This is a genomic window from Tsukamurella sp. II2bb, assembly GCF_057815145.1.
Genome location: NZ_JBYPZI010000003.1, coordinates 57,055 through 111,595 on the forward strand (window position 1 = coordinate 57,055; position 54,541 = coordinate 111,595).

General features: G+C 70.7%; 58 protein-coding genes (1 of these 58 cut by a window edge). 37 read left to right on the top strand and 21 right to left on the bottom strand.

All coding sequences use genetic code 11. The features are described from left to right. The first annotated feature begins 118 nt into the window (after positions 1-118). From AC21LY_RS08745 to AC21LY_RS08760, 4 genes are read left to right on the top strand one after another with little or no spacing between them, the layout of a single operon-like run. A complete protein-coding gene (locus tag AC21LY_RS08745; protein WP_489046441.1) occupies positions 119-1,654 on the top strand; it encodes a circularly permuted type 2 ATP-grasp protein in 1,536 nt (511 codons plus the stop codon). Continuing rightward, the gene (locus AC21LY_RS08750; protein WP_489046040.1) at positions 1,641-2,624 is read left to right on the top strand and encodes an alpha-E domain-containing protein; all 984 of its coding nucleotides are present in this window, start codon (positions 1,641-1,643) and stop codon (positions 2,622-2,624) included. Before AC21LY_RS08745 ends, AC21LY_RS08750 begins: the two co-directional genes overlap by 14 nt. Next, a complete protein-coding gene (locus AC21LY_RS08755) occupies positions 2,621-3,463 on the top strand; it encodes a transglutaminase family protein (RefSeq protein ID WP_489046041.1) in 843 nt (280 codons plus the stop codon). The genes AC21LY_RS08750 and AC21LY_RS08755 overlap by 4 nt, the downstream gene beginning before the upstream one ends. Positions 3,464-3,476: 13 nt before the next feature. Then, entirely contained in the window at positions 3,477-5,984 is a 2,508-nt protein-coding gene (locus AC21LY_RS08760; RefSeq protein ID WP_489046042.1) for an excinuclease ABC subunit UvrA, read from the top strand. A gap of 153 nt (positions 5,985-6,137) precedes the next feature. Here AC21LY_RS08760 and AC21LY_RS08765 read toward each other — a convergent pair whose 3' ends face one another. The 3 genes from AC21LY_RS08765 to AC21LY_RS08775 are packed head-to-tail and all read right to left on the bottom strand — an operon-like array spanning position 6,138 to position 9,312. Beyond that, positions 6,138-6,548 carry a PPOX class F420-dependent oxidoreductase gene (locus tag AC21LY_RS08765; protein ID WP_489046043.1) on the bottom strand — a complete coding sequence of 137 codons (411 nt, stop codon included), beginning with the start codon at positions 6,546-6,548 and terminating at the stop codon, positions 6,138-6,140. Then, on the bottom strand, positions 6,545-7,684 hold the full coding sequence (locus AC21LY_RS08770; RefSeq protein WP_489046045.1) for a saccharopine dehydrogenase family protein: 1,140 nt from the start codon (positions 7,682-7,684) through the stop codon (positions 6,545-6,547). The genes AC21LY_RS08765 and AC21LY_RS08770 overlap by 4 nt, the downstream gene beginning before the upstream one ends. 29 nt (positions 7,685-7,713) lie before the next feature. Next, positions 7,714-9,312, bottom strand: a complete 1,599-nt coding sequence (locus tag AC21LY_RS08775; RefSeq protein WP_489046046.1) for a succinic semialdehyde dehydrogenase — start codon at positions 9,310-9,312, stop codon at positions 7,714-7,716. Positions 9,313-9,516: 204 nt separating this feature from the next. Here AC21LY_RS08775 and AC21LY_RS08780 point away from each other — a divergent pair, with 204 nt between their 5' ends. Next, entirely contained in the window at positions 9,517-10,200 is a 684-nt protein-coding gene (locus AC21LY_RS08780) for a type 1 glutamine amidotransferase domain-containing protein (RefSeq protein ID WP_489046047.1), read from the top strand. Positions 10,201-10,207: 7 nt separating this feature from the next. On the opposite strand, the gene AC21LY_RS08785 is transcribed toward AC21LY_RS08780, so the two are convergent. Then, a complete protein-coding gene (locus tag AC21LY_RS08785) occupies positions 10,208-10,822 on the bottom strand; it encodes a type II toxin-antitoxin system PemK/MazF family toxin (RefSeq protein ID WP_489046048.1) in 615 nt (204 codons plus the stop codon). Positions 10,823-10,926: 104 nt separating this feature from the next. Here AC21LY_RS08785 and AC21LY_RS08790 point away from each other — a divergent pair, with 104 nt between their 5' ends. From AC21LY_RS08790 to AC21LY_RS08810, 5 genes are all read left to right on the top strand, one after another. Further along, positions 10,927-11,538, top strand: coding sequence for a maleylpyruvate isomerase family mycothiol-dependent enzyme (locus AC21LY_RS08790; protein WP_489046049.1), 612 nt, complete (start codon positions 10,927-10,929; stop codon positions 11,536-11,538). A gap of 7 nt (positions 11,539-11,545) precedes the next feature. Next, positions 11,546-12,535: an RNA polymerase subunit sigma-70 gene (locus AC21LY_RS08795; protein WP_489046050.1), complete on the top strand. Its 990-nt coding sequence runs from the start codon at positions 11,546-11,548 to the stop codon at positions 12,533-12,535. A gap of 40 nt (positions 12,536-12,575) precedes the next feature. After that, complete coding sequence (gene lepA / locus AC21LY_RS08800) at positions 12,576-14,429, top strand: translation elongation factor 4 (protein ID WP_489046051.1); 1,854 nt, start codon at positions 12,576-12,578, stop codon at positions 14,427-14,429. A 10-nt stretch (positions 14,430-14,439) separates the two neighbouring features. Then, positions 14,440-15,378 (top strand): cation diffusion facilitator family transporter, encoded by a 939-nt coding sequence (locus AC21LY_RS08805; RefSeq protein ID WP_489046052.1) that lies wholly within the window; start codon positions 14,440-14,442, stop codon positions 15,376-15,378. A 142-nt stretch (positions 15,379-15,520) separates the two neighbouring features. Continuing rightward, positions 15,521-15,916: a hypothetical protein gene (locus tag AC21LY_RS08810; RefSeq protein WP_489046053.1), complete on the top strand. Its 396-nt coding sequence runs from the start codon at positions 15,521-15,523 to the stop codon at positions 15,914-15,916. Between the two features lie 9 nt (positions 15,917-15,925). Here the strand turns inward: AC21LY_RS08810 and AC21LY_RS08815 are convergent, their stop codons facing one another. Then, positions 15,926-17,044, bottom strand: coding sequence for a winged helix DNA-binding domain-containing protein (locus AC21LY_RS08815; RefSeq protein ID WP_489046054.1), 1,119 nt, complete (start codon positions 17,042-17,044; stop codon positions 15,926-15,928). On the opposite strand from AC21LY_RS08815, the gene AC21LY_RS08820 reads away from it, so the two are divergent. After that, positions 17,043-18,047, top strand: coding sequence for an NAD(P)H-dependent flavin oxidoreductase (locus AC21LY_RS08820; protein ID WP_489046442.1), 1,005 nt, complete (start codon positions 17,043-17,045; stop codon positions 18,045-18,047). The genes AC21LY_RS08815 and AC21LY_RS08820 overlap by 2 nt on opposite strands. Beyond that, positions 18,047-18,700 (top strand): pentapeptide repeat-containing protein, encoded by a 654-nt coding sequence (locus AC21LY_RS08825; RefSeq protein WP_489046055.1) that lies wholly within the window; start codon positions 18,047-18,049, stop codon positions 18,698-18,700. The genes AC21LY_RS08820 and AC21LY_RS08825 overlap by 1 nt, the downstream gene beginning before the upstream one ends. A 3-nt stretch (positions 18,701-18,703) precedes the next feature. On the opposite strand, the gene AC21LY_RS08830 is transcribed toward AC21LY_RS08825, so the two are convergent. Next, positions 18,704-19,096, bottom strand: a complete 393-nt coding sequence (locus AC21LY_RS08830) for a hypothetical protein (RefSeq protein WP_489046056.1) — start codon at positions 19,094-19,096, stop codon at positions 18,704-18,706. An 86-nt stretch (positions 19,097-19,182) separates the two neighbouring features. Between AC21LY_RS08830 and AC21LY_RS08835 the strand changes: the two genes are divergently transcribed. Further along, entirely contained in the window at positions 19,183-21,216 is a 2,034-nt protein-coding gene (locus tag AC21LY_RS08835) for a M3 family metallopeptidase (protein ID WP_489046058.1), read from the top strand. A 25-nt stretch (positions 21,217-21,241) separates the two neighbouring features. On the opposite strand, the gene AC21LY_RS08840 is transcribed toward AC21LY_RS08835, so the two are convergent. Further along, the gene (locus AC21LY_RS08840; RefSeq protein WP_489046059.1) at positions 21,242-21,394 is read right to left on the bottom strand and encodes a hypothetical protein; all 153 of its coding nucleotides are present in this window, start codon (positions 21,392-21,394) and stop codon (positions 21,242-21,244) included. A 121-nt stretch (positions 21,395-21,515) separates the two neighbouring features. Here AC21LY_RS08840 and AC21LY_RS08845 point away from each other — a divergent pair, with 121 nt between their 5' ends. From AC21LY_RS08845 to AC21LY_RS08870, 6 genes are all read left to right on the top strand, one after another. Then, positions 21,516-21,752 carry a hypothetical protein gene (locus AC21LY_RS08845; RefSeq protein WP_489046060.1) on the top strand — a complete coding sequence of 79 codons (237 nt, stop codon included), beginning with the start codon at positions 21,516-21,518 and terminating at the stop codon, positions 21,750-21,752. A 156-nt stretch (positions 21,753-21,908) separates the two neighbouring features. Beyond that, a complete protein-coding gene (locus tag AC21LY_RS08850) occupies positions 21,909-23,003 on the top strand; it encodes a sulfate ABC transporter substrate-binding protein (protein WP_489046061.1) in 1,095 nt (364 codons plus the stop codon). Further along, complete coding sequence (gene cysT, locus AC21LY_RS08855; RefSeq protein ID WP_489046062.1) at positions 23,003-23,794, top strand: sulfate ABC transporter permease subunit CysT; 792 nt, start codon at positions 23,003-23,005, stop codon at positions 23,792-23,794. The genes AC21LY_RS08850 and cysT overlap by 1 nt, the downstream gene beginning before the upstream one ends. Before the next feature lie 61 nt (positions 23,795-23,855). Further along, complete coding sequence (gene cysW / locus AC21LY_RS08860; RefSeq protein ID WP_489046063.1) at positions 23,856-24,674, top strand: sulfate ABC transporter permease subunit CysW; 819 nt, start codon at positions 23,856-23,858, stop codon at positions 24,672-24,674. Continuing rightward, complete coding sequence (locus AC21LY_RS08865; protein WP_489046064.1) at positions 24,664-25,662, top strand: sulfate/molybdate ABC transporter ATP-binding protein; 999 nt, start codon at positions 24,664-24,666, stop codon at positions 25,660-25,662. Before cysW ends, AC21LY_RS08865 begins: the two co-directional genes overlap by 11 nt. A gap of 28 nt (positions 25,663-25,690) precedes the next feature. Further along, positions 25,691-26,935: a GNAT family N-acetyltransferase gene (locus tag AC21LY_RS08870; RefSeq protein WP_489046065.1), complete on the top strand. Its 1,245-nt coding sequence runs from the start codon at positions 25,691-25,693 to the stop codon at positions 26,933-26,935. Between the two features lie 54 nt (positions 26,936-26,989). On the opposite strand, the gene AC21LY_RS08875 is transcribed toward AC21LY_RS08870, so the two are convergent. From AC21LY_RS08875 to AC21LY_RS08895, 5 genes are all read right to left on the bottom strand, one after another. After that, positions 26,990-27,553, bottom strand: coding sequence for a hypothetical protein (locus AC21LY_RS08875; RefSeq protein ID WP_489046066.1), 564 nt, complete (start codon positions 27,551-27,553; stop codon positions 26,990-26,992). A gap of 605 nt (positions 27,554-28,158) precedes the next feature. Beyond that, on the bottom strand, positions 28,159-29,436 hold the full coding sequence (locus AC21LY_RS08880) for a sulfate adenylyltransferase subunit 1 (RefSeq protein ID WP_489046067.1): 1,278 nt from the start codon (positions 29,434-29,436) through the stop codon (positions 28,159-28,161). After that, on the bottom strand, positions 29,436-30,395 hold the full coding sequence (gene cysD, locus AC21LY_RS08885; RefSeq protein WP_489046068.1) for a sulfate adenylyltransferase subunit CysD: 960 nt from the start codon (positions 30,393-30,395) through the stop codon (positions 29,436-29,438). Before cysD ends, AC21LY_RS08880 begins: the two co-directional genes overlap by 1 nt. Continuing rightward, positions 30,374-31,096 (bottom strand): phosphoadenylyl-sulfate reductase, encoded by a 723-nt coding sequence (locus AC21LY_RS08890; protein ID WP_489046069.1) that lies wholly within the window; start codon positions 31,094-31,096, stop codon positions 30,374-30,376. Before AC21LY_RS08890 ends, cysD begins: the two co-directional genes overlap by 22 nt. Continuing rightward, the gene (locus tag AC21LY_RS08895; RefSeq protein WP_489046070.1) at positions 31,093-32,817 is read right to left on the bottom strand and encodes a nitrite/sulfite reductase; all 1,725 of its coding nucleotides are present in this window, start codon (positions 32,815-32,817) and stop codon (positions 31,093-31,095) included. The genes AC21LY_RS08890 and AC21LY_RS08895 overlap by 4 nt, the downstream gene beginning before the upstream one ends. A gap of 263 nt (positions 32,818-33,080) precedes the next feature. On the opposite strand from AC21LY_RS08895, the gene hemW reads away from it, so the two are divergent. Next, the gene (gene hemW / locus AC21LY_RS08900) at positions 33,081-34,268 is read left to right on the top strand and encodes a radical SAM family heme chaperone HemW (protein WP_489046071.1); all 1,188 of its coding nucleotides are present in this window, start codon (positions 33,081-33,083) and stop codon (positions 34,266-34,268) included. A 1-nt stretch (position 34,269) separates the two neighbouring features. Here hemW and AC21LY_RS08905 read toward each other — a convergent pair whose 3' ends face one another. The 3 genes from AC21LY_RS08905 to AC21LY_RS08915 form a co-directional block, all read right to left on the bottom strand. Continuing rightward, positions 34,270-35,004, bottom strand: a complete 735-nt coding sequence (locus AC21LY_RS08905) for an SIMPL domain-containing protein (protein ID WP_489046072.1) — start codon at positions 35,002-35,004, stop codon at positions 34,270-34,272. 67 nt (positions 35,005-35,071) lie between these two features. Next, on the bottom strand, positions 35,072-35,695 hold the full coding sequence (locus AC21LY_RS08910; RefSeq protein ID WP_489046073.1) for an SIMPL domain-containing protein: 624 nt from the start codon (positions 35,693-35,695) through the stop codon (positions 35,072-35,074). A gap of 9 nt (positions 35,696-35,704) precedes the next feature. Continuing rightward, positions 35,705-36,055 carry a type II toxin-antitoxin system VapB family antitoxin gene (locus tag AC21LY_RS08915; RefSeq protein ID WP_489046074.1) on the bottom strand — a complete coding sequence of 117 codons (351 nt, stop codon included), beginning with the start codon at positions 36,053-36,055 and terminating at the stop codon, positions 35,705-35,707. 58 nt (positions 36,056-36,113) lie between these two features. Here AC21LY_RS08915 and hrcA point away from each other — a divergent pair, with 58 nt between their 5' ends. From hrcA to era, 9 genes are all read left to right on the top strand, one after another. After that, the gene (hrcA, locus tag AC21LY_RS08920; RefSeq protein ID WP_489046075.1) at positions 36,114-37,148 is read left to right on the top strand and encodes a heat-inducible transcriptional repressor HrcA; all 1,035 of its coding nucleotides are present in this window, start codon (positions 36,114-36,116) and stop codon (positions 37,146-37,148) included. Positions 37,149-37,272: 124 nt separating this feature from the next. After that, positions 37,273-38,436 (top strand): molecular chaperone DnaJ, encoded by a 1,164-nt coding sequence (gene dnaJ / locus AC21LY_RS08925; RefSeq protein WP_489046076.1) that lies wholly within the window; start codon positions 37,273-37,275, stop codon positions 38,434-38,436. A 6-nt stretch (positions 38,437-38,442) separates the two neighbouring features. Further along, complete coding sequence (locus AC21LY_RS08930) at positions 38,443-39,201, top strand: 16S rRNA (uracil(1498)-N(3))-methyltransferase (RefSeq protein WP_489046077.1); 759 nt, start codon at positions 38,443-38,445, stop codon at positions 39,199-39,201. 57 nt (positions 39,202-39,258) lie between these two features. Then, the gene (locus AC21LY_RS08935; RefSeq protein WP_489046078.1) at positions 39,259-39,981 is read left to right on the top strand and encodes an alpha/beta hydrolase family protein; all 723 of its coding nucleotides are present in this window, start codon (positions 39,259-39,261) and stop codon (positions 39,979-39,981) included. Between the two features lie 208 nt (positions 39,982-40,189). After that, positions 40,190-41,200, top strand: a complete 1,011-nt coding sequence (locus AC21LY_RS08940; protein WP_489046443.1) for a PhoH family protein — start codon at positions 40,190-40,192, stop codon at positions 41,198-41,200. Next, on the top strand, positions 41,197-41,736 hold the full coding sequence (ybeY, locus tag AC21LY_RS08945) for an rRNA maturation RNase YbeY (protein ID WP_489046079.1): 540 nt from the start codon (positions 41,197-41,199) through the stop codon (positions 41,734-41,736). Before AC21LY_RS08940 ends, ybeY begins: the two co-directional genes overlap by 4 nt. A gap of 3 nt (positions 41,737-41,739) precedes the next feature. Continuing rightward, positions 41,740-43,059 (top strand): hemolysin family protein, encoded by a 1,320-nt coding sequence (locus tag AC21LY_RS08950; protein ID WP_489046080.1) that lies wholly within the window; start codon positions 41,740-41,742, stop codon positions 43,057-43,059. Continuing rightward, the gene (locus AC21LY_RS08955) at positions 43,056-43,391 is read left to right on the top strand and encodes a cytidine deaminase (RefSeq protein WP_489046081.1); all 336 of its coding nucleotides are present in this window, start codon (positions 43,056-43,058) and stop codon (positions 43,389-43,391) included. Before AC21LY_RS08950 ends, AC21LY_RS08955 begins: the two co-directional genes overlap by 4 nt. Continuing rightward, entirely contained in the window at positions 43,388-44,332 is a 945-nt protein-coding gene (gene era / locus AC21LY_RS08960; RefSeq protein WP_489046082.1) for a GTPase Era, read from the top strand. Before AC21LY_RS08955 ends, era begins: the two co-directional genes overlap by 4 nt. Here the strand turns inward: era and AC21LY_RS08965 are convergent. Then, positions 44,329-44,541: a hypothetical protein gene (locus AC21LY_RS08965; RefSeq protein WP_489046084.1), complete on the bottom strand. Its 213-nt coding sequence runs from the start codon at positions 44,539-44,541 to the stop codon at positions 44,329-44,331. The genes era and AC21LY_RS08965 overlap by 4 nt on opposite strands. A 358-nt stretch (positions 44,542-44,899) precedes the next feature. Then, a complete protein-coding gene (locus AC21LY_RS08970) occupies positions 44,900-46,456 on the bottom strand; it encodes a hypothetical protein (RefSeq protein WP_489046085.1) in 1,557 nt (518 codons plus the stop codon). A 168-nt stretch (positions 46,457-46,624) separates the two neighbouring features. Here AC21LY_RS08970 and recO point away from each other — a divergent pair, with 168 nt between their 5' ends. Genes recO through AC21LY_RS08985 form a run of 3 tightly spaced genes read left to right on the top strand, consistent with a single transcriptional unit; the run spans position 46,625 to position 48,706 of the window. Next, a complete protein-coding gene (gene recO / locus AC21LY_RS08975) occupies positions 46,625-47,422 on the top strand; it encodes a DNA repair protein RecO (protein ID WP_489046087.1) in 798 nt (265 codons plus the stop codon). A gap of 7 nt (positions 47,423-47,429) precedes the next feature. Then, positions 47,430-48,206, top strand: coding sequence for an isoprenyl transferase (locus tag AC21LY_RS08980; RefSeq protein WP_489046089.1), 777 nt, complete (start codon positions 47,430-47,432; stop codon positions 48,204-48,206). After that, the gene (locus tag AC21LY_RS08985; RefSeq protein ID WP_489046091.1) at positions 48,206-48,706 is read left to right on the top strand and encodes a hypothetical protein; all 501 of its coding nucleotides are present in this window, start codon (positions 48,206-48,208) and stop codon (positions 48,704-48,706) included. Before AC21LY_RS08980 ends, AC21LY_RS08985 begins: the two co-directional genes overlap by 1 nt. Before the next feature lie 28 nt (positions 48,707-48,734). On the opposite strand, the gene AC21LY_RS08990 is transcribed toward AC21LY_RS08985, so the two are convergent. Genes AC21LY_RS08990 through AC21LY_RS09000 form a run of 3 tightly spaced genes read right to left on the bottom strand, consistent with a single transcriptional unit; the run spans position 48,735 to position 50,646 of the window. After that, the gene (locus AC21LY_RS08990; RefSeq protein WP_489046093.1) at positions 48,735-49,730 is read right to left on the bottom strand and encodes a zinc-binding dehydrogenase; all 996 of its coding nucleotides are present in this window, start codon (positions 49,728-49,730) and stop codon (positions 48,735-48,737) included. 36 nt (positions 49,731-49,766) lie between these two features. Then, positions 49,767-50,195, bottom strand: coding sequence for an organic hydroperoxide resistance protein (locus AC21LY_RS08995; RefSeq protein WP_489046095.1), 429 nt, complete (start codon positions 50,193-50,195; stop codon positions 49,767-49,769). Positions 50,196-50,220: 25 nt separating this feature from the next. Then, on the bottom strand, positions 50,221-50,646 hold the full coding sequence (locus AC21LY_RS09000; protein ID WP_489046097.1) for a MarR family winged helix-turn-helix transcriptional regulator: 426 nt from the start codon (positions 50,644-50,646) through the stop codon (positions 50,221-50,223). Between the two features lie 212 nt (positions 50,647-50,858). On the opposite strand from AC21LY_RS09000, the gene AC21LY_RS09005 reads away from it, so the two are divergent. Genes AC21LY_RS09005 through AC21LY_RS09025 form a run of 5 tightly spaced genes read left to right on the top strand, consistent with a single transcriptional unit; the run spans position 50,859 to position 54,284 of the window. Next, positions 50,859-52,121 (top strand): alkane 1-monooxygenase, encoded by a 1,263-nt coding sequence (locus tag AC21LY_RS09005; protein WP_489046099.1) that lies wholly within the window; start codon positions 50,859-50,861, stop codon positions 52,119-52,121. Further along, the gene (locus AC21LY_RS09010) at positions 52,118-52,279 is read left to right on the top strand and encodes a rubredoxin (protein WP_489046101.1); all 162 of its coding nucleotides are present in this window, start codon (positions 52,118-52,120) and stop codon (positions 52,277-52,279) included. Before AC21LY_RS09005 ends, AC21LY_RS09010 begins: the two co-directional genes overlap by 4 nt. Before the next feature lie 33 nt (positions 52,280-52,312). Then, positions 52,313-52,501: a rubredoxin gene (locus AC21LY_RS09015; RefSeq protein ID WP_068521261.1), complete on the top strand. Its 189-nt coding sequence runs from the start codon at positions 52,313-52,315 to the stop codon at positions 52,499-52,501. After that, on the top strand, positions 52,498-53,682 hold the full coding sequence (locus AC21LY_RS09020) for an NAD(P)/FAD-dependent oxidoreductase (RefSeq protein WP_489046104.1): 1,185 nt from the start codon (positions 52,498-52,500) through the stop codon (positions 53,680-53,682). The genes AC21LY_RS09015 and AC21LY_RS09020 overlap by 4 nt, the downstream gene beginning before the upstream one ends. Beyond that, the gene (locus AC21LY_RS09025) at positions 53,679-54,284 is read left to right on the top strand and encodes a TetR/AcrR family transcriptional regulator (protein WP_489046106.1); all 606 of its coding nucleotides are present in this window, start codon (positions 53,679-53,681) and stop codon (positions 54,282-54,284) included. The genes AC21LY_RS09020 and AC21LY_RS09025 overlap by 4 nt, the downstream gene beginning before the upstream one ends. A 6-nt stretch (positions 54,285-54,290) precedes the next feature. Here AC21LY_RS09025 and AC21LY_RS09030 read toward each other — a convergent pair whose 3' ends face one another. After that, a protein-coding gene (locus AC21LY_RS09030) for a Fur family transcriptional regulator (protein WP_489046108.1) crosses the window boundary here: on the bottom strand, positions 54,291-54,541 show its 3' portion. Its footprint extends 160 nt past the window's final position; only the last 251 of its 411 coding nucleotides appear in the window; its start codon lies beyond the right edge, outside the window; it ends in the stop codon at positions 54,291-54,293.

The window sequence follows — 54,541 nt, forward strand, 5'->3', positions numbered from 1 at the left end:
GTCGGGACGCGCCGCGTCCGTGACCCGGAAGCCGGCCCCCGTCCCGCGACTGTCCGACGAGGCACCGCTCTTCGCGGGCTACGACGCGGCACCGTCGTTCGGGCGGGCGTTCGACGAGATGTTCGCCGACGACGGCACCGTCCGCACCCCGTACCGGCGCATCTTCGGCGCCCTCTCGTCGGCCGACGAATCGGACCTCGCGGCGCGCGTGGACGCGCTCGGCGCGGCCTTCATCGACCAGGGCATCACCTTCTCGCTGGAGGGCCGCGAGCGCCCCTTCCCGCTCGACCTCGTGCCGCGCGTGATCGCCGCCGCCGAGTGGAACCGGCTGGAGAAGGGCATCAAGCAGCGCGTGCAGGCGCTGGAGATGTTCCTCGACGACATCTACTCGGAGCAGGAGATCCTGCGCGACGGCGTGGTTCCGAAGCGGCTGGTCACCTCCTGCGCCCACTTCCACCGCCAGGCCGCGGGGATCCGACCGCCCAACGGTGTGCGCATCCACGTCGCCGGTATCGACCTGATCCGGGACGCCGAGGGCACCTTCCGCGTGCTCGAGGACAACCTGCGGTCACCGTCGGGCGTGAGCTACGTGATGGAGAACCGCCGGACCATGGCGCAGGTCTTCCCGGACCTGTTCCAGCGGCACCGGGTGCGCGCCGTCGCCGACTACAGCTCGCACCTGCTCCGGGCGCTGCGGCGGAGCGCGGCCTCCAACGAGGCCGACCCGACGGTGGTGGTGCTGACCCCGGGCATGGCGAACTCCGCCTACTTCGAGCACTCCCTGCTGGCGCGGCAGATGGGCGTGGAGCTGGTCGAGGGCCGCGACCTCTTCTGCCGCGACAACGTGGTCTACATGCGCACCACCAACGGAGAGCAGCAAGTGGACGTGATCTACCGCCGCATCGACGACGAGTTCCTCGATCCGATGCAGTTCCTGCCGAACTCGGTGCTCGGCGTCGCGGGACTGCTCAACGCGGCCCGCGCCGGCAACGTGGTGATCAGCTCCGCCGTGGGCAACGGCGTGGCCGACGACAAGCTGACCTACACCTACGTGCCGGACATCATCGACTACTACCTCGGTGAGAAGCCGCTGCTGCAGAACGTCGACACCCTGCGCTGCTGGCTGGACGACGAGCGCGAGGAGGTGCTCGACCGGATCGAGGAGCTGGTGATCAAGCCCGTCGAGGGGTCGGGCGGCTACGGCATCGTCTTCGGCCCCGACGCGAGCGAGAAGGAGCTCGCGACGATGCGCCGCAAGGTGGCCGCCGATCCGCGCGGCTGGATCGCGCAGCCGGTCATGCAGCTGTCGACGGTGCCGACGAAGGTCGGTGAGCAGGCGCGCCCGCGCCACGTCGACCTGCGGCCCTTCGCCGTCAACGACGGCGACGACGTCTGGGTGCTGCCCGGCGGCTTGACCCGCGTCGCGCTGCCGGAGGGCTCCCTGGTCGTGAACTCGAGTCAGGGCGGCGGCTCCAAGGACACCTGGGTGCTCGCCGCCCGCTCCTCGGCCGCCGAGGCGGAGCTGGAGGGCGCCGAGGTGGTACCCCGGCGCGACCTGGCCGAACAGCAGCAGGTGGAGCTCGGCCCCGAGCTCAGCTCACAGGACCAACAGCAGCAGCAGGCACGTCAGGAGGGTCCCGATGCTCGCCCGTAACGCCGAGGCGCTGTACTGGATCGGCAGGTACGCCGAACGTGCCGACGACACCGCCCGGATGCTCGACGTGACCGTGCACCAGTTCCTCGAGGACGCCACCGTCGACGAGGACCGGGTATCCCGGCAGCTCGTGCGGGTTCTCGGCATTCCCGAGCCGCCCGCGGACCAGCCGCTGGACCTGCGCGCCGTGACCGAGGTCGTCGCGTACAACCGCGACCCCGGCAGCGGTTCGATCGCCGCCAGTGTCGCCTCCGCCCGCGAGAACGCTCGCGGTGCGCGCGAGGTGACCAGTTCGGAGATGTGGGAGTGCCTCAACGCCACCTACAACGGGCTCGCCGAGCGCGAGCGCGCCGCGCGCCGGCTCGGACCGCACGAGTTCCTGAATTACATCAAGAACCGCGCCGCGATGTTCGCGGGCCTGACCGACTCGACGCTCTCGCGCGACGAGGGCTACCGGTTCCTGCTTCTGGGCCGCTCGATCGAGCGGATGGACATGACGGTCCGGCTGCTGCTCTCCCGCGCGGGGGAACGCGCCGGCTCGCCCACCTGGGTGACGGTGCTGCGCGCGACCGGCGCCCACGACACCTATCTGCGCACCTATCGCGGTGTGCTGGACGCGACCCGGGTGGTCGAGTTCATCCTGGTCGATCGGCTGTTCCCGAGGTCGGTCATCCACGCGCTCACCACGGCGGAGGACTGCCTCGGCGCCATCGAGGGCGGCCGCGAGGGCCGCCTCGGCACGCGCACCGAGGCGCAGCGGCTCCTCGGGCGCGCCCGCGGCGAGCTGGAGTACCTCGCGCCCGGCGAGCTCCTCGACGACCTGCAACGCCGGCTCCTCGCCCTGCAGGAACTCGGGCAGGCCGCGGGTGAGGCCATCACCGCCCGCTACTTCCACGTGACGCCGTACGTCGCCTGGACCGACGCCCGCGCCCGCGGCGACATCGACACCATCCTGGAGGGGGAGCTGTGAGCTGGCGTCTTCGAGTCGTGCACTCCACCGGATTCGGCTACAACGCGCCGGTGACCTCGTCGTACAACGAGGCGCGGCTGACGCCTCGGAGTGACCAGCGGCAGAACGTGATCCTCAATCGCGTGGAGACGGTGCCCGCCACCCGCGCCTACCGGTACACCGACTACTGGGGCACCGCGGTGACCGCCTTCGACCTGCACGCCCCGCACACCGCGCTCGAGGTCATGGGCGCTTCGGTCGTGGAGACCGAGGCCGCCGACGACGGGGGCGACGTGGTCACCTGGGACGCGCTCGGCACCGAGCGGGTGCGCGACCGGTTCGACGAGCTGCTCAGCTTCACCGACTACGTGCCCAAGCACCGCAGGCTGGCGGCGCAGGCGAAGAAGCTGGTCAAGGATCTGGAACCCGACGAGGCCGTGCTCGCGGTGTGCCGCTGGGTGCACGAGGAACTGGACTACGTGCCGGGCACCACCGGCGTGCACTCGTCGGCGATCGACGCCTGGGACGAGCGCAAGGGCGTCTGCCAGGACTACGCGCACCTGACGCTGCTCCTGCTCCGCAGCGTGGGGATCCCGGCCCGGTACGTCTCGGGGTACCTGCACCCCCAGCGCGACGCGGAGATCGGGGCGACGGTGGCGGGCGAGTCGCACGCCTGGATCGAAGCGTGGACGGGGCAGTGGCGCGGCTACGACCCCACCAACGACGTCCCGATCGGCGAGCGGCACGTCTCCGTGGGCGTGGGCCGCGACTACGCCGACGTGCCGCCCCTGCGCGGCGTCATCGCCGGTGGAGGAGCCTCGGATCTCGACGTGGTCGTCGAGATCACCCGGCTCGCATGATCACCCGGCACGGATGACCGACGACACCCCGCTGCGGATCGCCGTCCGCGGCGCACGGGTGCACAACCTGCGCGCGCTCGACGTGGACGTGCCGCTGCGGCGCCTCGTCGCGATCGCCGGCGTGTCGGGCAGCGGCAAGTCGTCCCTGGCGATGGGCGTGCTGTACGCGGAGGGCTCGCGCCGCTACCTGGAGGCCCTGTCCACGTACACCCGCCGCCGCATGGCGCAGGCCCCGCGGGCGGCGGTCGACTCGGTCGAGCACGTCCCCGCCGCGCTCGCGCTGCGGCAGCGGCCTGGCGTTCCGGGGGTGCGCAGCACCTTCGGCACGAGCACCGAGTTGCTGAACGTGGTGCGGCTCATGTTCTCCCGTCTCGCGTCCCACCGCTGCCCGAACGGCCACTACCTCGATCCGACGATCGATGTCGCCATCGGCCTGGACCTCACGTGCCCGGTCTGCGGGGTCGTTTTCACCCCGCCCGGTGCGGAGTCCCTGGCCTTCAACTCCGACGGTGCCTGCCCCACCTGCTCGGGGACGGGCACCGTCCGCGAGGTCGACGGTGCCGCACTCGTGCCCGACACCACGAAGACCATCGCCGACGGAGCCGTCGCACCCTGGTCGATGTTCGGCTTCTCCTTCATGCCCCAGGTGGTCGCGGACCTCGGCGTGCGCATCGACGTGCCCTACGACGAGCTCAGCGACGCGGAGCGGGAGATCGTGCTGCACGGCCCCGCCGAGAAACGGAAGGTGGCGGTCTCGAGCAAGAACGGCAAGCTGTTCGAGGTCAACTTCACCTATCGGAGCGCGAACGCCGCCGTGCAGGAGGCGCTCGACAAGGCCACCACCGAGGCGGGGCTCGGCCGGATCAACCGATTCGTGCACGCCGGCGTCTGTCCCGATTGCGGCGGCACCCGGCTCAGCCCGGAGGCACGGGCGCCGCGCATCGGTGACCTCGGCCTCGCGGAGGTCAGCGCGATGACGCTCGACGAGGTCGTGGCGTGGGCACCGGGCACCGTCGGGCCGCTCCCGGCCGACATGCGCGAGATGGCCGGAATCCTCGTCGACACCCTGGAATCCATCGCACGGCGCCTGCTGCAGCTGGGCCTCGGCTACCTCGGCCTGGACCGCGCCGCGGCCACCCTCTCCACCGGTGAGCGGCAGCGGGTGCAACTCGCGCGGGCGGTCCGCAACCGCACCACCGGTGTGCTGTACGTGCTCGACGAGCCGTCGGTGGGGCTGCATCCGGCCAACGTCGAGGGTCTCCTCGGCGTGGTGCGGGACCTGTTGCGGGACGGCAATTCCGCGGTCGTCGTGGATCACGACCTGGATGTCCTCCGCGAGGCGGAGCACATCATCGAGATCGGCCCCGGCTCCGGCGCGGAGGGCGGCCGCCTGATCGCGCAGGGGGCCGTCGCCGAGATCGAGCGGGACCAGAACTCCGTGCTGGGCGACTACCTGGCCGGCCGCGAACCCGTTCGGACCAGGCCGCGCACCCCCGACGGGGAGGTCTTCTCGCGGGGCGTCATCCACCTCGAGACGGCTCCGATCCACACCGTGCACGCCCTCTCCGTCGATCTGCCGGTGGGCCGGATCACCGCGGTGACGGGCGTTTCCGGCTCCGGCAAGTCCACGCTGGTGCTCGAGGGGCTGGTCCCAGCGCTCACCGCCGCGGCGGCCGGCGAGCCGCTGCCGGGACATGTCACGGTGCTCGATGCGCCGGGCCTCGGCAGGGTGAACCTGGTGGACGCCACGCCGATCGGCGTCAACGTGCGCTCGACCGTGGCGACCTACAGCGGCGTCCTCGACGATCTGCGCCGCGAGTACGCGAGGACCGCCGCCGCGAAGGACCTGGGCCTGAAAGCCGGTGCCTTCTCGTACAACACGGGCTCGCTCCGCTGCCCGCGGTGCGAGGGGACGGGGCAGGTCTCGCTCGACGTGCAGTTCCTCCCCGACGTCGACATCGAATGCCCGTCCTGCCTGGGCCGACGGTACGCCCCCGAGGCCTCGTCGGTGCGCTGGCCGGAGCCCGACGGGCGGTCCCTCCCGGACCTGTTGGCGCTCAGCGTCCGCGAGGCCGCCGAAGCCGTGCCCGTGTCGCGCATCGCGAAGAAGCTGCGCACCCTGGACGATCTCGGCCTCGGCTACCTGACCCTGGGCGAGGCGACGCCGGCGTTGTCGGGCGGCGAGGCCCAGCGGCTCAAGCTCGCGGGAGAGCTGGGGCGCGATCAGTCCGACGCCGTCTTCGTGCTCGACGAACCTTCGGTGGGCCTGCACCCGAAGGATGTCCGCGTCCTGCTCGACGTGCTGCAGCGGCTCGTCGACCGCGGTGCGACGATCGTCGTCGTCGAGCACGACCTCGACATGATCGCCAACGCCGACCACGTGATCGACCTCGGCCCGGGTGGCGGGGCCGCGGGCGGCACCGTCGTCGCCCACGGGACGCCGGAGGAGGTGGCCGGTACCACGGACAGCATGACCGGCCGGTTCCTACGGGCGCACCTGGAGGGCACCCGGCTCAGCTGAGCGCGTTCCCCTTGGTCTCGGGCACCAGGTACACGGCCGCAGCGGTGGCGCCGCACAGCGCCACGATGTAGACGCCGGCCATCCAGCCGACGCCGAGCTACCGGGTGATGGCCCGGATGGCGGTCGGTGCACCGCCCGGATCGTCGTAGACCGTCACCGGGCGGCACCGTCGAGCGTGATGACAAGGACGGCCTCGTCGGCCCGCCGCCGCGAGAGCGCCGTCTTGAGAGTGCTCCCGAGGCCGATGACGACGGCCTGCAGGCCGTACTTCGCGCGCAGCGCCCGGCGTACCGTCGCGATTTCCGGCCCGTCGGCCACGATCGTCGCCCGACCCGTCACCGTCGGGGCGCCGGGCTCGATGCGGCCGCGCACGTCGCACGGGGTGAGCTCCACGCGCGGGTCGTTCCCGAGCCGCTTGACTTTGCCCGCGTCGGGCGCGGTGGACACGCCGATCCGGCCGACGCCGAGCGGGACTGTCCAGACCGGCGTGGACACGCGCTCCCCGGACCTGCGGAAGGTCGCGAGCGAGACGTAGCGGGCGCTACCCGCATCGAACCCGGTCATGATGCGGCTCCCGCTGGGTGGGTGGCCGGGGCCAGCCCGACCTCCGCGCATGCCGCGGGGAAGGCGTCGGCGCCGAGGCCGTCGATCGGCCCGACGACGCCGGCCGTCCGTCCCAGTCCCCGGGCCAGACGGTCCGCCGCCATCGCCATCAGTTCGGCGGTGACGGTGTAGGGCGACGGGCCGTCGACCTCGACCTCGGCGAGCACCTCGCCGGACGCGGATCGCGCGACAGCGATCGCGAGGCCGCGGGTCCGGGCGCGCTCGGCCTCGTCGGGACCTCCCGCGGGACCGACGAACCGGGGGAGGACCGCGTCGAGCGCGCGCCGGCCGAGCGGGTGCCGGGAGAGCGCCGTCGCGACGAGCGACATCGCCTGCATGGGCCGCGCGAGCTCCGGGAACCAGCCGTTGAAGACGCGGACGTCCTGCAGCTGCGGATAGGTACGGGGGAGCTGGAGGACCTCGGTGCCGGTGGCGAGGATGCCCGCCCGCTCGCGCCCGCGCACGGGGAAGCGGACGACCTCCTGGGCGGCCCGCAGATCGACCAGTGCGCCGCGGCGGAACACGGCGACGGGCAGGCTCATGCCGTCGAGGACGGTCCCGCGCGTGCCCTGGCTCAGACCGTTGCGCAGCGAGCCGGTGGCGAAGTAGCCGATGTCCACCGATCTCGCCTCCTCACCCGCCTCATTGAGCGCGAGCGATCCCGCGAGGACGCCGGGGACGTAGTCGTAGCCGAAGGCGGGGAGCATGACCGAGCCGTTCGCACGGGCCTGCCCGTCGTGCCGGCGGTGCAGTTCGCGGACGAAGCCGACCTCGCCGGTCGAGTCCACGTAGTGCGCGCCGGCGCGGGCGGCAGCCTCGGCGGCGACCCACCCGACGCGCTCGAACGGGCCGACACCGGTCACGAGCACGTCGCCCGCGGTGACGAGGGCGCGCACACTGTCGGGGTCGGAGACGTCGGCGACCTGGTACTCCAGGCCGCCGTGGCGCTCGGCGAGCTCCGCGAGCCTGCCCTGTGATCGGGCGGACAGGACGGGGCGTACGCCGCGCGCGACGAGCGCGTCGACGGCGAGACCGCCCGCGTAGCCGGTCGCGCCGAAGACGACGATCCGGCCCGGGGTGTTCTCCTGTGCGGTCATGGTGGGGCTCCTTGGGACGGTGTCGGATTTCAGCGTGCGCCGGTGGCCTTCCAGATGCGTAGCGCGGTGGTGACCGTCGGTGCCCACAGTCGCCACGGGACGCCGGCGGGCGGGTAGAAGTTCAGGCGGGACTGGCGTGCGATCGTCTGTGCCTCGGTGTACTTGAGCAGACCCTCGGCGCCGTGCCGGCGGCCGAGACCGGAATCGCCCATGCCGCCCATGGGGGAGTCGATGCTTCCCCAGGCGGCGGCGAAGGCGTCGTTGATGTTGACGGTGCCGGTGCGCAGCCGGGCCGCGACTGTCGCGGCGCGTCGGGCATCGCGACCCCACACGCTGCTGTTGAGGCCGTAGACGGTGTCGTTGGCGCGCGCGATCGCCTCGTCGTCGTCCGCGACGCGGTAGATCGAGACGACGGGGCCGAAGGTCTCGTGCTCGTAGACCGTCATCTCCGGCGTCACGTCCGTGAGGATCGTCGGCTCGTAGAACAGGGGGCCGAGGTCCGGGCGCGCCCGGCCACCGGCGAGGACGGTAGCGCCCTTCGCGACGGCGTCGGCGACGTGCTCGGTGACGGTCCGGAGCTGCTTGTCCGTGGTGAGACTGCCGACGTCGGAGCTGAAGTCGTAGGTGGCGCCGATCTCGAGGGACTTCGTGCGTTCGACGAACTTCGCCACGAAGGCGTCGTACACGCGGTCGGCGACGTACATCCGCTCGACCGACACGCACAGCTGGCCCGCCGACGGGAAGGCCGCGGCGACCGCGCCGGCCGCGGCCCGGTCCACGTCGGCGTCGTCGAGGACGAGCATCGCGTTCTTGCCGCCCAGCTCGAGGGAGGCGCCGATCAGGCGCTCGCCCGCGTCGCGGGCGATGCGACGTCCGGTGGCGGTGGACCCCGTGAACATCATGTAGTCCGCGCCGGCCATGAGGGCGTCACCGATCGTGCTGCCACTCCCGATGACCATCTGCCACAGGTCGGCGGGGAGCCCGGCCTCGTTCATCAGGTCCAGGGCCCACAGCGCGGTGAGTGCGGTCTGGGTGTCCGGCTTCTGGACGACGGCGTTCCCGGCCATGAGTGCCGCGATCGCATCGGTGGCGGCCATGGAGAGCGGATAGTTCCACGGCGAGATGATCGCGACGACGCCCTTGGGGTGGTGCAGCTCGGTGGTCCGGGTGAGCAGCGGGAGCGCGCCGCCTCGACGGTGCGGGGCGAGCGCCTTGGGGCCGGTCCGCGCGTAGTACCGCGCCGCGATCGCCGTGTCCGCGATCTCGAGGTAGGCGTCGCGACGGGTCTTGCCGTTCTCCGCCTGCATCAGGTCGAGTCCCGTCGCCTGCCGTTCGAGCACCAGGTCGTGGAAGCGGAGGAGCACCTTGGCGCGGTCGGCGGCGGGGGTCGCCGCCCATCCGGCCTGCGCGCGCCGGGCGCGGGCGTACGCCTCCTCGACGTCGGAGGGCGTCGACATCGGAAGGTCGGCCAGAGGGGCGCCGCTGTACGGAGCGTGCGTGACGGTGCGGGTGGCGTCGGGTGCGGCGCTGACGCGGCGGGCCAGACGGTGCAGTGCTGCAGTCGTCAGCGACGCCGGCGGTGCCGGGATCGACGACGTGGTGGTGATGTCCGATGCGGTCGATGTCATGTCTGCGGGCTCCTCGCCGTCGTGATGTATGCGTTGCTTACATCGACGCTAGACCGGCGATGTAAGCACTGTCAACAGGGTGTGGGGAATCGCCTCGGCCGTTGACGCAGCCGGACCGCTCGGTTAATGTAAGCGGTGCACACATCGCAGGTCGTACCCGGTCGGGGCGGCCGGAACGCCCGCCCCTGAAGGAGGCACCCGCCCATGTCGAAGCGCATCCTCAACGTCGTCACCAATGTCGGCCAGTACGACGATCCGTCGCACAAGACCGGCCTGTGGTTGTCCGAGCTCACCCACGCCTGGCACGTCTTCGAGGACGCGGGCTTCGAGCAGGTTCTGGTCAGTCCCCAGGGCGGTGCGGTGCCGCTCGAGCCGCGCTCGCTGAAGTTCCCCAACTACGACAAGACCGCGAAGGCCTGGCGCGCCGACCCCGCCAAGATGGCGCTGCTGGAGAACACTGCCGGCCCCGAGCAGATCGACTCCGCCGACTTCGATGCGATCTTCTTCACCGGCGGGCACGCCGTGATGTACGACTTCCCGGGCAGCGAGGGGCTGCAGCGGATCACGCGCGAGATCTTCGAGCGCGGCGACATCGTCTCGTCCGTCTGCCACGGCTACTGCGGCCTGCTCGACACGAAGCTCACGAACGGCGACTACCTGATCAAGGGGCGCAAGATGACCGGGTTCGCGTGGCAGGAGGAGGTGCTCGCCCGCGTCGACAAGCTGGTCCCGTACAACGCGGAGGAGCGGTGCAAGGAGCGCGGCGCGCTCTACGAGAAGGGCAAGCTGCCGTTCGTGTCCTACACGGTGGTCGACGGGAACCTCGTCACCGGCCAGAACCCGGGCTCGGCCAAGGACACGGCCCGGAAGGTCGCGGCGCTGCTGTGAGGGCGGCTCAGGTCCAGCCGTAGTCCTCGCGCAGGCGTTGCGCGACGGACTCGAAGCGCCGGCGGTCCAGCACGGCGCCCTCGCGGCGGATGCCGTCCTCCGGCACGTCGAGAACGCGATCGAGCCGCACCCACGAGGGACGCTGGTCGGCGTCCCACGGGCCGGAGCCGATGCCCACCCAGTCCGGCTCGCCCATGTGCCGCTCCTGGCTGGAGAGCATCAGGCCCAGCAGGCTGCTCGCCGACCGCCCCACCACCAGCACCGGGCGATCCTTGCCCTGGCCCGCGTTCGGTCCCGTCGTCTCCTCGAACTCGACCCAGGTCCACACGATCTCGCCCGGGTCGGCCCGACCGTCGAGCTGCGGCGCGTAGACGACGCCGCGCGCCATCAGCGCGGTGGGGGTGGAGGTGCGGGTCACCGGCCTGCCGGGCGTGAACTCCTTGGGCTCCGACGGTGCCTCCAGGCCCAGCGCCTGCGTCACCGTCTGCGTGACGGCCTGCGTGATCGCCTCGCGGCCCGCGCGGACCGTCGGGCTGTTGACGACCTGCGCCGCGAGCCGCGGCCCGTGCTCGCGTGCGAGCTTGGCGGCCACGGCCGCGAAGCGGGTGAAGTCGTTCGCCATACCCTCCAGGATAGGCACGGACGGCGGGACGCCGCTTGCGACGAATTCCGGCGACCCCGCTCGTATGTACCTGTGCAGACCGATCCCGAGCACAGGAGCACACCATGACCATCCGCACCGACACCGACCTGTACGACGCCACCGTCGCCGAACGCACCCGGATGGCCGGGCTGCTGGAGCGTCTCGCGCCCGAGCAGTGGGTCGCCGACTCGCTGTGCCCGGGCTGGCGCGTCCGGGAGGTGGTCGCCCACCTGAACATGACCGACACGCAGACGTACGAGCAGTTCCAGGCCGCGGTCGCCGAGGCGCAGGGCGACGTCAACGCCGCCGTCGACCACCTCGCCCGCGCCGACGCCGCGCGGTACACCGATGCCGAACTGCTGGCGATCCAGAAGGCACGCGTGGCGAGCCGCTGGACTCCCGGCCCGGGCGCGACGCAGGGCGCCCTCGCCCACGAGGTGATCCACGGCCTCGACATCACCGTCCCGCTGGGCCTGCCGGCGCCCGAGCCCGAGGTGCTCGCGGCGACGGTGGCCGGATCGACCGCGGAGAACCTCGCCTTCTTCGGCGTCGACCTGACCGGCCTGCGGCTGGCGGCCGACGACTCGGACCTCGTCCTCGGCGACGGCCCGCGGGAGGTCGCGCTGCCGACGCTCACCATCGTCCTCATCGCGACGGGCCGACACCCGGTCCCGGCGGGTGAGGCCGTGGGATGATCACCGCGTGGCGGTGAGCAGTGCGGCGGTGATCGACGAGGCGGTTCTCGGCGAACTCCGCCCCGAGCTGGTCCGCTACTGCTACCGCATGATCGGCGACGGCGCGGGCGCCGAGGACGCCGCGCAGGAGATCCTGCTGCGGCTGTGGCGCGCGCGTCAGACCTATGACCCGGCGCGCGCGAGTGTCCGGACCTGGGCGTATGCGATCGCCTCGCGATACTGCATCGACCTGCTGCGCGCCGCCCCGCGCAAGGCCCTTCCGACGGACCTGTCCGAGCGGAACGGCGCGGGGGATCAGGCCTTCGCCGAGCTGCGGCCCGGCAGCTGGGTCACGCCGCTGCCGGACGCCGGCGGTGATCCCGCCGCGGCCGTCGAACGGCACGAGACGATCCGCATGGCCTTCGTCGCGACGCTGCAGCACCTGACGCCGTCCCAACGCGCGGTGCTGATCCTGCGCGACGTCTACCGGCACAGCGCGGCCGAGACCGCGTCGATGCTGGGGATCAGCGCGGCGGCGGCCCACTCCTCGCTGCAGCGGGCGCGGAAGGTGCTCGCGGGGGCGGGGCCGGCACCGTCGGACGTCCCGGCGAGCGAGGTGGATCCCCGGCTCCTCGACGGCTTCGTCCGCGCCTTCGAGCGGCACGACGTCGCGGGCCTGGCCGCCCTGCTCGCGGAGGACGTCGTCTTCTCCATGCCGCCGGTCGCCTTCTGGCTCCGCGGCGCGGACGATTACGCGGCGCTCTTCGGCTCCGGCGACGCTTGCGTAGGACACCGGCTTGTGCCGACCACCGCGAACGGTTCCCCGGCGTTCGGGCAGTACGCCCCGGACGGGGAGGGCGGGTTGCGTCCGTTCGCCCTCGTCGTCATCGAGTCCGACGGTGCCCGGATCACCCGGGTGACCACGTGCCTGGATCAGGCCCACCGGTTCGAGGCCTTCGGTCTGCCGTCCCGCCTGGAGGTCGGCGTCGCGCCGGCTCACGGCGGCATGAGAAACTAGGGGTTGACGTGTGCCGGGAACCCGGCCAGCCGCCCGAGGAGTGAGACCGATTCCCAGCTTCGCCGACACCACCTTCACGGACCCCGCGCGGATCCGTAACTTCTGCATCATCGCGCACATCGACCACGGCAAGTCGACCCTGGCCGACCGGATGCTGCAGCTCACGGGTGTGGTCGAGGAGCGGGCCATGCGCGCGCAGTACCTCGACCGGATGGACATCGAGCGCGAGCGCGGCATCACCATCAAGGCCCAGAACGTGCGCCTCCCCTGGAAGGTGGGGGACGACGAGTACGTGCTGCACCTGATCGACACTCCCGGCCACGTGGACTTCACCTACGAGGTCTCCCGTGCGCTGGAGGCGTGTGAGGGCGCGGTCCTGCTGGTCGACGCCGCGCAGGGGATCGAGGCGCAGACCCTCGCGAACCTGTACCTGGCGATGGACAAGGAACTGGAGATCATCCCGGTCCTCAACAAGATCGACCTGCCCGCCGCAGACCCGGACCGGTACGCGGAGGAGATCGCGCACATCATCGGCTGCGAGCCCGACGACGTGCTGCGGGTCTCCGGCAAGACCGGAGAGGGTGTCGGCGCGCTGCTGGACCGGGTGATCGAGCGGATCCCCGCACCGGTGGGCGACGCGGACGCGCCCGCCCGGGCGATGATCTTCGACTCGGTCTACGACACCTACCGCGGCGTGGTCACCTACATCCGCGTGGTCGACGGCAAGATCGTCCCGCGCGAGAAGATCAAGATGATGTCGACGGGCGCCACGCACGAGCTGCTGGAGGTGGGCATCGTCTCGCCCGAGCCGAAGGCCACCAAGGGGCTCGGCGTGGGTGAGGTGGGCTACCTCATCACCGGCGTGAAGGACGTGCGCCAGTCGAAGGTCGGCGACACCGTGACCACCGCGCGGAACGGGGCCGAGGAGGCGCTGACCGGCTACCAGGAGCCGCGGCCGATGGTCTACTCCGGTCTCTACCCCGTGGACGGTTCGGACTACCCGGCGCTGCGCGAGGCATTGGACAAGCTTCAGCTCAACGACGCCGCGCTCACCTACGAGCCCGAGACCTCCGTGGCCCTGGGCTTCGGCTTCCGCTGCGGCTTCCTCGGGCTGCTGCACATGGAGATCACCCGTGAGCGGCTGCAGCGCGAGTTCGGCCTCGACCTGATCTCCACCTCGCCCAACGTGGTCTACCGAGTGGTCGGCGAGGACGGTAAGGAGCTGATCGTCACCAACCCGTCGGACTGGCCGGACGGGAAGCTGCGCGAGACCTACGAGCCGATCACCAAGACCACGATCATCGCGCCCAGCGAGTTCGTCGGCACGATCATGGAGCTGTGCCAGTCGCGCCGCGGCGAGCTCGGCGGCATGGACTACCTGTCCGAGAGCCGCGTCGAGCTGCGCTACACGCTGCCGATGGCCGAGATCATCTTCGACTTCTTCGACTCGCTCAAGTCGCGCACCCGCGGCTACGCCTCCCTCGACTACGAGGAGGCGGGCGAGCAGCAGTCCGACCTGGTCAAGGTCGACATCCTGCTGCAGGGCGAGGCCGTCGACGCCTTCAGTGCGATCGTCCACCGGGACGGCGCGCAGGCGTACGGCAACAAGATGACGGTCAAGCTCAAGGAGCTCATCCCGCGCCAGCAGTTCGAGGTGCCGGTGCAGGCCGCGATCGGTTCCAAGATCATCGCCCGCGAGAACATCCGCGCCATCCGCAAGGACGTGCTCGCCAAGTGCTACGGCGGCGACATCAGCCGCAAGCGCAAGCTGCTGGAGAAGCAGAAGGAGGGCAAGAAGCGGATGAAGACCATCGGCCGGGTCGACGTGCCGCAGGAGGCCTTCGTCGCCGCGCTCTCGTCCGACGCGTCCGCGGACAAGCCGAAGGGCAAGTAGTCTTCCGACGGTGACCGCACCGTCGAGCCCGCAAGCCCCGGGCGCGGGTCCCCGCGTCCGGGAGGACCTGTCGCGTTTCGCCCTGCTGTCGATCGTCACCTCCCTGGTCGTGATCGGCTTGAAGATCCTCGCGTGGCGCCTGACGGGGTCCGTCGGCCTGCTCTCGGACGCCGCCGAGTCGTCGGTGAACGTGGTGGCGGCGATCGCCGCCTTCGTCGCGCTCAAGGTCGTGGCCAAGCCCGCCGACGACGACCACAACTTCGGGCACACCAAGGCCGAGTACTTCTCGGCGGTGCTCGAGGGCGTGATGATCGTGGTCGCCGCCGTGGTCATCCTGGTCTCCGCGGTGGATCGGCTGCTCCACCCCCAGGCGCTGGAGCAGGTCGGGCTGGGCCTGGCCATCTCGGTGGCGGCGACGGTGCTCAACGGGCTCGTCGGGCTGTACCTGATCCGCGTGGGGCGGCGGCACCGCTCGCTCGCGCTCCAGGCCGACGGGAAGCACCTGCTCACCGACGTGTGGACCACCGTGGGCGTGATCGCGGGCGTGTTGCTGGTCGCGCTGACCGGCTGGCTGCCGCTGGACCCGATCATCGCGATCGCGGTGGCGGTGAACATCCTCGTCGTGGGCGCGCGCCTGGTGTGGGAATCCGGCGCCGGCCTGATGGACGCGGCGCTGCCGACCGAGGAGCGGGCGCGGATCGACGACGTGCTCGACCGGCACCGGGCCTCGGGCATCGACTTCCACGACGTGCGGACCAGGGAGTCCGGGCACGAACGCTTCCTCCAGTTGCACATGCTCGTCCCGGGCGACTGGACCGTGCAGCACGCCCACGACGTGACCGAGGAGGTCGAGGCCGATCTCGACGCCCTCTTCGACGACCTGCGGATCACCATCCACATCGAGCCGATCGACGACCCACGGGCGTACGAGGATTGGCGCCTGGACTGAACGGACGAGCCCGAATCGTTATGTGGCGTCCGTAACACGATGAGCCCCGTGTCCGACAAAGGGGACAGCGCCTGGTTCGGCGCTCGCGGTCATGAAATGCGCCGCGTCCGAAGAAGTTCGACCGGGTTAAGGGGATCGAATCATGAGGAGAATCGCATTGGCGGCCGCATCGGTCGCACTCGCCGGAGCCGCGTCGCTGGTCACCGCACCGTCGGCATCCGCCTTCGTTCCGTTCGTCGACCTGCAAGTCACGGGCGGGATCTCGTGCGGAGGGCAGCTGCCGGGGCGGGCGGAGACGAACTCGCAGACCGACCACGGCTACGTCCGCAACAACGGCAACGTACCGGCCGTCAACGTCTGGCTCGGCTTCGGCGGAGGCGGCGGCGAGGGCCGCGCCACGGTGGCGCCCGGTCAGGGCTTCGCGGTCACCCGTACCGTGCCCACCTGGGGCTGTCCGTTCCGCTCGACCTGGGTGCACACCGCGACCAGCAGCTTCGACATCAACTACAGTAACAACTATTTCGTCGCGCGGAACTGAGTGCGTCGTTCACGCGAGCGTCGCCTCGCGGCCCAGGAACCGTCCGTAGTCGCGGACGGGGCCGGCGAGGCGGCGCTTCGCCGCGGCAGTGATCCTGGTGAAGGGTTCGACGGTGACGGTCACCGCCTTCGCCGTGGCCTTCCGGCTCCACGTACCGACGATCTCGCCGTCCACCACGACCATCGGTTTGAAGACGCCGTTGCGTCCCGGCACGATCCGGGCCAAGAAGGATTCGTCGAGCTGCGGTGCACGGGAACCGTATCCGATGATGTACTCGTCGAAGCCGGGTAGGAGGAGGGGGCGGGCCAGGGCCTCGTCGACCTGCGCGTCCGTGAGGTCGACGGTGCCGGGCGCCACGAGGTACGTCGTGCCGGCGAGGGTCACCGTCGTGACGGCGTCCCTGGCGCTCTCGATGCCCTCGTCCACGGCGCCCATCGGCAGGTAGGTCCACTTGCCGATGTCCTGCCGGGTGACGGGCCCGCGGCTCGCGACGAACCGCGAGACGACCTCGCCGAGAGCGTGATCCGGCTCGCGGCGGTCGGTGATCCACGCGTCGGCGAGGGCGAAGGAGTCGGTCGTCGACGCCGGGTCGGCGAAGACGATCGCCATCAGCTCGGTGAGATGGCGCAGGATGTGGCCGGCCTGCGCGTTGTCGAGGTCGATCCCGGCGGCGGCCCACTCCGCCATGAGGTCGCTCTTGGTGAGGACGGCACCGTCGGCGAGCGCGGCCCGGGCGACGGCCTCGGCACCGTCGACCATGGCGTCCGTGAGCCCGAGTTGCGGGCGGCGCTTCGCGGCCTCCGCGCGCGAACGGTCGGTGAGCGCCGCACTGAGCCAGTGCATGTCGTCCGCGGCGGTGATCTGCAGCGTGCCGCGCGCCGGGCGGTTGCGGGCGATCCGGCGCTCCGCGAGGTCGGCGAGGACGGCACCGTCGGAGGGGTGGTCGGCGGCGCGCACCGACAGTGCGAACCGTGCGGCGGCTGCGTCCTGCGCCTGGATCGCGAGCATGCCGCGGGCCGCGTCCTCCGCGGTGCGCCAGTCCCGCGCTCCCGGGACGAGGCCCTGTGCGCGGAGGCGGAGGGCGCGGATGCGGCGTACCTCGGGATCGACGGATGTGGCGGTGCCCATGGCGGAATCCTGCCACGGGCGTAGCCTCGTCGGTGTGTGGAACACCTGGCTGACGCGCACGCTGGACCTCGACCTGCCGATCCTGGGCGCCCCCATGGGCGGCCGCGCCGGCGGGGAGCTCGCCGGGCAGGTGACCGCCGCGGGCGGACTGGGCATGATCGGCGCCGCACGGTACGCCACGCCCGAGTGGATCACCGAGCAGGCCACGGTGATCAGGGCCGCCGCGGGGGCGGATGCGCCACTGGCCTTCGGCCTCCAGACGTGGTCGCTGGCCGACAGCCCCGAGCTGCTGGACTCCGTGCTGGCCGCGGGGCCGAGGCTGGTGTCGCTCTCCTTCGGCGACCCGGCTCCGTTCGTCCAGCGGTGCAAGGACGCGGGGGCCGTGGTGATCTCGCAGATCAATTCCGTCGACGATCTCCGCGAGGTCGAGGCCGCCGGCGTCGACGCGGTGGTCGCGCAGGGCGCCGAGGCGGGCGGTCATACCGGCCGCATCGCGACGCTTCCCCTGCTGCAGGAGGTGCTGCGCGCGACGGAGTTGCCCGTCCTCGCGGCGGGCGGCATCGGCTCGGGCGCGGGGCTCGCGGCCGTTCTCGCCGCCGGCGCGCAGGGCGCGCTGATCGGCACGGCGCTGCTCGCATCCCCGGAGACCGTCGGCCCCGCCTACGCGATCCCGGCGCTGCTCAAGGCGCGCAGCGCCGACACCGTCTACACCGACGTCTTCGACAAGGCCCGGCACCAGCCCTGGCCCACCCGGTGGTTCGGGCGCGCGCTCAGCAACGACTTCACCGCCCGCTGGCACGACGGCGACGGACTCGCCCCGTCGTCCGGCACGGAGGAGGCCGTCAGCGCCGCGTACGACGGTGCCCTGCCCGAGGTCGGCGTGGTCTACGCCGGGCAGGCGGCGGGCCTGGTCGACGAGATACGACCCGCTCGCGAAGTGGTCGAGTCCATCGCCGCGGACGCCGAGGCTCGGCTCCGCGCCGTCGCGGGGGTACTCGCCTGATGGCGGGCCTCGTCGCACCGCGGATCACGCCGCTGCGCCCGCGCGACCTCGAGGACGGCAACACCGACGACCTCGTGCCGGGCGACAGCGAGGACCGTCGCCGTTTCGCCGGGCCGACGGTCAAGGGACGCGACCTGAGCGGCATCACGTTCAGCGAGTGCGAACTCGCGGGCTGGGAGGTCCGCGACGCCGTCTTCACCGAATCGGCGTTCCTCGAGACGCGGATCACCGGCCTGTTCGCGACGGGCTTCCGCGCCACGCGCTCGACCTTCCGGCAGGTCGAGGTCGACGACGCCCGGATCGGCGCCGTCGAGCTCATGGACGCGAAGCTGCGGTCCGTGGTCTTCACCGGGGTCCGGCTGGGCTTCGTCAACCTGCGCGGCGCCGGCCTCACCGACGTGGTCTTCCGGGACTGCATGCTCGACGGGATCGACGCCGCCGACGCGACGCTCACCCGCGTCGCCTTCGAGGACAGCACCGCCGGCGAGATCGACGTCACCCGCGCGAAGCTGCAGCACGTCGACCTGCGCGGCCTGCGGGTCGAGCGGATCCGCGGCGTGGACGGCATTGCGGGTGCCACCATGTCGCACCTGCAGGTGGTCGGGCTGGCGGAGGTGTTCGCCGCCCACCTGGGGATCACCGTCACGGACTGAGAGTCATCGGACCGGGGAGGCGAGAGCGATCCCGATCAGGACGCTCACGACCTCCACCGCGGCGCCCGCGAACGGCCACAGCAGCGTGCTGCGCCCGCGGACCAGCGCCGCGATGTACCCCGCGCTCGCGGTGCACACGGCGAGCATCGAGCCGAGCCACAGCACGGCCATCGCCGCCCTCGCGTGCCCCTCGGAGACGCACGCCTCATAGGCGCAGGGATCCGACGCCATCGCGAATCCCAGTGGCAGGACCACCGCGACGAGGGCCGTGCAGAGCAGGAAGGCGGCCAGGAGCAGGCCGCCCCCGACCGCGTCGGCCACGGCCAGCGGGGAGCGCTTCGCGCGCGGCGCCGGCTCCGTCGTGCACAGCGTGGAAAGGGCCATCGGATCGTTCATGGCATTGAGCATCGCGGCCGGGCGGTTCGGCGGGACCCGTGGAACTACTCAGATCGGGTAGGGACTTGTCCGGGTAGATTTCAAGCGTGACCGTTGACGCCGTTCTCGCCCCCAGCGCCCTGCCCTTCGCCCTCCCGGACTTCGCCGCCTTCGAGGGCGCGGACTACGAGGCGGCGTTCGCGGAGGGGTTCGCGCGGCACCGTCGGGAGATCGCGGCGATCGCCGAGAACCCCGAGCCCGCGACCTTCGAGAACACGGTCGAGGCGATGGAACGCGCGGGGCAGGACCTGGGCCGGGTCGCGGCCGTCTTCTTCTCGCTCGCCTCCACCGACCGCACGGATGCGCTCGAGGCGGCGCAGGCGGCGGTCTCGCCGCGGTGGTCGGTGCACTTCGACGCGATCCTCATGGACCAGGCGCTGTTCGGTCGGATCGACGAGGTGCACGCGCGGCGTGCCGATCTCGGCCTCGATGCCGAGCAGCTCCGACTGGTCGAGCGCTACCACCTCCGCTTCACCCGCGCGGGTGCCGGACTGGACGCCGCCGCACAGGACCGGCTCAAGGCGATCAACACCGAGCTGGCCGAACTCACCACCGAGTTCTCCCGTCGCACCCTCGCCGAGACCAACGCCTCCGCGGTGCATTTCGCCACGGAGGCCGAGCTCGACGGGCTGGAGGCGGACACCGTCGCGGCTGCCCGCGCCGCGGCCGAGGCCGCCGGGCGCGACGGCTACCTCCTCGCCCTGGGCTACCCCCTCAACCAGCCGAACCTCGCCCGCCTGACGAACCGGGAGTCGCGGCGAAAGGTGTACGAGGCCTCGTCGGGCCGCAACACGCGCGGTGGGGAGAACGACACCCGCGAGCTGATCGCCCGGATCGCGGGCCTGCGCGCCGAGCGCGCCGCCCTCTTCGGGTACCCGCATCACGCGGCGTACCAGATCGCCGATCAGACGGCCGGCACCGCCGAGGCGGCGCTGGGCATGCTGCGCGATCTCGCGGCCCCGGCCGTGCGCAACGCCGCCGCGGAGCGCGCCGAGCTGGAGGAGCTCGCCGGGCACGGAATCGAGCCGTGGGACTGGCCCTTCTACGCACGCCTCGCCGAGCTCCGGGCGCAGGCGGGGGAGGGCGGCGCCGGGCCGGCGCTGAGCGACTACCTCGAACTGGACCGGGTGATCCGCGACGGTGTCTTCGAGGCGGCCGCGCGCATGTACGGGCTCGGCTTCACCGAGCGCACCGACCTTGTGCTGCATCACCCCGACGCGCGGGCGTGGCAGGTCACCGGGCCCGACGGTGCGCCGCTGGGACTGTTCGTCGGGGACTACTTCGCGCGGCCGAGCAAGCGCGGCGGCGCCTGGATGACGAGCTTCGTCGACCAGTCCGGCCTGCTCGACGCGCAGCCGGTGATCATCAACGTCTGCAACTTCGTCAAGCCGCCCGAGGGGCGTCCCGCGCTGCTCAGCCGCGACGAGGTGACCACCCTCTTCCACGAGTTCGGGCACGCGCTGCACGGCCTGCTCTCGGATGTGACCTACCCGTACTTCTCCGGGACCAGCGTCCCGCGGGACTTCGTGGAGTTCCCTTCGCAGTTCAACGAGATGTTCGCCGCGTGGCCGACGATCCTCGACGGCTACGCCGTGCACCACGAGACGGGCGCGCCGCTGCCGGAGGGGTTGCGGCGGTCCGTGCTCGAGCCCGGCACGCGCGGTGAGGGCTTCGGCACCGTCGAGTACCTGGCGGCCGCCGTCATCGACCTGGCCTGGCACATGATCGCGCCGGGCACCGTCGTCGACGACGTGGAGGCTTTCGAGGCCGAGGCGCTCGCCGCGGCGGGTCTGGACGTGCCGGGCGTGCCGCCGCGGTACCGCGGGCCGTTCTTCAACCACGTCTTCTCGGGCGGCTACAGCGCCGGCTACTACAGCTACATCTGGTCCGAGGTGCTCGATGCGGACGCCTCCGCGTGGTTCACCGCGCACGGCGGCCCCACGCGGGAGAACGGGGAGCGGCTGCGCGCCGCGGTGCTCTCCCGCGGCGGCAGCGTCGACGCCTCCCGGGCCTACCGCGACTTCCGCGGCACCGATCCGGATATCACCCCGCTGCTGGAGCGCCGCGGGCTGACGGCGTAGCGGTGCGGGACGCCCGGGGCGACCGTCAGGAGACGATCACGCCCCGGGGGTCGATCCGGTTGTCCCGGTCCGCCGCGGCGCGGTGGATGTCGCGGGCGCGGAAGTCCAGGCCGTCGTGATCGCTCGTCAGCCAGACGAGGAAGGCGACCAATGTGATCAATGCCAACACGCTGAGCATCTCGACCTCCTGTGTTAGAAGAACGTTCACCTGATAGTGATCTACTTCGAAGCTATCACCGGAGGCCGGGGTGATCGAGGTGATGCTGACCACGCCTCACGGCTCTGGCTAGGCTGGGCTGATGCATGCAAGAGCGCAGTGGTGGGACTCGGTGGAGCTGTGGCTCACGGGGCTGCCCTTCGTCCTGCAGGTCAGCCTGGTGATGGTTGTACTCGCGGTGATCGCAATGCTGGTGGTGCGCGTACTCAGCGCCCTGATCGACCGCGTCGCCGACGTGCTGGATTCCCGCCTCGCGCGGGCCGAGCGCGCCGACCTCGCTGGTCACGGGGCCGTAGAAGGGGTTGACGAGAGTGTCTGAGACAAGCGGCGGATGGCGGGCGTTCGTGCCCAAGTCGAAGGTGACGCTCGCGCTGATCGCGTTGCTGGTGCTGCTCGTGGTCGCGTGGGCACTGTTGCGCTGACGCGCTTACGTACCATTCTCGCCTGACCGAAGTCCCGAGGAGAACGGCGAGACGTGATCCGAATAACCCCCCGCGGCCGTGCTGTGAGCATCGTCGCGGCAGTCTTGACCGTGGTGCTCACGGCGTGCGGGGGAGGTTCCACCGACGATCCGCACGGTGTGGACATCTCCAGCGGTGACAAGCGGGTGAACCTGGTCGCCTTCGCGGCGCCCAAGCCCGCTTTCGACATCGCGATCCCGCTGTTCCGCGAGACCAACCCCGATGTGGGGTTCTCTCAGTCCTACGGCGCCTCCGGCGACCAGTCGCGCAAGGTCGCGCGGCACGTTCCCGCGGACGTGGTCAACATGTCCGTCGCCCCCGACGTGACCCGCATCGTCAAGGCGGGCCTCATCGACAAGGACTGGGAGAAGGCCTACCCGCGCAAGTCGGTGCCCTTCACCTCGCTCGTCGCCGTCGTCGTTCGGCCGGGCAACCCGAAGGGCATCCACGACTGGGCGGACCTGCTCAAGCCCGGCGTCGAGGTGGTCACCCCGAACCCGGCCAGCTCCGGCTCGGCCAAGTGGAACCTGCTCGCGCCGTACGCGGCGCTGTCGAACGGTGGCCAGGACCCCGCCAAGGGGCTGGCCTTCGTCAAGGAACTCATCCGCGAGCACACCACGGTGAGCCCCGGCTCCGGTCGCGACGCCACCTCCGCCTTCGAATCCGGGCAGGGCGACGTGCTGCTCAGCTACGAGAGCGAGGCCGTGCTGCTGCAGCGGCAGAGCGTCAAGGACGGCAAGCCCAAGCCCGAGTACTTCATCCCGCCGCAGTCCTTCCGGATCGACCTCCCGGTCGCCGTGGTGAACACCGCGCAGTCGCCCGAGGCGGCGAAGCGTTTCGTCGGCTTCCTGTTCACGCCCGAGGCCCAGCGCGCCATACCCGCCTCCGGGTTCCGCGCGGGCGACCCCGCGATCGCCGCCGAGACCGCACACCTGTTCCCGGTGCAGCCCGAGCGGCTGTGGACGATCGATGAGCTCGGTGCGGTTCTCGGCAAGGGGACCGCGGCGAAGAACGGCGGCAAGGACCTGACCGGGTGGCCGGCCGTCGACGCGGCGCTGTTCGGCGACAAGGGCGCCATCGCCGTCGCCTACAAGAACGGGGGCAAGTGATGCGCCGCCTGATCAACCCCGTCCGCATCGGCGTCGCCTGGCTGTGGATCTCGCTGATCGTGCTGCTGCCGATCGCCGCGATCACCACGAAGGCCTTCGACCGCGGCTGGTCGGGCTTCTGGGAGGCGCTGAGCGCGAAGAACGCGGTCTCGACCCTCGTGATCACCGTGTGGGTCTCGCTGCTGGTGACCCTGATCAACGTGGTGATGGGCACCGTCATCGCCTGGGTGCTGGTGCGGGACGACTTCCCGGGCAAGGGCGTCGTCAACGCGCTGATCGACCTGCCCTTCGCCCTGCCGACCATCGTCGCCTCGATCGTGCTGCTCTCGCTGTACGGGCCCGACAGTCCGATCGGGTTGACACTCAACGCGACCCAGCCGGCCATCGTGATCGCGCTCGCCTTCGTCACGCTGCCCTTCGTGGTGCGACAGGTGCAGCCGGTGCTGATCGAACTCGACCGCGAGGTCGAGGAGGCCGCCGCCTCGCTGGGCGCGCCGAACAGGGTGATCGTCGCGAAGATCATCATCCCCACGCTGCTGCCCGCGATCCTGTCCGGCGCCGGCCTCGCCTTCACCCGCGCGATCGGCGAGTTCGGTTCGGTCGTGCTCGTCGGCGGCAACATCCCGGGCGAGACGCAGGTCGCGTCCCAGTACATCCAGCAGCAGCTCGAGGTCGACAACCAGGTCGCGGCCTCCGCCGTCTCGGTGGCGCTGCTGGCCATCGCCTTCGTCCTGCTGGCCGTGATGCGGTTCGTGGGTGGAAGGGCTGCCAAGCGGGAGGAGAACGACTGATGGCCGGATACCGGACGGTCCCGGGCATCGGACCCGGGGAACAGCGGGAGGAGAACGACTGATGAACCTCTCCAAGAAGACGGTGCTGAGCCTGCGCTCGGTGGCGCTGCTGTACCTGGTGGTGCTCCTGATCCTGCCGATCGGCGTGATCCTGTACCGCTCCTTCGAGCGCGGTTTCGGCGAGTTCTGGGCGTGGATCACCACCCCGGCCGCGATCTCGGCGCTGCAGCTCTCGCTGCTCATCGTCGCGATCGTGGTGCCGCTCAACGTGGTCTTCGGCGTGCTCGTCGCGCTGGCTCTGGCGCGCGGCAGGTTCCGCGGCAAGGCCGCGCTGCAGGCCGCTGTGGACCTGCCCTTCGCCGTCTCGCCGGTGGTGGTGGGCGTCGCGCTCATCATGCTGTGGGGTGTGGGCGGCTGGTTCGGCGGTATCGAATCGCTCGGCTTCCGGATCATCTTCGGGCTGCCGGGCATGGTGCTGGCGACGACCTTCGTGACCCTGCCCTTCGTGGTCCGCGAGGTGGAGCCGGTGCTGCATGAGATCGGGCAGGACCAGGAGCAGGCCGCGGCGACGCTCGGCGCGAACGCCTGGCAGACCTTCTGGCGGATCACGTTGCCCGCGATCCGCTGGGGCCTGACCTACGGCGTGGTGCTCACCATCGCCCGCGCGCTGGGCGAGTACGGCGCGGTGCTGATGGTCTCGTCCAACTTCCCGGGCATCTCGCAGACGCTCACGCTGCTCGTGAGTTCACGTAACCATGACGACTACAACACCTTCGGGGCGTATGCGGCGGCGACGCTGCTGATGCTGCTGGCGCTCATCGCGCTGGTGGTGATGTCCCTGCTCGAAGCGACCCGCAGGAGGAACCGCGATGACGATTAACGTGGTGGGAGCCAACAAGCGCTACGGCGACTTCGCGGCGCTTGACGATGTGTCCCTGGAGATTCCGGACGGCTCGCTGACGGCGCTGCTGGGCCCGTCGGGCTCGGGCAAGTCGACGCTGCTGCGGTCGATCGCCGGCCTCGACCACCTGGACTCCGGGCTCGTCGAGATCAACGGCGTCGACGTCACGCACGCGACCCCGCAGCAGCGCGACATCGGCTTCGTCTTCCAGCACTACGCGGCGTTCAAGCACATGACGGTGCGCGAGAACGTGGCCTTCGGCCTCAAGATCCGGAAGCGGCCGGCGGCCGAGGTCAAGGCCAAGGTCGACGACCTGCTCGAGGTGGTGGGGCTCGCGGGCTTCCAGACCCGCTTCCCGGCGCAGCTCTCCGGCGGCCAGCGCCAGCGCATGGCGCTCGCCCGCGCGCTCGCCGTGGACCCGAAGGTGCTGCTGCTCGACGAGCCCTTCGGAGCGCTCGATGCCAAGGTGCGCGACGAGCTGCGCACGTGGCTGCGCCGCCTGCACGACGAGGTCCACGTGACCACGGTGATCGTGACCCACGACCAGCAGGAGGCGCTCGACATCGCCGACCGCATCGCCGTGCTCAACAAGGGCCGGATCGAGCAGGTCGGGACCCCCGAGGACGTCTACGACCGGCCGCAGACCGAGTTCGTCATGTCCTTCCTGGGCTCGGTCGCGCGGCTCAACGGCGTGCTGGTCCGTCCGCACGACATCCGCGTGGGCCGCACGCCCGAGCTGGCTCGCGCCGGCGGGCAGACCGCCGAGGAGGCCGGCGTGCTCCGTGCGGAGGTCGAGCGGGTGGTCTATCTGGGCTTCGAGGTGCGGGTCGAGTTGACGAACGCGGCGACGGGGGAGCGCTTCCACGCGCAGATCACCCGCGGCGACGCCACTGCGCTGGACCTGTCCGAGGGGGATGTCGTGTACGTCCGTGCCACCCACGTCCCGGAGATCGCATCGGCGAAATAGGGTTGTGCGGGACGGTAACGTTGGCGGTATGACCGATTCGAACGGTATCGACTTCCAGCGCGTCACCACCCGCGAGCAGCTCCTCGGTTTCCAGGAGTGCGCCTCGATCGGCTTCCAGAGCCGGATGCCCGATGCCGAGGCATGGCTGGAAGCGGTGTCCGTGCAGCTGGATTCGCTCGATCACCGGGTCGCGGTGGCCGGCGGGCGCACCGTCGGGACCTTCCTCTCCTTCGACCAGGAGGTCACCGCCGTCGGCGGGGCGCGGGTGCCCACCCGCGCGGTCTCGGCGGTGACGGTGCTGCCCACGCACCGGCGTCGTGGCATCCTCGGCACGCACATGCGCGCGTGCCTCTCCGTCGCGCTCGCCGACGGTGCCGCCGCGGCCACGCTCATCGCCGCCGAGCACGCCATCTACGGCCGCTACGGCTTCGGGCAGAGCACGGAGTCCACCGACCTCCGGATCGCGGTGGACCGCCGCCGGTTGCCGCAGCCACCCGTCGACGAGGTGCGGTACGTCGGCGACGAGGATTACCTCGCCGCGTCGGTTCGGATCCGCGAGCTGCTCGACTTCCCCGGGCGGGTCTCGAAGCTCGACATCAACCTGCGCCGCACCGCGGGCGTCCTGCCCGGCGGCGGCCCCGATGAGACGCTGCGCGTGGTGCTGCGCCGCGCCGGCGAGGTGGCGGGCGTGCTCGCGTACACCGTCGCGCCCAAGTGGACCGACAGCCGCCCCGACTCGACGCTGAAGGTGACCGAGCTGCTAGGCGTCGACGCCGCCGCGGAGCGCGACCTGTGGTCGTTCGCGATGAGCATCGACTGGGTGCTGTGGATTGAGGCCACGCAGCGGCCGCTCGACGACATCGCCACGACAGTCCCCGTCGACCCGCGCACCGTGCAGCCGTCGAACCGCACCGACTTCCTGTGGATCCGGCCCCTCGACGTGCCCGCGCTCTTCTCGGCGCGCACCTACGCCGCGCCCGGTCGCCTCGTGCTGGACGTGACCGATCCCGGGTACGACGGTGCCGGGCCGGGCCCGGCGCACGGCCGGTTCCTGATCTCGTCCGACCGTGGCGCCGGTACCTGCGTGCCCACCGACGAGCCGGCGGATCTCGCCCTCGACGTGACCGACCTCGGACGCCTATGGCTCTCCGACGAGCCCGTCGCGCGGCGCGTCGCCGTCGGGTCGATCCGGGAACTGTCCGACGGTGCCGCCGCCCGCGCGGATCTGCTGCTGTTCAGCCCGCGCCGCCCCTGGGCCGTCGAGATGTTCTGATGTGCGACCACTCGACGTCGCCCGCGTTCCAGCGAGGCCGGCGGGTACGGCGCTTTAGTGCCCCTTCGCAATCACCTCGACGGTCGTGGTTCCCACGAACTCTGGACCGTCACTGGGTGTGACCGAAACCTTGATGGTGTACTTGCCGACGGTTTCGAGCTTGATGTTCTGGCCGGTCGCGCCACCGGTGCCGCGACTGCATGCGTCACTGCGAAAGGTGTTCGTGTACCCGTTTGGTCCGGTGACTGTGCCCACGACTGTGCAATCATGACCACCGACCGGATCGGTGCCCCGAAAGGCCGACCATCCGTAGACGATGTTCACGAACGGGGTGTTCCAGTCGTATACGGTCCTCAGCTGGTACTTGTTCGGACCCACTTTGCCGCCACCGAGATCCGTCGTGACGATGTCCAATCGGTCGATGGGCTTAGCAGCGGGCGCAGCTGAGGATGAAGATGGGGCCGTGCTTGTGGTTGGTGCTGCCGACGGCTTCTCGACGGTTTGTGTCGCCGTCACGGTCGTGGTGACCGTGGTGGTTCCGCTGGAACATCCGGTTAATGCCGGACCGCCCGTGAGTACGATCGCTGCGATAAGCGCGCTATGTCGGTGAATGTTCACGGTCGGCTCCTTGAGAGTTATTCAGTGCAGCCGTACGGCTTCCTGCGCCGCTCGTCAGGAACGTTTCTCGACGCCTCGGAAGCGTTTCCTGAATAACTCTTCTTGTCGGTGTGTCGTGGACGCAGGAGGGCTTCGTTATTCGTGCGCGGAGTGCAATCGCGGCGAGCGTAACACGTCATGACTGCTCTGTGATCTGAAGTGGTCAAGGATGGGTATCGAAAAATCTCCAGATCATTTCTTGCTATTACAAATCGGCAGGCGTCCGGCTTTGGTAACAAGACTGGCGAGGGTGGAACCGTCGGTCGGGTCGCGAAATTAGGTTGTGCGCCGCGGTGATTTTTACGATATGACTGAATCGAGCGGCGTCGAGTTCCAGTGGAGCTGACATGTGTACCGGTGGGCTCGCCTACGAGTTCATCTTCCCTCAGGTCGCTAGTCGAGTGCCCGCCGTCGCACAGGTCAGCCGTTCTCGCGAGCGTTCCTCGCTCGCGCGGGTGGTTGCAACCCGATGAGCAGTTGGCAACCCCCGCGGGAACGCGGCGTCATCACATCCTGAATGGCGACCGGGCTGAAGAATGGCAACCCGGCCGGCACCGTCGACCTGCTCAGACCAGGTGGGCGAGGGCGTCCCCGACCAGGCCCGCGGCGAGGGTGTTGCCGCCGGCGGGGTCGATGAGCAGGAAGCTGCCCATCTCCCGGTTCTTGTCGTAGTCGTCGGCGACGATCGGCTCGGCGGTCTGCACCGAGATCCGGCCGATCTGGTTGAGCTCCAGCGTGGTGCCCTCGCCGACGGTGAGGTTCTGCTCGTCGAAGACGGCGTCCAGCCCGCCGACGATCGCCTGCGTCGTCTTCGTGCCGTGCTTGAGCAGGAGCCGCGCGCCGATCCGCAGGGGCTTCTCGGCCAGCCAGCACACCGTCGCCTCGAACTGCTGCCGCGGTTCGGGGGCGTCGGCGGCGGAGACGATGACGTCGCCGCGGGAGACGTCCACGTCGTCCGCCAGGATCACCGTGACGGACCGACCGGTGTGCGCCGAGGCGAGCTCGCCGTCCGGGGTGTCGATGCGCTCGACGCGGCTGCGGGTGCCCGCCGGGAGGACGAGCACCTCGTCGCCCACGTCGACGGTGCCGGCGGCGACCTGCCCGGCGTACCCGCGGTAGTCGGGGTACTCGGGGGTGCGCGGCCGGATCACGTACTGCACCGGGAAGCGGAAGCCGATGGGCTTCGTGTCGGGATCGGTCGGGATCGACTCCAGGTGCTCGATCAGCGACGGGCCGTCGTAGTACGGCGTCTGGTCCGAGCGGGAGGCCACGTTGTCGCCGTGCAGGGCGGAGACGGGGATCGCGTGCACGGCATCGTCGGCCCAGCCCAGCGAGGCGGTCAGCGCGCGGAACTCGGCCGAGATCTCCTGGAAGACCGTCGCGGGGTCCTCGACGAGGTCGATCTTGTTCACCGCGAGCACCAGGCGGGGCACGCCCAGCAGCGAGAGCACGGCGGCGTGCCGGCGGGTCTGCTCGATGACGCCCTTGCGCGCGTCGGTCAGCAGGATCACGACCTGCGCCGTGGACGCGCCGGACACCGTGTTGCGGGTGTACTGCACGTGCCCGGGCGTGTCGGCCAGGATGAACGAGCGGTTGGGCGTCGCGAAGTAGCGGTAGGCCACGTCGATGGTGATGCCCTGCTCGCGCTCGGCGCGCAGGCCGTCGACCAGCAGCGACAGGTCGGGGGTGTCGAGACCCTTGTCGACCGACGCGCGGGTCACCGCGTCGATCTGGTCGGCGAGCACCGACTTCGTGTCGTAGAGCAGCCGCCCGACCAGGGTGGACTTGCCGTCGTCGACGGAGCCGGCGGTGGCCAGGCGCAGCAGCGCGGGAGCCTGCGACATCAGAAGTAGCCTTCCTTCTTGCGATCTTCCATCGCAGCCTCCGAGACGCGGTCGTCGCCACGGGTGGCACCGCGCTCGGTGAGGCGCGAGGCGGCGACCTCGGCCATGATCTGCTCGTTCGTGGACGCCTCGGAGAGGATCGCGCCGGTGGTGGAGCCGTCGCCGACGGTGCGGTACCGGACCGACAGGGTCTGCACCTCCTCGCCGTCACGCGGGCCGCCCCACACGCCCGAGGTCATCCACATGCCGTCGCGGTCGTAGACCTCGCGCTCGTGCGCGTAGTAGATCGACGCCAGCTCGATGTCCTCGCGGGCGATGTACCGCCAGATGTCGAGCTCGGTGAAGTTGCTGATCGGGAACACCCGCACGTGCTCGCCCGGCGCGTGCCGGCCGTTGTACAGGTTCCACAGCTCCGGGCGCTGCCGCTTCGGGTCCCACTGGCCGAAGGCATTGCGCAGAGAGAAGATGCGCTCCTTGGCGCGGGCCCGCTCCTCGTCGCGGCGGCCCCCGCCGAAGACGGCGTCGAACCGGTTCTCGGAGATGGCGTCGAGCAGCGGCACCGTCTGCAGCGGGTTGCGGATGCCGTCGGCGCGCTCCTCGAGCCGGCCGTCCGCGAGGTAGTCCTCGACCTTCGCCACGTGCAGGCGCAGGTTGTACTTCTCGACCATCCGGTCCCGGAACTCCAGCACCTCCGGCAGGTTGTGGCCGGTGTCCACGTGCAGCAGCGCGAAGGGCAACGGCGCCGGCCAGAAGGCCTTCACCGCGAGGTGCAGCAGCACCGTCGAATCCTTGCCGCCGGAGAACAGGATCACCGGGCGCTCGAACTCGCCCGCGACCTCGCGGAAGATGTGGATGGCCTCCGACTCGAGCGCGTCGAGCGTGCTGAAGTCGGTGTTTCCGTCAGTGGTCACGGTGCGCTCCGTGGGCTCTGTGATGGTCATGAGGCGTGCAATCCGCATTCTGTCTTGGTCGAACCGGCCCATCGGCCGCTACGAGGATCGGAACCGGGAGCGGGCTTGTTGGTGCAGGGCTGGCAGCCGATCGACGGGTAGCCCTCGTCGACCAGCGGGTTCACCAGGATGCCGTTCTCCACGATGAACTGCTGCATCTGCTCGTCGGTCCAGTCGACGATCGGGTTCACCTTGAGCAGGCCGAAGCCCTCGTCGAAGGAGATGAACGGCGCGTTCGCGCGGGTCGGCGACTCCACGCGGCGGATGCCGGTGGCCCATGCGCGGTAGCCCTTGAGGGTCTCCCGCAGCGGCACCACCTTGCGCAGGTTGCAGCACTGCGCCGGATCGCTCGCGAAGAGATCCTTGCCGAGGGTCGCGTCCTGCTCGCCGACGCTCTGCGCGGGCGTCACGTTGAGCAGTTCCACCTCGTAGATCGACTCGACCGCGTCGCGCATGCCGATCGTCTCGGGGAAGTGGTAGCCGGTGTCGAGGAAGAGCACCTTGGGCCGCTCCTGCACCTGCTTGGCGAGATGCACCAGCACCCCATCCTGCATGTTGGACGCGACGACGAAGTCCTCACCGAACGTGTCCAGGGTCCACCGCAGCAGGGTGAGCGCGTCCGCGCCCTCCAGCTCCTTCGCCGCGCGGTCCGCGAGAGCGCGGAGCTCGTCCGCGTCGCGTCCGGTCAGGGGGTTCGACGGTGCGGTCATCGCAGGTCCTCCTCCGCGGCGCGGAGCGTCCACTGCGCGAAGCGCTCGCCGGCCTCGCGCTGCGTGACGAAGTTCCGCACCACTCGTTCGATGTAGTCCCCGAGTTCCGTCGACAGCACCTTGTGCTGGCGAAGTTTGCGGCCGAAACCGCTGTCGAGCCCGAGGCTGCCACCAAGGTGAACCTGGAATCCCTCGACTTGATTCCCCTCGTGGTCGTCCACGAGCTGGCCCTTGAAGCCGATATCGGCGATCTGGGACCGGCCGCACGAGTTGGGGCAGCCGTTGATGTTCACGGTGATCGGCACGTCCAGCTGCGCGTTGATGTCGGCGAGACGCTGCTCCAGCTCCGGCACCAGAACCTGCGAGCGCTTGCGGGTCTCCACGAAGGAGAGCTTGCAGAACTCGATGCCGCTGCACGCGATGAGGTTGCGCCGCCAGATCGACGGCCGGCCCTGCAGGCCCAGCGGTGCCAGCTCGTCGATGAGCGAATCCACGCGGTCGTCGGGCACGTCGAGGATGATCAGCTTCTGGTACGGCGTGAACGAGGCGCGGTCGGTACCGACCCGCTCCATCGCGTCGGCCACCTTGCTCAGGACGGTGCCCGAGACGCGGCCGGCGATGGGGGAGAAGCCGACGGCGTTGAGGCCGTTGCGCAGCTTCTGCACGCCGATGTGGTCGATCGGGCGCTCCGGCTGCTCCGGCGCGGGGCCGTCGATCAGCTTGCGGCCGAGGTACTCGTCCTCGAGCACCTGCCGGAACTTCTCGATGCCCCAGTCCTTGACCAGGAACTTCAGCCGCGCCTTCGAGCGCAGCCGGCGGTAGCCGTAGTCGCGGAAGATCGAGACCACGGCCTCCCAGACGTCGGGCACCTCGTCGAGCGGGATCCACGCGCCGACGCGCTGCGCGAGCATCGGGTTCGTCGAGAGTCCGCCGCCGACCCACAGGTCGAGGCCGGGGCCGTGCTCGGGGTGCACGACGCCGACGAAGGCGACGTCGTTGATCTCGTGGACCACGTCCTGCTGGCCCGAGATGGCCGTCTTGAACTTGCGCGGCAGGTTCGAGTACTTCGGGTCGCCGATGTAGCGGCGGACGATCTCGTCGATCGCGGGCGACGGGTCGAGGATCTCACCGAAGGACTCGCCGGCCAGGGGCGAGCCGAGCACCACGCGCGGGCAGTCGCCGCAGGCCTCGGTGGTCTTCAGGCCCACGGCCTCGAGACGCTTCCAGATCTCCGGGACGTTCTCGATCTCGATCCAGTGGAACTGGACGTTCTCACGGTCCGAGAGGTCGGCGGTGTCGCGGCCGAACTCCGTGGAGATCTCGCCGAGGGTGCGCACCTGCGCCGCGGTCAGCTTCCCGCCGTCGCAGCGCACGCGCATCATGAAGTAGGGCGCCTCGAGGATGTCGATGTTCTCGTCGCCCGTGAACGTCCCGTCGTAGCCCTGTTCGCGCTGGGTGTAGAGGCCCCACCAGCGCATCCGGCCGCGCAGGTCCGCCTTGTCGATCGAGTCGAAGCCCTGCTTCGAGTAGATGTTCTCGATCCGGGCGCGAACATTGAGCGGGTTGTCGTCGCGCTTGGTCTGCTCGTTCGCGTTCAGCGGCGTGCGGTATCCCAGCTTCCACTGGCCCTCCGAACGGCGCTTGACGGGCCGGGTGCGCGCGGGCCGGGTGGGGGCCGCGCCGGCGGCGGAGCTGGCGGAGGCGTCGGCGATCGACGTCATGGGGACTCCTGGAATGTCAGGGGATGGGCGCGCCAGGGCTGGTGGCGCTCAGGGCACACGACGCGGAAGAAGGCGTCGTCAGATCAGGCCCGACAGCCGCTGCTGCAGACCCGCAGGTAATCGATGTGCCGGCGCGACGCCAGCAGCTCACCCTGTCCATCCATCGAGATCATTGTGCCACCCGATGGGCGGGAAAGCGGAATCGGGTTCCGCTCACCGATGCACGAAAGTCCGCTCGCTCGAGGACCTGCCAGACTGGACGCGTGTCCGCGCCCTCGACCCCTGCGCCCGCCACCCCCGAGCTCAGCCGGCTCGACGGTGACGCGACGCCGTTCGGGCTCTATCTGCACGTTCCGTTCTGCGCCACGCGCTGCGGCTACTGCGACTTCAACACCTACACCGCGGGCGAGCTGGGCGCGTCCACATCGCCGCAGGCGTGGTCGGAGGCGATCGACGCGGAGCTGGCGCTGGCGCGGGAGGCCCTCGGCGACGCGGAGGTCTCGACGGTCTTCGTCGGCGGCGGCACACCGTCGCTCCTCGGCGGCGACGGGCTCGCGGGCCTGCTGGACACCGCGCGCCGGCACTTCCGGTTCGCCGACGACGCCGAGGTGACCACCGAGTCCAACCCCGAGTCCACGTCGCCCGAGTTCTTCGCCCGGCTGCGCGAGGCCGGCTTCACGCGGATCTCGCTCGGCATGCAGTCGGCGGCGGAGCACGTGCTGCGCGTGCTCGACCGCACGCACACGCCGGGGCGGGCGGTCGCGGCGGCGCGCGAGGCGCGGCAGGCCGGCTTCGACCACGTGAACCTGGACCTCATCTACGGCACGCCGGGCGAATCCGACGCCGACCTGCGGGCCTCCCTGGACGCCGTGCTCGACGCGGGCGTCGACCACGTCTCCGCGTACGCGCTCATCGTCGAGGACGGCACAGCGCTGGCCCGCCGGATCCGCCGGGGCGAGCTCCCCGACACCGACGACGACGTGCTCGCCCACCGCTACGAGATGGTCGATCGCACCCTGCGCGACGCCGGCTTCGACTGGTACGAGGTGTCCAACTGGGCGCGCACCGACGCCGGGCGGTGCCGGCACAACGAGCTCTACTGGGAGGGCGCGAACTGGTGGGGCGCCGGCCCCGGCGCGCACGGCCACGTCGCCGGCACCCGGCTGTGGAACGTCAAGCACCCCGCCCGGTACGCCGAGGCCGTCGGGCGCGGCGCCCTGCCGATCGCCGGGCATGAGGTGCTCGGCGATGAGGACCGGCACGTCGAGGACGTCATGCTCCGCGTCCGCATGCGCTCCGGCATCCCGGCGGCGGTGCTGCGGCCCGACGAGGCCTCCCGGGCCGAGGCGGAGGTCACCGTCGGGAATCTGGTCCGGGAGCGGGACGCCTACGTGCTCACCGACGCCGGGCGGCTGCTGGCCGACGGGGTGGTGCGGCGCATCCTCGACTGAGTCAGGCCAGCGCCCAGACCACCGTGACCGTGACGGTGAGCGACTGCTCGCCGGATTCGATCGGTACCGGGGCGGCTGCAGCGGCCGGACCGGCGTCGGGTGCCGAGAACCGGGACGTGGTGGGGCGGACCGGCGCGCCCTCGGACACCGTCCGGACCTTGCCGAGCTTGCCGCCGGAGAGCTTGGCGTACTGCTCGGCGCGGCTCTTGGCGTCCGCGAAGGCCTTGTCCCGGGCGGTCGCCTTGAGCGAGGAGTCGTTCTCGATGTCGAAGCCGACGGAGTTGATCCGCGTCGCATCGCCGCCGGCGGTCGTGAGATCGCCGAGCAGCTTCGAGGCGGTGTCGAGCTCCCGGACCTTCACGGTGAGCGATTGCGTCGCCTCGTAGGAGGTGATCTGCCGGTCGGTGCCGTAGCGGGGGTTGACGCGCACGTTGGCGGTGGCGATGTCCTTCTTGTCGACGCCGTTCGCGCCGGCCGCGTCGATCACCTTCTGCGCGCTGGCCGAGGCGTCGTTGAGCGCGGTCGTCACGTCGCCGGCCTGGTGCTGGACGGCGAGTTGCACGGTCAGCACGTCCGGCTTGCCGGAGGCGTCGCCCGTGCCGACCGCGGTGATCTCGCGCGGGGAGTCGTTGGTCGTGCTCGACGACCCGCACGCCGTCACGGTGCCGCCCAGTGCGACCGCCGCGAGGAGCGCGACGCCGGTGACGCGCAGTTTCCTGGATCCGGTGTTCGTCATGGTCCCAGGGTGGCAGCGGGGGCGCGCCACCGCAGCGGATCCCGCGTTACGGCAACCGGCGGGACGGTCAGACCAACTCCCATTCGACGGTGACCCGCGCGGTGACCAGGCGCTCGCCCGCCTCCATCGCCGGCCCCGCCGGAGTGCCGGACTTCGCCGCGAGCAGCACCTCGGCGCGCGGGCCCGGCGCGGCGTCGTCGGTGATGGCCAGCACGGCGCCGAGGGCGTCGCCGGAGAGCGCGGCGTACTGCTCGGCCTGCGCCCTCGCGTCGGCGAAGGCGGCCTCGCGGGCCGCGGCCGCGGGGGCGGCACCGTCGGACAGGGCGAAGCTGACGGATTCGATCCGGGCCGCGTCGCCGGCGGCGGTCGCGGCGGCCTGCAGGACCGCGGCGGCGTCGGCGACGGTGCGGATGGTCACCGTGAGCGATTCGGTCGCGGCGTAACCGTCCAGCCGACGGTCCTCCCAGGGACCCGTCTCGACGGCCTGCAGGCCCAGGTTCGACGTGGCCACGTCCCCGTCGGCCACCCCGGCCGTGCGGATCGCGGCGACCACCGCGCGCGCCGCCGTCCCCGCCCCGGAGAAGGCGGTCGCCACGTCCTCGGCGCGGAACTCCACCCCGATCCGGGCGACGACGACATCGGGGGTCGCGGCGGCGACGCCGGAACCGGTCAGGCGGACGGTGCGGCTCATGGTTTCCTCTCAGTCCCTGCGGGCGTGTCTGCCCTGCCTCGAGGATGCCGGACGCGCGGGGGTGCCGGGCGGCAGCGCGTGGACGCGGACGTGCAGGACCTCGCGGCCCCGGAGCGCCGCGCGGACGGCCCGGTGCAGCCCGTCCTCGAGGTACAGATCCCCGTTCCAGTCCACGGCGTGCGGGAACAGGTCGCCGTAGAAGGTCGAATCCTCCGAGAGCAGCCGGTCCAGCGCCAGCACCGTGGTCGTGGTGATGATGGAGTTCAGCCGGACCTGCTGCGGCGGGATCTGCGACCAGTCCCGGGCGGCGAGGCCGTGATCGGGATACGGCTTGCCGTCGAGAACGCCCTTGAAGATCACCGGCCGAGTTTATCCCGCGTAAACTGGTCGTCCGAGGATACGAGCGGAAGGCGGCGCGATGTCGAGTACGGAGGACCGGCGGTTCGAGGTGCTCCGGGCGATCGTGGCCGACTACGTCGAGACGCACGAGCCCGTCGGATCCAAGGCGCTGGTCGATCGGCACCACCTGGGCGTCTCCAGCGCCACGGTGCGCAACGACATGGCCGTGCTCGAGGCCGAGGGCTACATCACGCAGCAGCACACCAGCTCCGGGCGGATCCCCACGGAGAAGGGGTACCGGCAGTTCGTCGACCGGATCGCGCAGATCAAGCCGCTGTCCGCGGCGGAGCGCCGGGCGATCCTGCAGTTCCTGGAGACCGGCGTCGACCTGGACGACGTGCTGCAGCGGTCCGTCCGGCTGCTGGCGCAGCTGACCCGGCAGGTCGCCGTCATCCAGTACCCGGTCATCAGCTCGGCGCGGGTGCGCCACCTCGAGGTCGTCGGGCTGGCGCCCACACGGCTGCTGCTCGTGGTCATCCTCGACTCGGGCCGCGTCGAGCAGCGCCTCGTCGAACTCGGCGGGCCCGTGTCCGACGAGGACCTCTCCCGCCTGCGCGAGCTGTTCGGCCCCGCCGTGCACGGCAAGCTGATCCCCGACGCCTCCACGAGCGTCGCCGACCTGGCTCCGCTCGCTCCCCGGGACCTGCGGGACGCGGTGATCCGGATATCGACGGTGCTGGTCGAGACCCTGGTCGAGCGCGCGGACGACCGGCTGGTGCTGGGCGGCACCGCGAACCTGACCCGCAACGCCGCGGATTTCGACGCGGTCTCGGGCTCGCTGCGCAGCGTGCTGGAGACGCTGGAGGAACAGGTGGTGGTGCTCAAGCTGCTCACGGCGCGGCAGCAGCCCGGCACCGTCTCCGTCGCGATCGGCTCGGAGACACAGGAGGAGAATCTGCGGGGAGCGTCGGTGATCTCCACGGGCTACGGCGCCCCAGGCGCGATCTTCGGCGGCGTCGGCGTGCTCGGCCCCACCCGCATGGACTACCCCGGCACCATCGCCTCCGTCGCCGCGGTCGCACGCTACGTCGGTGAGGTGCTCGGCGAGCGCTGACGGCCGATTCGCGGCCCGCGACCTGCGCGAATGGTCCGATTCGCCGGTGTGGTGGAATCATGGGTTGAGCGCGGTCCGATCAGGTCCGCGGACTGGCACCGATTCGTAGAGGGATTTCGCAGACGTGGCTCGTGATTACTACCGCATCCTCGGGGTCGATTCGAAGGCCTCCGATCAGGAGATCAAGCGCGCGTACCGGAAGCTGGCCCGTGAGCTCCACCCGGACGTGAACCCGGACGAGGCGGCGCAGGAGAAGTTCCGGGACGTCTCGGACGCCTACGAGGTGCTCAGCGATCCCGAGAAGCGGCGCATCGTGGACATGGGCGGCGACCCGCTGGACAGCTCGCCGGGCGGCGGGTTCGGCGGTGGCGGCTTCGGCGGCGGTTTCTCCGGTGGTCTGGGCGATGTCTTCGAGGCCTTCTTCGGCGGCGGCATGGGCGGCGGGGGCCGCGGCCCGCGCGGCCGGGTCCGCGAGGGCAACGACGCGCTGATCCGCATGGAACTCGACCTCGACGAGTGCGCGAACGGGGTGAGCCGCGAGCTCACCGTCGACACCGCGATCCTCTGCGACCGCTGCCACGGCGCCGGCACCGAGGGCGACAGCAAGCCCTCGACCTGCCCCACCTGCCGCGGCGCGGGCGAGGTGCAGTCGGTGCAGCGGTCCTTCCTCGGCCAGGTCATGACCTCGCGGCCGTGCCCCACCTGTGCGGGCGTCGGCGAGGTCATCGAGAACCCCTGCGGCAAGTGCAGCGGCGACGGCCGCGTGCGCACCCGCCGCAATCTCACCGTGAAGATCCCCGCCGGCGTCGGCGACGGCATGCGCGTGCGCCTCGCCGGCCAGGGCGAGGTCGGCCCCGGCGGCGGCCCCGCCGGCGACCTGTACGTCGAGGTCACCGAGCGCGAGCACGACTTCCTCACCCGCGACGGCAACACGCTGCACGTCACCGCGCGGGTGCCGATGTTCGACGCGGCGCTCGGCGCCGAGGTCGTGGTGCCCACCGTCATCGACGGCGAGCTCACGGTCGAGGTGCCCGCGGGCACGCAGACCGGCGATACCAAGGTCCTGCGCGGCCACGGCATGCCGCAGGTCAACTCGCAGGTCCGCGGGAACCTGGTCGTGCACTTCGAGGTCGCCGTGCCCGCGCGCCTGGACAAGAAGCAGGCCGACAAGCTCCGCGAGCTCAAGGCGCTGTTCCCGGGCGAGGGGCCGCACGCCGCGCGCCGCGGCGGGCCGGACCAGGGCGGCGGCATCTTCTCGCGCCTGCGCGATACCTTCGCCGGCCGGTAGCCGCAGGTGGCGGCCACCGTCTTCCTCGCGGAATCGTTGCCCGCGACGGGGGAGGAGTACGTCCTGGGCGGAGACGAGGGGCGCCACGCCGCGGCGGTGCGGCGCGTCAAGGCAGGCGAGGAGATCGTGCTCTCCGACGGTGCCGGCGGCCTCGCCCGGTGTTCGGCGGTCACCGTCGGCAAGGCGGAGGTGACGCTGCGCTGCTCCGCGGCGTGGACGGTGCCGCCCGCGTCGCCGCGGGTGGTGCTGGTGCAGGCGCTGCCCAAGTCCGACCGGTCCGAGCTGGCCGTCGAGCTGGCGACGGAGGCCGGTATCGACGCGATCGTCCCGTGGCAGGCCACGCGCTGCGTCTCGCGCTGGGACGGCGCCAAGGGCAAGGCCGAGAAGGGGGTCGCGCGGTGGCGCGCCGTGGCCAGGTCCGCGGCGAAACAGGCTCGGCGAGCGTACGTTCCGGAGATCCACGAGCTGGTGACCACGCGGGAGCTTCTTCCGCTACTCACCAGTATGGATGCGAATGTAGTTGTCTTGCACGAGGGTTCGGCGGTCCCGCTGGGCGATGTTGACTTCTCAGTAACCGGAACCGTCGTTATCGTGGTGGGGCCGGAGGGCGGAATCAGCCCCGAGGAACTGGATGCCCTGGTCGGGATCGGTGCGCAGCCCGCGCTCCTCGGCCCGACGGTGCTGCGGACCTCCACCGCGGCCGCCGTCGCCCTGGGTGCTCTGGGAGTGATGACCGACAGATGGTCCGGCACGCCGCCGGACTGACCGACCCGACCGGCGGGGTGCCGGCCGGCGGCTGGGACGAAGGAGTGCTCGGACACGATGGCGCGTCGCATCTTCTACGGCAGCGAGGACTCGCAGCACGGCCACTTCTACCCCGGCGACAAGGACAAGCCGCTGATCACGCTGGTGCACGGCGGGTTCTGGCGCAACCTCTACACGATGAAGATGGAGGCGAAGGTCGCCAAGGACTTGAGCGACCGCGGCTACCCCGTGTGGAACGTCGAGTACCGCCGCGTGGGTGAGCCCGGCGTCACCTGGCCGATCCTCAGCCAGGACGTGCTCGCCGCGATCGACTACGGCACCGCGAAGCTGGCCAAGGACGCCGGGCACATCGTGGCGGCGCACAGCGCCGGCGCCACGCTCGCCGTGTGGGCGGCAGCCCAGCGTCCGGACCTGCTGGGCGTCATCTCCCGCGGCGGCGTGCTGGACCTGATCGAGCGCGGCGACGGTGACCAGTCCATGCGGCTGCTCTTCGATCTCGGGCCGAACGCCAACCCGCGCCTGCTCAAGCGGACCTTCGCCGAGGCCAGCCCCGTCGGGCAGATGCCCTTCGCCACGCCCGTGCGGGTGCTGCACGGCCGGCGCGACGAGCAGGTGCCCTACCAGCTCTCCGAGTGGTTCCTGCAGAAGGCGCAGGAGAACGGCATGAACGACGTGACGCTGACCATGATCGAGGGCGAGGGGCACGACGACTTCCTCGAGCCGGGATCGAAGGGGCACGCCGCCACGGTCGCCGCGATCGAGGAGCTCTCGGCGCGCTGAGCGCGGGGCCGCGGCGCCCGGTGATCCGTGGTGCCGATCCGCGGTGCCGGGGCCGCGCGGGAGCCGCCCACCGAATCTCGGAGGCGGTTCCGTCGGTGAGGGGACTAAACTGGACGTATCCGCCCCGGCTGGGGCGGTGCCCCGCCTCGACGAAGGATTGACGCACCGCGTGCCAGACCCCACCAGTTCCGACAGCCCCGCCCAGGCCGTGACGCCGGCGCGGTCCACCGTCGAGATCCCCGTCGAGTTGGCCTTCGGTCTTCTCGGCCCCGCGGATGCGAACCTCCGTGCTCTGGAGGGCGCCCTCGCCGCAGACATCCACGCCCGCGGGAACGTGATCACGCTCGCCGGCAGCCCGGCCGATGTCGCACTCGCGGAGCGCGTCCTCGCCGAACTGCTCGCCGCCGTCCGCAGCGGCGTCGCGGTGAGCCCGGAGGAGGTGCGCCGCTCCGTCGGCATGATGACCGACGGTTCCGGCGAGTCGCCCGCCGAGGTGCTCACGCTCGACATCATCTCGCGCCGCGGCAAGACGGTGCGCCCCAAGACGGTGAACCAGAAGAAGTACGTCGACGCGATCGACGCGCACACCATCGTCTTCGGCATCGGTCCGGCCGGTACGGGCAAGACCTACCTCGCGATGGCCAAGGCCGTGCAGGCGCTGCAGTCCAAGCAGGTCAGCCGCATCATCCTGACCCGCCCGGCCGTGGAGGCCGGGGAGCGGCTGGGCTTCCTGCCGGGCACGCTCAACGAGAAGATCGACCCGTATCTGCGCCCGCTGTACGACGCGTTGCACGACATGATGGACCCCGAGGCCATCCCGAAGCTGATGGAGGCGGGGGTCATCGAGGTCGCGCCGCTGGCCTTCATGCGCGGCCGGAGCCTCAACGACGCGTTCATCATCCTCGACGAGGCGCAGAACACGACCGCCGAGCAGATGAAGATGTTCCTCACCCGCCTCGGCTTCGGCTCCAAGATCGTGGTCACCGGCGACGCCTCCCAGGTGGATCTGCCGGGCGGCGCCACCAGCGGCATGCGGGCCGCCATCGACATCCTGCGCGGCATCGACGACATCCACATCGCGGAGCTCACCAGCTCCGACGTGGTGCGGCACCGTCTGGTCGCGGAGATCGTCGACGCGTACGCGCAGTTCGAGGCACAGCTCGCCGACACCAAGCGCCCGCAGATCGGCGGCGCACGACGGATCCCGGGGCGCCGATGAGTATCGAATTCGCCAACGAGTCGGGTTTCGACGTGGACGAGGCCGAGGTGGTCGCCGTGGCGGCCTTCGCCATCGCCGCGATGGACGTGCACCCCGGTGCCGAGCTGAACATGCTCGCCGTCGACCTCGACACCATGGCCGACCTGCACGTCAAGTGGATGGACTTGCCAGGTCCCACCGACGTGATGAGCTTCCCGATGGACGAGCTCACCCCGGGCGGCCGGCCGGACATGCCGGACGCCGGGCCCGCGACGCTCGGCGACATCGTGCTGTGCCCGCAGTTCGCCGCCGAGCAGGCGGAGGCCGCCGGGCATTCGACGAATCACGAACTCAACGTGCTCACGGTGCACGGCGTGCTCCACCTGCTGGGTTTCGACCACGCCGAGCCGGACGAGGAGCGCGAGATGTTCGCGCTACAGGACAGCATCCTCGGCGAGTACTACGCGGAGCAGCGCGAGCGGGAACGCGCTGCCCGGCAGTCCGCGCGCGACGAGAAGCTGCTGGGGCGCACGGGCTTCCTGGGGCGGCGGGACTGATCCGTGTTCTCGTCGATCCTGCTGGTCGTCGGCGTCGTCGCACTGGTCCTCCTCGGCGGGCTGTTCGCGGCGGTCGATTCCGCTCTGCTCACCGTCTCCCCGGCCCGGGTCGAGGACCTGGTCGAGGAGGGCCGGCCGGGCGCGAAGCGACTGCTGCGCGTCCTGGTCAACCGGCCGCTGTACGTCAACCTCGTGGTCCTGCTCCGCACTGCCTGCGAGGTCCTCGCGACCGTCCTCGTCTTCGTCGTGCTCGACCGCTCGCTGCCCACGATGTGGACCGCGGTGGTGACGGCGGGCGTCATGACGGTCGTCAGCTACGTCCTCATCGGCGTCGGCCCGCGCACCCTCGGACGCCAGCACGCCTACACCCTGGGCTGTGCGGCCGCGGTGGTGCTGCAGGCGATCGCGATCCTCATGGCGCCCATCACGCGCCTGCTCATCCTGCTCGGTAACGCCATCACGCCCGGTCGCGGCTACCGCAACGGTCCGTTCGCGACGGAGGTCGAGCTCCGCGAACTCGTCGACCTCGCGCAGCAGCGCGGCGTCGTCGACGAGGACGAGGGCAAGATGATCCAGTCCGTCTTCGAGCTCGGGGACACCGCGGCCCGCGAGGTCATGGTCCCGCGGCCCGAGATCGTCTGGATCGAGGCCGACAAGTCCGTCTCCCAGGCCGTCCGCCTCGCCGTGCGCTCGGGCCACTCCCGCATACCCGTCATCGGGGAGAACGTCGACGACGTGCGGGGGATCGTCTACCTCAAGGACCTGGTCGCGCTGCCCGACGGTGCCGACCGCCACGCCATCGCGGTGGGCCGGATGGCTCGTCCCGCCGTCTTCGTGCCCGACTCGAAGCCGGTCGATGCGCTGCTCCGCGAGATGCAGCGCACCAACAACCACATGGCCGTCCTCGTCAACGAGTACGGCTCGATCGCCGGCCTGGTGACGATCGAGGACGTCCTCGAGGAGATCGTCGGCGAGATCACCGACGAGTACGACGCCGGTGAGATCGCGCCCGTCGAGGAGCTCGGCGACGGGCTGTTCCGGGTGTCGGCGCGGCTCGACCTCGAGACGCTCGGCGAACTCTTCGACGAGGACATCGAGGAGGACGAGGTCGACACCGTCGGCGGGCTGCTCGGGCTGGTACTCGGCCGGGTGCCGCTGCCGGGTTCGGAGGTCCACGCCCACGGCCTGCTGCTGGAGGCCGAGGGAGTCACCGATCGGCGGGGCCGGGTCCGGATCTCGACGGTCCTGGTCCGCAGGGCGGAACCGGACGAGGCGCCGGCCGACGGCGACGCATCGGCGAACGACGAGAAGGAGTCCGCGTGACCGAGATGTCCGACGAGGACCGCAAGCTGGTGACTCTCGCGCGCGGCGCGATGGCCCGAGCTGGCGCCGGGCACGGCGCGGCGGTCCGCGACCTGGACGGGCGCACCTACGCCGGCGCGCCCGTCGGCCTGCGCGCCCTGGCGCTGACGGGGCTGCAGGTCGCCGTCGCGGCGGCGCTGAGCTCCGGCGCGCAGGGCTTCGAGGCCGCCGTCCTGGTGGGCTCCGCCGACGGTGCCGGTGACGTCGGCGATCCCGGCGTCGCCGCCCTGCACGAGATATCACCGGCGGCGCCGGTCCTGTTGTTCGACGCACGTGGAGAGGCCCGTTCGTGACCGAAGAGATCCAGACCCCCGAGGACTTCCGGTCCGGCTTCGTGTGCTTCGTGGGGCGGCCCAATACGGGCAAGTCCACGCTGACGAACGCGCTGGTGGGGGCCAAGGTGGCGATCACGAGCTCGCGGCCGCAGACCACGCGCTCGACGATCCGCGGCATCGTCAACCGGCCCGACTGCCAGCTCGTGCTGGTGGACACCCCCGGTCTCCACCGCCCGCGGACACTGCTGGGGCAGCGGCTCAACGACCTGGTGCGCGACACCTACTCCGAGGTGGACGCGATCTGCCTGACGATCCCCGCCGACGAGAAGATCGGCCCCGGCGACACGTTCATCCTCGACCAGGTGCGGCACATGGCGCCGAAGACCACGCTGATCGGCGTGGTCACCAAGATCGACAAGGTCGGTCGCGAGAAGGTCGCCGAGCAACTCCTCGCCGTCTCCGCGTTCCTCGGTGGCGATTGTGATGTGATCCCCGTGTCCGCGACCTCGGGGGAGCAGGTGGACGACCTGGTGAACCTGCTGGCGTCGAAGATGCAGCCGGGCCCGGCGTTCTACCCCGACGGCGAGATCACCGACACCGACGACGACACGATGATGGCCGAGCTCATCCGCGAGGCCGCACTGGAGGGCGTCCGCGACGAGCTGCCGCATTCGCTGGCGGTGGTGATCGAGGAGGTCCTCGAGCGGGAGAGGACCGAGGCGCAGGAGAAGTCCGGCAAGCCCGCGATGCTCGAGGTGCACGCGCTGCTCTACGTGGAGCGGCCCTCGCAGAAGGCGATCATCATCGGCAAGGGCGGCTCGCGCCTGAAAGCGGTGGGCACCGCCGCACGCGGCGAGATCGAGAAGCTCCTGGGCCGCAAGGTCTTCCTGTCGCTGCATGTGAAGGTGGCCAAGGACTGGCAGCGCGACCCGAAGCAGCTGGGCCGCTTGGGTTTCTAGCGGCTGAGTAGTCGCTGCCACCACGGCGTGCGCCGGAGCCGGAGAAGGCTCGCCGGGGATGGCAGCGGTCCGGGGTCGTCATTCTTGCCGTCCACGAAGTCCCGCATCTGCTGCGATACCGGCTGGTCGTACTTGGTCAGACCCGAAACGATGACGCGGATCATTGCGCGCCGCTCGTCCATGGTCACGGGCTCTTTGATCCGTGTCATGTCCCACCTCCTTCGCTCTGACTCCTTGTGCCAGTATCGCCTCTGTACCGCGTCATTGTCATGTGCATGGCGACCCCGTCCTCGGTGGTGGTGATCAGCGGTGAGACGACGAGGTCGTCGATGATCGCCCAGGCGTCGCGGCGCCTGTCCACTTCGGCGGCATAGGTTCCCTCCAGGGCCCACTGGAACCGGGTCCACCACTCTTGCGGTTGTCCGCCAGGCGCCTCTGACTGATGGTCACGAGCGCGATGAGGCCCGCAATCACCCCGACCGTGAGTGTTGCCCACGCCTGTGCCGTCATTACTTTCTCCCCCCGAAGAATCGATGACGACATCCTGCACCCACCCGCCGACAGGTTTCAGGAGTACCGGTCGAGGAGTGCGGCGAGCGGGATCTCTTCGGTCTCCGAGTAGCCCGTGCCGCGCCACTTGTACAGCTCCGATCCGGTTGCGACGAGGAGTTCGTCGCCGTGCCGGGCGAGGGAGACCTGGGTGGTGTGGATCGGCGCGACTGAGACCGGTTCGAGAGTGTCCCCGTCGAGGCGGACGAGCAGCCAGAACTGCTCCTCGCTCCGGTACGGACAGGGGCCGTCGAGGGGCCACCAGCCGTCCTCGCCGGTGCCGTCCGTGGGGTGACAGACGACGAACAGTTCGTCCCCGATGGTCTGCATGCTCCAGCCGCGCGGCGGGCGACGGTGGCTGGGCGCGACCGTGAGGTCGCGCCGCACGTCGAGGGCGATCGGTTCGCCGATCGTGCCCCCGGTGAAGATGCGCGGCGGCGCGCCGCCGAAGCCGTCCGCGTTGGGACCGACGTCGTGGAGGACGGGTCCGACGGTGACTGCGCCCGAGTCGTCGACCCGGACCAGCCGGTGGGTGCGATCGTCCGGATCGATCTGGCCGTTGCAGGTCAGCAGGAGGAACCCGGAGTCGGTGACCGCGCCCCAGCGCGGCGCATCGCCGGCATACACCGGTCTGCGCAGCGCGACGTCGCCGGCCTCGACCAGATGCAGTCGCACGGTGTTCCGCTCCTCGTGGAGCGCGACCAGCGCGGTTGGGTCGCCGGGCAGGACGAAGACGACCGGCGACGCGCACACCCGCGCGACAGCACCGTCGGCGATGCGGAACACCCCGTCGGACCGGAACGCCCAACAGACGCCCGCGACGGCCCACAGTGACGGGATCTCGTAATCGTGTTTCGCCGCCACCGCGCCGGGCAGCAGGTGCTCTACCGGTTCCTTCTCGCCGGACAGGTCGAGTTCCACCACGATCGGGAGTTCGCGATCGATCGTCCATCCCCGATCACCGTCGACGGCGTTGGGGCACACCCGCGGTCGCGGCGTTGCGGGTGGAACGTCGGCGAGATCGAGATCGACGACGGCCGCCCACTCCTGCCGCGCGCCGTCGTCCTCGTCCGTAGCCTCCGACGGCCCGCCGAACCACTGTGGGCAGACATCCACGTCGCGGTACCGGTACGTGCCCGGGACCACGACGTACCGGTCGCGATCGTGGTCGACACGCATCAGGACCGACTCGATCTGCACACGGAGGATCCGGCCGCGTACCGGGATCGGCGATCCGTACATCCGGTCAGCGGCGAGCGTCGCCCGCACGCGAACGGCACCGGACATCGGGCGGCGAGCTCGCCATCGCGCTTCCCAACCGCCGCCGTGGAGGCGCGTCGGCCAGACCTGATGGACGTCCTCCGGCGGCCCCGAGGTGAGCGGCGGACGGTCGGGAATCGCCTGGCCGGTGAGGTCGATGACGGCGAGGTCGGACGGGTCGTCCCGCACAGGTACGTCGACGACGATCTCGTACTCGCCGATCTCACCGACGGCCGGGGGTGCGGGCCAACCGTCGCCGATCATCCAGCTCGCGATCCGCACACGCAGTGGCGCGGCCGCCTCGGAGCCGGTCACGGTGCCGCACCGGCGTCACCGGGGTCGGTGAGATCGAGGTCGGTGGTCTCCATCCCCGCGTGCCGGGGCGCCGGTATTCGACATGCCACACGACAAGTACATCATGGCATCGAGGTGTGGGAGCGTCGATGGGCCCGGATGTCGGGCCGGGGTGGGACAATGACCGTCATGAGGTCGTACCGGGACAGCGCTGTGGTGCTGCGGCAGCACAAGCTGGGGGAGGCCGACTACATCCTCACGCTGCTGACCCGGGAGAACGGCCTGGTCCGCGCGGTCGCGAAGGGGGTGCGTCGGCCGCGGTCGCGGTTCGGTGCCCGGCTGGAACTGTTCGCGCATGTCGACCTGCAGCTGCACCCCGGCCGCAACCTGGACATGGTGACGCAGGTGCACTCGATCGCCGCCTACTCGGGTGATCTGGCGGGCGACTACGGGCGCTACACCACGGCGTGCGCCGTCATCGAGACCGCGGAGCGGCTCGCGGGTGAGGAGCGGGCCCCGGCGATGGAGCTGCACCGGCTCACCGTCGGCGCGCTGCGCGCCATCGCCGCGGGCGCGCGCGATCGCGACCTGGTGCTGATCTCCTTCCTGCTCCGCGCGATGGACTCGGCGGGCTGGGCGCCCGCCCTGACGATCTGCGCACGCTGCGGCGATGAGGGGCCGCACCGCGCCTTCCACGTGGCCGCGGGCGGCGCCGTCTGCGTGCACTGCCGTCCCTCGGGCTCGGCGGTGCCGGGGCAGGGCGTTCTGGACCTGATGGCGGCTCTCGCGCGAGCCGATTTCGACTTCGCCGAGACCATGGGCGAGCGGGTGCGTAGGCAGGCGAACGGGCTCGCCGCGGCGCACCTACAGTGGCACGTGGGACGGCAGCTGCGATCGCTGCCCATGATCGAGCGGCATGCGCCGCACAGTCCGGCCCTTGCGGCCGGTGAGAGGGAGGTCGACGGTGCCGGGACTGCGGCGGGGTAGGTCGAAGATGCCACCGGCGCCGGTGACGGTGCGGCCGCCGGATCCGCACCCGTCGGGCGCGACGCCTCCGAAGATCCCCGCGGAGCTGGTGCCGAACCACGTCGCCCTCGTCATGGACGGCAACGGTCGCTGGGCGCAGGAGCGCGGCATGGCCCGCACCGAGGGGCACAAGCGCGGCGAGGCCGTGCTCATGGACACCGTCTGCGGGTGCATCGAGATCGGGGTGCAGCAGCTCTCCGCGTACGCCTTCTCGACCGAGAACTGGTCGCGCAGCCCGGAGGAGGTGCGCTTCCTCATGGGGTTCAACCGCGACGTGATCCGGCGCCGGCGGGACGAGATGCACGAGATGGGGGTGCGGGTGAAGTGGGCGGGGCGCCGTCCGCGGCTGTGGCGCAGCGTGATCAAGGAGCTCGAGGTCGCCGAGGAGCTGACCAAGGACAACACCGTGATGACTCTGACGATGTGTGTCAACTACGGCGGCCGGGCCGAGATCGTCGACGCGGCAAGGGAGATCGCACGTCGGGCGGCGGCGGGGGAGATCAGCCCGGACCACGTGACCGAGCAGTCCTTCCAGCAGTACCTGTACCAGCCGGACATGCCCGACGTGGACCTGTTTCTGCGCCCCTCGGGGGAGAAGCGGTCGTCGAACTTCCTGCTCTGGGAGAGCGCCTATGCCGAGTACGTCTACCAGGACACGCTGTTCCCCGATTTCGATCGGCGCAACCTCTGGGACGCGTGCCTCGAGTACGCCAAGCGGGACCGGCGATTCGGCGGTGCCGAGTGATGGCGGCCGAGCCGCCCATCGGGGGCGCGGGCGAGCCGCCCATCGGGGGCGCGGCCGAGCCGCCCGTCGGGGGCGCGGCCGAGCCGCCCGTCGGCGGAGCGCGGGACCCGCGGCTGAACGCGCTGCGCTCGCGCCTGGAGTCGGCGCTCGCCGACGGGATGGTGCTGCGCCGTGACGCGAATCAGGCCGTGCTCATCGATTTCGGTGATACGCCCGCATCGGTGCAGGTCTTCGAATTCGCGCGCGATGTGGACGTGTACTCGCTCACCCAGGTGGTGGCGTGGGATCTGCCGCTGAGTGACGACCTCCGCACAGACGTGAAGTCAGTGGGGGAAGAGGTCCAGTTCGGCGCCCTGCGCCTCATGGAGCGCGAGGTCTCGGCGGATCTGGTGCTGCACTACTCGTTCCCCGCGGGCACGCTCGCGGGTGATGCGCTGCGGGAGTTCGTTCTGTTCGTCCTGGCCCAGGGGGTCGACGCGCGCCGCCGCCTCGTCGGCTGACGGCGCGCGCCGGGCTCCTGCGGGGGCGTCAGGGGCGCAGCAGGACCTTGCCGACACGGCCCGGACGGCCGCTCGCCGCCGCGGCGGCGGAGATCTCGTCGAGCGGGTACACCCCGTCGACCGGCAGCGCGAGGGTGCCGGCCGCCACGCCCCGCACGACCTCCGCCATCAGCTCGGCGCGCTTGGCCGGATCCATCTCCTGGCTCACGGTGCGGCCCCAGAAGCCCTTCACCACGATCTCCTTGAAGATCGCCACGTTGACCGGGATCTCCAACATCGCGCCCTCGCCCGGGTTGGTGGCGCTCATGGCGCCGAACGAGACGAGGGTGCCCCGCCGTCCGAGCAGGAGGGCGAGTTGGGTGCTCGCCGCTCCGCCGATCGAGTCGACGGCGGCGGCGTAGCCCGCCTCTCCGGCGAATTCCTTGGCGCGCGCACGCCAGCCCTCGGTGTCGGTGGCGATCACGTTCGTCACGCCGAAGGCCGCGAGCTCGTCGACGGCGGCGGACCGCCGGACCAGGCCCGTGACGTTGACACCACGTGCGGCTGCGAGCTGCGCCAGCATGCGTCCCACCATGCCGTTCGCGGTGTTCTGCACGACCCATTGCCCGGGTTGGACGTTCAGGTAGTCGAGCAGCGTGATCGCGCTGAACGGCATGGAGAAGATCTGCGCCGCGGCCTCGTCGGAGATCTCCGCGGGCACGGGCATCAGCCCTGCGGCGTTGGCGACGAAGTACTCCGCCCAGGTGCCGAAGGCCGAACCCGTGGCGACGCGCTGGCCGACGGTGAGGCCCTCGACCCCCTCGCCGAGCGCGTCGATCACACCGACGGCCTCGGAGCCCGAACCGGCGGGGAGAGTGGGCTTGTAGCCGTAGTCGCCCTTCACGGTCCACAGGTCGTGGTTGTGGATGGGCGCGAGGAGGGTACGGATCCGGACCTGGCCGGGACGGGGCTCGGGCAGCGGGACGTCGCGGACGGAGAGGACGCTCGCGGGGTCGCCGAACTCGTCCTGGATCAATGCACGCATGGGTGTCTCCTTGTCAGTGGGTGATTCGAGGGATGGTCAGTCGTCGGCGACGGTGACGGTGACGGTGACGTCGATGTTGCCGCGCACCGCGTTCGAGTACGGGCAGACCTGGTGCGCGGCGTCCGCGAGCGCCTGGGCCGCGTCGTGCTCGACCTCGGGGATGACGACCTCGAGTGCGACGGTGAGTCCGAAGCCGCCGGAACCGTTGGGGCCGATGCCGACTCGGGCTCCCACGCTCGAATCGCCGAGAGCTACCCTCTGCGAGCGGGCGACCATCTGCAGTGCGGAGTGGAAGCACGCGGCGTAGCCGGCGGCGAACAGCTGCTCGGGATTGGCGCCGTCGCCCGAGCCGCCCATCTCCTTCGGGATGGCCAGCTGCAGATCGACGCGACCGTCGTCGGTGCGGGTGCGGCCGTCGCGGCCTGCGCCGGTGGCGATCGCCTCGGCGGTGTACACGGTGCTCATGGGTGCTCCTCTGGAACGGGGGTGGTCAGGTGTGCGCTGCGCAGAACCGGTTCGCCAGGTCGCGGAGCGCGATCGCGTCCTCGAGGGGCAGGTTGAAGCCCTCGTAGACCCGGCGGCGGGCGGCGTCGACGGCGGGACGCAGCGCGCGCCCCGCGTCTGTGACGTGGACGGTGACCAGGCGTTCGTCGGCCTGGTCGCGTCGGCGTTCGAGGAGGCGCGCCCCCTCGAGCCGGCGGAGGAGCGGCGAGAGGGTGCCGCTGTCGAGCCGAAGGCGTTCTCCCAGGGCCGAAACGGTGACGCCGTCGCGCTCCCACAGGGCGAGCAGGGTGACGTACTGGGTGTACGTGAGCCCCAGTGCGGACAGCTCCTCGCGGTAGGCGTTCGACGCCACCCGCGCCGCCGAGTACAGGGCGAAGCACAGTTGCTCGTCGAGGGTCTGATCCGCATCCACGTCCATAAGAGTGACACGCAATTCGATTGTGCACAACTAAAAACTGCCTCCGTGTACGAATCGAAGGGGGATGTCTACCTGCAGGTTTACACCAAGTCGAAATCTGTCCATCGATTGCTTGACAAAGTCACCATAGATGTCAAATACTGAGTCCAGAGCATATGACCTCAGTCACAGCCCCCGCCGGGGGCGAACGGATTTAGGAGGGCACCGTGAAGGGCCTGGCTTACATCGACGCGGACGGCAAGGAAGCCGTCTGGACCGACCACAAGAAGCGACTCTGGCTGTGGGGCCTGTTCGTTCCCACCGCGCTGTTCTTCGCAGTGGGGCTGATGATGCTGCTCGGCATCGGCAGCACCCCGCTGATGTACCTCGCGCCGGTGCTGTGGTGGATCGGCCCGCTGCTGCTGTACGTGATCCTGCCGATCGTCGACATCAAGGCCGGTGACGACGGCGAGAATCCGCCGGAGGAGGTGATGGAGGCCCTCGAGAACTCGCGCTACTACAAGTGGCTCACCTACATCTTCCTCCCGTGCCATCTCGCCTCGCTGGTGGCGATGTGCTACTTCCTCACCGCCGACGACCTCAGCTGGCTGGGCGGCGTGTACGCATACGGCGGCGGGCTCAGCCTGATCAGCCAGATCGGTGTCACCCTCAGCCTCGGCGTGGTCACCGGCATCGGCATCAACACCGGTCACGAGCTCGGCCACAAGAAGCCCGAGAACGAGCGCTGGATCGCCAAGCTCACCCTGGCGCCGGCCATGTACGGCCACTTCTTCATCGAGCACAACCGCGGCCACCACGTGCGCGTCGCCACCCCGGAGGATCCGGCCAGCGGCCGGTTCGGTGAGACCTTCTGGGAGTTCCTGCCGCGCAGCGTCTGGGGCAGCCTGAAGTCCTCGTGGGACCTCGAGAAGACGCGTCTGGAGCGTCTCGGCAAGAGCCCCTGGACGCTGAAGAACGACGTGCTCAACGCCTGGCTGATGACCGTCGTCCTGTACGGCGTGCTCACCGCGATCTTCGGCTGGTACGTGCTGCCCTTCCTGATCATCCAGGGCGTGTACGGGTTCAGCCTGCTGGAGTCCGTGAACTACCTCGAGCACTACGGTCTGCTCCGCCAGAAGACGGCCTCCGGCCGCTACGAGCGCTGCGCGCCCCGTCACTCCTGGAACTCGGACCGCATCGTCACCAATGTCTTCCTGTACCACCTGCAGCGGCACAGCGACCACCACGCCAACCCCACGCGGCGCTACCAGACCCTCCGGTCGTTCGAGGAGGCACCGTCGCTGCCCCAGGGCTACGCCACGCTGATCGGTCTGACCTACTTCCCGCCCCTGTGGCGCCGGCTGATGGACCACCGCGTCCTGGAGCACTACGACGGTGACATCACCAAGGTCAACATCCACCCCCGCGTCCGTGACAAGGTCCTCGCGCAGTACGGCGCCCCCACCAGCGGAGAGCAGGCCGCAGCATGAGCTCCTACAAGTGTCCCGTCTGCGACTACGTCTACGACGAGGCCGTCGGTGCCCCTCGCGAGGGGTGGCCCGCCGGCACCACCTGGGACGCGGTCCCGGACGACTGGAACTGCCCCGACTGCGGCGTCCGCGACAAGGTCGACTTCGAGCCCGTCTGAACCGAACCATCAAGCCCCGGAGAGGAACCCATCATGAGTGACGCACCCTTCAAGCTGTTCCGCTGCCTGCAGTGCGGTTTCGAGTACGACGAGGCCGAGGGCTGGCCGGAGGACGGCATCGAGCCCGGTACCCGCTGGGACGACATCCCCGACGACTGGTCCTGCCCCGACTGCGGCGCAGCCAAGGCCGATTTCGAGATGGTCGAGGTGTCCCGGGCATGAGCACCGACAGTGTGGTGATCGTCGGCACGGGCATAGCGGGCGCCACTGCGGCCCTGGCGCTGCGGACCGGCGGATTCGACGGGGACGTGACCCTCATCGGGCGCGAACCGCACCTCCCGTACCGGCGGCCCACGCTGTCGAAGGACGTGCTTCTCACGGGAATGCCCGTCGAGAAGGCGCTCCTCAAGCCCGCGGCGCACTGGGCGGACATCGGCGTGACGGTCCGCACCGGGGTCACCGCCACCGGCGGCGAGACCGTCGATCGCACCCTGGAGCTGTCCGACGGTGCCTCCCTCTCCTACAGCTCGCTGGTACTGGCCACCGGCGGCGTCGCCCGGGAGCTGCCGGGGCTGCCGCCCGCGTCGCGAGTGAAGTACCTGCGGGACGTCGGCGACGCGATCGCCCTGCGCGACGAGCTCGGGCGGGCGGACAGCGTGATCGTCCTGGGCGCTGGCCTCATCGGCTCGGAGGTGGCCTCGGCCGCCGCCGGACGGGGCGCGAGGGTCACCGTCGTCGAACCCGCCGGCCTGCCGCTGGCCCGCGTCGTGCCCCCGTCGATCGGGGGGCGGCTCGCGGCCCTGCAGCGCGACGCCGGGGTCGAGCTGTTGCTCGGCGTCCGGCCGGGGGAGATCACCGTCGACCCCGACCAGGTCTGCGTCGCACTGCCCGACGGTGGCCTCCTCGTCGCCGATCTCCTGGTGGTCGCGGTCGGTTCGGCCCCGGACACTCGGTTGGCGGAACGCCTGGCCCTGCGGGTGGACGACGGTATCCTGGTGGACGAGCGGTACCGCACGTCCGCCGAGGGCGTCTACGCCGTCGGCGACTGCGCACGGGTGCCCCATCCGTTGGAGGGGGGCTCGTACCGCGCCGAGAACTGGTCGGCGGCGCAGGACCAGGGCGCGGCGGTCGCGCAGGTGCTCCTCGGTGGTTCGCCCGCGCCCACGGTCCCGTGGGGCTGGTCGAACCAGTTCGGGGCGGTACTGCAGTTCGCGGGTTGGCCCGCGGCGGATGACGAGTTGGAGGTGGACGGCCCCATGGACGCGGCGAGCGGTGACCCCTTCTTCGCGCGGTGCCACCGTGGCGGCGCGCTCGCGGGCGCCGTGGCCCTGGGCCGGCCCAAGGAGCTGCGGGCGGTCCGCGCCGAGTTGTCCGAGCGGATCGCGTCGGCGGTCGTGCGATGACCGTCCTCGTCGGGCGCACCGTCGATGCCGCGCCCAAGCAATCGGTGCGGGATCAGGCGCTCGACGCGGTGAGCGGTTTCCTCGCGGGGCGCGAGTGGTCGGCTGTCACGATGGCCGCGGTGGCGCGGGAGGCGGGGGTCAGCAGGCAGACCCTCTACAACGAGTTCGGCTCCCGCAAGGGCATGGCCGTGGCCTACGTGACCCGCTTCGTCGACGGTCTGCTCGCCTTCGTGCAGCAGCGGATCGACGCGAATCCCGGCAAGATCGACGCCGCCGTCGAGGACGCGATGCGGGGTGTCTTCGAGATCGGCATGGGGGACCCGGTGGTCATCAACATCGTCGGGCCCAACCCCCATCGCGACCTCATGGGAATCGTGACGGTCGACGGTACGCCGATCCTGCAGCGCGCGACCGAGGGCCTCGCCGAGATCCTCGCGATGAGCTGGGCACAGGTGCGCCGGGCCGACGCGCAGGTGGCGGCAGGCGTGCTCGTGCGCCTGGCCTTCAGCCATCTCACCATGCCGATCGAGGGACCCGAGGAGGCCGCCAGGGAGATCGCCACCGTCCTGTCGCCGTTCCTCGGGCAGGCCGTGCGCGCCTGACGGCCCTCAGCGGGCCGAACACTCCGCGCAGCGACCGAAGATCTCCAGTGTGTGCGTCACATCCGTGAAACCGTGCGCCGCCGCGGTCCGTGCCGACCAGGCCTCCACCGCACGGTCCGTGACCTCGACGGTGCGCCCGCAGTCCCGGCAGACCAGGTGGTGATGGTGCTCGTCGGAGCAGAGCCGGAACAGAGCCTCCCCGCTGTCGGTGCGCAGGGTGTCGACGGTGCCCGCGTCGGCCATGGCCTGCAGGTTCC

What these genes read in the sequence shown, in the direction of transcription:
- AC21LY_RS08745 (WP_489046441.1), top strand. Translation starts at nt 119, where the DNA reads ATGTTCGCCGACGACGGCACCGTCCGCACCCCGTACCGGCGCATCTTC.
- AC21LY_RS08750 (WP_489046040.1), top strand. Translation starts at nt 1,641, where the DNA reads ATGCTCGCCCGTAACGCCGAGGCGCTGTACTGGATCGGCAGGTACGCC.
- AC21LY_RS08760 (WP_489046042.1), top strand. Translation starts at nt 3,477, where the DNA reads ATGACCGACGACACCCCGCTGCGGATCGCCGTCCGCGGCGCACGGGTG.
- AC21LY_RS08765 (WP_489046043.1), bottom strand. Translation starts at nt 6,548, where the DNA reads ATGACCGGGTTCGATGCGGGTAGCGCCCGCTACGTCTCGCTCGCGACC.
- AC21LY_RS08770 (WP_489046045.1), bottom strand. Translation starts at nt 7,684, where the DNA reads ATGACCGCACAGGAGAACACCCCGGGCCGGATCGTCGTCTTCGGCGCG.
- AC21LY_RS08775 (WP_489046046.1), bottom strand. Translation starts at nt 9,312, where the DNA reads ATGACATCGACCGCATCGGACATCACCACCACGTCGTCGATCCCGGCA.
- AC21LY_RS08780 (WP_489046047.1), top strand. Translation starts at nt 9,517, where the DNA reads ATGTCGAAGCGCATCCTCAACGTCGTCACCAATGTCGGCCAGTACGAC.
- AC21LY_RS08785 (WP_489046048.1), bottom strand. Translation starts at nt 10,822, where the DNA reads ATGGCGAACGACTTCACCCGCTTCGCGGCCGTGGCCGCCAAGCTCGCA.
- AC21LY_RS08790 (WP_489046049.1), top strand. Translation starts at nt 10,927, where the DNA reads ATGACCATCCGCACCGACACCGACCTGTACGACGCCACCGTCGCCGAA.
- AC21LY_RS08810 (WP_489046053.1), top strand. Translation starts at nt 15,521, where the DNA reads ATGAGGAGAATCGCATTGGCGGCCGCATCGGTCGCACTCGCCGGAGCC.
- AC21LY_RS08820 (WP_489046442.1), top strand. Translation starts at nt 17,043, where the DNA reads ATGGCGGAATCCTGCCACGGGCGTAGCCTCGTCGGTGTGTGGAACACC.
- AC21LY_RS08815 (WP_489046054.1), bottom strand. Translation starts at nt 17,044, where the DNA reads ATGGGCACCGCCACATCCGTCGATCCCGAGGTACGCCGCATCCGCGCC.
- AC21LY_RS08825 (WP_489046055.1), top strand. Translation starts at nt 18,047, where the DNA reads ATGGCGGGCCTCGTCGCACCGCGGATCACGCCGCTGCGCCCGCGCGAC.
- AC21LY_RS08830 (WP_489046056.1), bottom strand. Translation starts at nt 19,096, where the DNA reads ATGAACGATCCGATGGCCCTTTCCACGCTGTGCACGACGGAGCCGGCG.
- AC21LY_RS08840 (WP_489046059.1), bottom strand. Translation starts at nt 21,394, where the DNA reads ATGCTCAGCGTGTTGGCATTGATCACATTGGTCGCCTTCCTCGTCTGG.
- AC21LY_RS08845 (WP_489046060.1), top strand. Translation starts at nt 21,516, where the DNA reads ATGCATGCAAGAGCGCAGTGGTGGGACTCGGTGGAGCTGTGGCTCACG.
- cysT (WP_489046062.1), top strand. Translation starts at nt 23,003, where the DNA reads ATGCGCCGCCTGATCAACCCCGTCCGCATCGGCGTCGCCTGGCTGTGG.
- cysW (WP_489046063.1), top strand. Translation starts at nt 23,856, where the DNA reads ATGAACCTCTCCAAGAAGACGGTGCTGAGCCTGCGCTCGGTGGCGCTG.
- AC21LY_RS08865 (WP_489046064.1), top strand. Translation starts at nt 24,664, where the DNA reads ATGACGATTAACGTGGTGGGAGCCAACAAGCGCTACGGCGACTTCGCG.
- AC21LY_RS08870 (WP_489046065.1), top strand. Translation starts at nt 25,691, where the DNA reads ATGACCGATTCGAACGGTATCGACTTCCAGCGCGTCACCACCCGCGAG.
- AC21LY_RS08880 (WP_489046067.1), bottom strand. Translation starts at nt 29,436, where the DNA reads ATGTCGCAGGCTCCCGCGCTGCTGCGCCTGGCCACCGCCGGCTCCGTC.
- cysD (WP_489046068.1), bottom strand. Translation starts at nt 30,395, where the DNA reads ATGCGGATTGCACGCCTCATGACCATCACAGAGCCCACGGAGCGCACC.
- AC21LY_RS08890 (WP_489046069.1), bottom strand. Translation starts at nt 31,096, where the DNA reads ATGACCGCACCGTCGAACCCCCTGACCGGACGCGACGCGGACGAGCTC.
- AC21LY_RS08895 (WP_489046070.1), bottom strand. Translation starts at nt 32,817, where the DNA reads ATGACGTCGATCGCCGACGCCTCCGCCAGCTCCGCCGCCGGCGCGGCC.
- AC21LY_RS08905 (WP_489046072.1), bottom strand. Translation starts at nt 35,004, where the DNA reads ATGACGAACACCGGATCCAGGAAACTGCGCGTCACCGGCGTCGCGCTC.
- AC21LY_RS08910 (WP_489046073.1), bottom strand. Translation starts at nt 35,695, where the DNA reads ATGAGCCGCACCGTCCGCCTGACCGGTTCCGGCGTCGCCGCCGCGACC.
- hrcA (WP_489046075.1), top strand. Translation starts at nt 36,114, where the DNA reads ATGTCGAGTACGGAGGACCGGCGGTTCGAGGTGCTCCGGGCGATCGTG.
- AC21LY_RS08935 (WP_489046078.1), top strand. Translation starts at nt 39,259, where the DNA reads ATGGCGCGTCGCATCTTCTACGGCAGCGAGGACTCGCAGCACGGCCAC.
- ybeY (WP_489046079.1), top strand. Translation starts at nt 41,197, where the DNA reads ATGAGTATCGAATTCGCCAACGAGTCGGGTTTCGACGTGGACGAGGCC.
- AC21LY_RS08965 (WP_489046084.1), bottom strand. Translation starts at nt 44,541, where the DNA reads ATGACACGGATCAAAGAGCCCGTGACCATGGACGAGCGGCGCGCAATG.
- recO (WP_489046087.1), top strand. Translation starts at nt 46,625, where the DNA reads ATGAGGTCGTACCGGGACAGCGCTGTGGTGCTGCGGCAGCACAAGCTG.
- AC21LY_RS08980 (WP_489046089.1), top strand. Translation starts at nt 47,430, where the DNA reads ATGCCACCGGCGCCGGTGACGGTGCGGCCGCCGGATCCGCACCCGTCG.
- AC21LY_RS08985 (WP_489046091.1), top strand. Translation starts at nt 48,206, where the DNA reads ATGGCGGCCGAGCCGCCCATCGGGGGCGCGGGCGAGCCGCCCATCGGG.
- AC21LY_RS08990 (WP_489046093.1), bottom strand. Translation starts at nt 49,730, where the DNA reads ATGCGTGCATTGATCCAGGACGAGTTCGGCGACCCCGCGAGCGTCCTC.
- AC21LY_RS08995 (WP_489046095.1), bottom strand. Translation starts at nt 50,195, where the DNA reads ATGAGCACCGTGTACACCGCCGAGGCGATCGCCACCGGCGCAGGCCGC.
- AC21LY_RS09010 (WP_489046101.1), top strand. Translation starts at nt 52,118, where the DNA reads ATGAGCTCCTACAAGTGTCCCGTCTGCGACTACGTCTACGACGAGGCC.
- AC21LY_RS09015 (WP_068521261.1), top strand. Translation starts at nt 52,313, where the DNA reads ATGAGTGACGCACCCTTCAAGCTGTTCCGCTGCCTGCAGTGCGGTTTC.
- AC21LY_RS09020 (WP_489046104.1), top strand. Translation starts at nt 52,498, where the DNA reads ATGAGCACCGACAGTGTGGTGATCGTCGGCACGGGCATAGCGGGCGCC.
- AC21LY_RS09025 (WP_489046106.1), top strand. Translation starts at nt 53,679, where the DNA reads ATGACCGTCCTCGTCGGGCGCACCGTCGATGCCGCGCCCAAGCAATCG.